We start from the raw sequence: 57,360 nt of genomic DNA, 5'->3' as shown, positions 1-57,360 counted from the left end.
CGGTCTGCTTAACTCACCTGTTTTCTTGTCCTTCAAGACTCCTGATTCGTAAAGAACTTTTACATATACTTGCTTCAGCTTATTGACTGTCTGTTCTGTCCAAGTCGCAACTCCAGTATGTTGCTCCCCTTTAGATGCAATGTATAGGTTAATATCCTTTTTTTCCAGTAAATAGTTGTCAGTCTGGAATTTCTCCCGAATTACTTCATTCATAAATTCGAAAAAGAGCCTATCCGTCTTCATAATGGCATACAAATTAATGATCTTACCTGACTCTAATGATTGCTCCAACACCATCTGACATAGTGTTTCATCGAGTATACTTGCTCTTCGCAATACCGATGGCAGGCTTCTTTTAATGCTTGACTTAGCCTGATATTGAAACAGATTATCCGTAGACACCTTTTCCTTAATTTTCGGTTCTTTTAACCCTTGAACTTTAAGTCCTACAACCTGCTTTAATTCGTAAAAAAGGAACGATGCGCCGGTTATGGTCACACTATAATTTAATTCTGTGGTCATTGTTCAACTCCCTGTTTTCAACCTCATTAGAATGAATATCTTCAACTATTCCATTCATATGTAATATCTTTTCAATCACTTCAAGTCGCCGTTTTCCACATTGTTGTTTGAGAATCTTTGTAAATTCATTCTCTTTCAAAATCTTATTTGGATTGTTTGTGTAAATGCCTGTTACATTGCTCATTAGAACTTCTTCAGTAATCTGGTTTGCCCAGTACCCATCGACAATACCATTCAAAACCGTAGCCAGTTCTCGTTGTGTTTTGTAAAACAACTTAATTTCCAAAATCAACACCTCACTGCAACTCAAGTAATACCTTAATATTATTTCATTCTTACTTTTTCCACAATGGAAGATACTCGTAAAAAAAGAAAAACCGCCATTTCAGCGGTTTTGGTATTATCCCCATTAAGTGAATAATATACTGCAATCCTCATGCCACTCAACTCCAAAGCACTTTTTTGAATGCAGGAACATATTCAAATTAATCTTTAACCCTCATACATCAATGCTTCTCATCCCTATATATTACTACCACGCACTCCACATGCACCGTATGGGGAAACATGTCCACGGGCTGAACCTCCACCGTTCTATACCCGCCATCCTCCAGTATCCTTAAATCCCGTGCCAGCGTACTCGGATTGCAGGATACATAGACCACGCGCTCTGGCTTCATCTCCAGAATTGTTTCGAGCAGGCGAGGATCGCAGCCCTTGCGGGGTGGATCGACGACGATGACGTCGGCTGTGATGCCTTGCTCTTTCCATGCGGGGATGACGTCTTCGGACGCGCCTACCTCAAACTTCACATTGCGCATATTGTTCAACAGCGCATTACTCCGCGCATCCTCAATGGCTTCTTTGACGATCTCCACCCCATACACCTGATCCGCATGCTGAGCGAGGAACAAGGAAATGGTGCCGATGCCGCAGTACGCGTCGATTACCGTTTCTTTGCCCGTGAGTCCGGCATATTCAACGGTTTTGCTATACAGCACTTCGGTTTGAACAGGGTTCACTTGATAAAAGGATCTCGCGGAAATAGCGAATTGGACGTTTCCGATGTAATCATAGATCACGTCACGGCCCCATAGTACACGGGTTTCGTCGCCAAAAATAACATTCGTTCGCTTGGTATTCACGTTCTGGCAAATGCTTGCCACGAGTGGGATATGCTCACGAATACTGCCGATCCAGGCATCTGCGTGTGGGATATCTCGTCCATTCGTAACGAGCACCAGCATCATTTCACCTGTACGAAAAGCAGTCTTAACGACGACGTGACGCAGCAGTCCGCGTCCAGTTTCTTCATTATATGCGCTGATGCCCAGCGTCCGTCCAATCTCTTTGACACGTACAACGACTTCGTCGTTACGCTCGTCCTGAATGAGACAGGTGTCCATATCCACAATACGATGACTGCCACGTGCGTAGAAGCCGCCGACAAGCCCGCCTTCGGTGACGCCGATCGGCACCTGGGCCTTGTTGCGGTACCGCCACGGATCGTTCATGCCCAGCGTAGGAAGTACCTTCACCGTAGCTTGTTCACCTGCGATGGAACCTTCATTTCCCTCCACCTCCAGCTTCCCGATACGCTCCAGCACGTCCACGACATGCTGCCGTTTCCAACCCAGCTGCGCTTCGTAGCTCATATGCTGAATCTGACAGCCGCCGCACTGATCGTAGATGGCGCAGGGAGCTGCAATCCGGTCGGGGCTTGCCTGAACGATATCCAGCAGCTTGGCATAGCCGTACTGCTTTTTCGTTTTCAGCACCTTTATCCGTACCTTTTCACCCGGCAACGCGCCTGGGACGAACAGTGTAAAGCCCTCAACACGCCCCACGCCTTCGCCGTCATGGTTCATGCCGATGATGTCCATCACGGCTTCATCGTTTTTTTGCACTGGCAGATCGGTACGCTGCTCTGCACTAACTCGGTTACGATTGGATGCATCCTGACTTCGTCCACCACGGGAAGCGCGATGCGATCCACGTCCCTTTTCCGATGTCTTCCGTTCCCTTTCCTGCGCACTTCCACTCACACTTCTGTTTCCATTTCCGGTCCCAGCTCGAAGCTGTCCCTGTCCTCTTTCACTGTTCATCGGCATGGTCTTTTTCTGCGGCTTCCCTTGATTGGGAGCTGCTTCATTCCGGCGGCTTTTTCCACGTCCGCTACGGCTACTCGTCATTTTAGATGTCACTTCTTTCTGATAATCTTTTCAAACCTGCTGATGCTCATGATCGGCATACAGCCTCATATATATCACGCGGCCATTACTCCACTCATTAACGCCAGTACCGTGAACTCGAAAATGCCGTTACTCCCCACGGAGAACGGCAAGAACCGATATCGTCACAGCGAAAAATAACTTCCAGCTCTACATTTCATATACTGTACTGCATCGTCTTTCCTTACCGAAAAACATTCAAATGATGCGGTAAATTGCGGAAGGTTGCTGGCAGGGTTCCACCCAGTTCGCCATCCAGATTAAGTTGAACATAGCCGGGCGAGGTGACTTCCATGTAATCCGTTTTAAAATATACGATTTTCTTGTCCTGCAAGTGCTCACCACGCAGCGCGAGTGTCACGAGCCGAATCATTTCCGCCAGATTACATTTGCGCACAGCGATCACGTCGAGCAGCCCATCATCAATGGTCGCACCGGGCGCCAGCTTTTCAAATCCGCCCACCGAATTCGTATTAGCAATCAGGAAAAGCATGAACTCGTCGTGTATCACTTCCTGACCCGATGCCTTGATAATCAGTTCTTGCGGGGCAAGGCTGACCATTTTCTCCACACCCTTAAAATAATAAGCCAACTGTCCAATCATCGTTTTCAGCTTACTGGGAACTTCATACGTAAGCTCGGTTAAAGTCCCTCCACCCGCGATGTTAATAAAATAGCGGTCATTAGCTTTTCCGATATCCAGCGGCTTCGCATTTTGACGAATGACCAGATCGCAATAGTCCTCCCATTGCTTGGGAATGCCCAAGGCTCTGGCAAAATCATTCGTCGTACCTAACGGGAATACGCCCAAGGGCGGACGGTTTTCCCTTTCAGCCATTCCGTTAATCACTTCGTACAATGTACCATCCCCACCTGCGGCAATGATCATATCATACCCGCGCTCAATGGCATCCATCGTCTCACGAGTTGCATCCCCTTCTCCCGTAGTTGCATGGCAAGAGGCTTCAATACCGCCTTCATCCAGACGCTGCAAAATGTCCGCAAGGCGACGCTTCATTTCCTCGCGTCCGGAGGTCGGATTATAGATTAATCTAGCACTTTTCATTCCCGTTACGCCACCCGTATATTTAATGATATTTAGGTTTATATTCTCATTCATCACATTCACTCTATACAAAATATCATCATACTGGAAAAAGACCTCTTTTACAATAAAAGAAGCCTACGCTTACCTAAATACGGAAATTTCAGGCTATGATAAAGCTGTAGCTGAATCAAGCGCCCTGTTGCTCAATCCTGCTGCTGCATTCTTTGCAGCAGTTCATGAATTTGCCCGTTCATCCAGCTTGTAAGCAGGGGATGCGGCAGCAGAGGATCTCCCGAATAACGGTATTCAAGCCCCTGTAATCGTCCAGGAATGATATGACTTGTAAAATATCCCGAGCTTACAAAAAGCGGCGCCACTATAACATCATGACCCCGCTCTCGCTTCCAGTACGCTGCCTTATCATATACACTCTCAGGATTCAGCAAGGCGTAGTCCGTAGCGATACTACTCACCCTTTGCACCCTACGGGCTAACGAAGAAATCCCTCGCTCCCAGCGCTGAAAAAAGCCATCATGCACACTGCCATGTCCCACGAGCAAAATAGTCTCTCTCGCAGGATTGACCGACAATGGGCTAACCTTGTCCCACACCATGTGAGCCACATCTTCTCCGTCATCCACCGGACTGCCAAAATGCACACACGCCTTGATTCGAAAAGGCTTTAAATCCGTTTCTTTGTCTGGCGCAACCTTGACTCCCAGCGCATAACTGATCTCATCTACATGCGTGCTGCCTGACGACATAAATAAGGGCACAACCAGCAAATCTGTCACACCTAGAGCTTCCAAACGATCAATTCCATTCTGGATCAATCTGCCTTTAACCGTTTCCAAAAATGAAACCTCTAACGGCATGTCCTTCGGCAAATGAAGCTTTGCGGCAGCCTGATCCACCTGTTCCACCCAATACGACTCCCTTGAGCCATGGCTAATGACCAGTACCCCAGGGCTTCGCATTAGCGCCCCAGACGCTCAAGTGTCAATTTATACCCGTCATTACCGTAGTTCAAGCAACGCTTAACACGTGAAATCGTAGCTGTGCTGGCACCCGTCTCTGCTTCAATCTGGTTATACGTACTACCTTTACCCAGCATACGGGCAACTTCCAAACGTTGAGAGAGCGACTGAATTTCATTAATCGTGCACAAATCATCGAAGAATACATAGCACTCTTCCAAATTTTTTAGAGTTAGGATGGCTTCGAACAATTGATCAATACTTTTATCATTAAGCTTTTTGAGCTGCATGGATTATCATCTCCCAAGGTTACGATCTATCCCCATTGTACCCGAGGAATAGTTGGTTTTTCAAGCGTTAACGATTTCACGCATCACAGAACAGCATTATTTTTTTAGCAGGATCGTACTGTGCTATAGCCCAAATCCGCTTTTATACCTAATTTCGGGACACGCGCCTAAACCCACTGTGCGTTTGTAACATACATTAGAGTATCAACCAACAAAGGAATGTGATCTCATGCCTGGAAACTACTATCATCGGAGGCCGCCACAGCGTTCCCTTTCCGATCCGTATAATTCCTCTTCATATCCGGGACTCGACACGTACAGCGATGTTCCGCAAGTCGATTCCTCCGGAATCGTGCCTTACGAGGCACCATCAAATATTACAGAATCTGCCGCCGTGGTCACATCTGATCCGGTCCCAGCCAAAGGAGGACTGCTCGGCGGTCTTAGCAGTCTTGGCAGCCTTAGCAATCTCAACGAAATTAAAGGCTTCATTGACCGTATGGGCGGCATTGACGGGATTGTCGCTACTTTCGGCAAGGTACAAAAGGTCATGTCCAGCGTGCAGCAGTTTGCGCCAATGGCGAAGCTGATTATGGGCTCACTCCCAGGATTGGGTAAATCGGCGAGCAAAAATTCTGCAAAGGAACTCACCAAGGAATTGGATGAATACACACCACCTCGCACACGCCGAAAAAAGACACAGCGCAAAAGCACCACGACCCCGCGCAGACGTCCGAGCAAGCGCAAGAGGAAGTAGGCAATTTTATTTAAACCAGCCCCGACGCATAAACCAGATTACCATCGCTGCACTTAATATGAACATAAAGAACAGCACTCCAAAATAACCATATTTCCAGCCCAGCTCGGGCATATACGAAAAATTCATACCATAGATCCCCGCAATCAGCGTCAGGGGCATAAAAACAGTCGTAATGACGGTCAGCGTCTTCATGATTGAATTCATACGGTTGGAATTTAGCGAAATATAACTGTCTCTCAGGTCGGCTGTCATCTCGCGGTCGGCCTCCAGCATGTCGGTCAGCTTCAGCAGATGGTCATAAATATCTGTAAAATAGGCCATATGCTCTCCTTTACCCTGCACATGCTGCGAATTAAGGACCCTGTACATCAAATCCCGCATCGGCACAATTGTACGGCGCAGCTTGAGTAGCCTGCCTCGCAGAGCAAATACCTGCTTCATCAAGTCCTCCACTGATTCACGCCCGCCCAGGCTCTCCAGCTCTGCCAGCTCATCCTCAATCATGAACAAACTCGGGAAATAGTTATCCACCAGCTTGTCCACCACCGTATAAGCCGCAGCCAGCGGCCCACGCGACCAAATTTTGCGTTCATTGGCATGCTGGACAATCCGTTCCCAAGCCTGATCCAGCTCCTCCAGTTCATGATGATGGTACGTCACCAAGTAACGGCTGCTAATGAACATATCCACTTCTTCCGCATCCAATGTATCTACATCCAGCGCATGTACCACCAGAAACTGCACATCCTCATAATAGTCCAGTTTCGGACGTTGCAGAACATGCAAACAATCCTCCACAGCCAACGGATGAAAATGGAAATAACTCGTCAGAAGCTCTGATTCATGATCGGTAGGCTCGCTAAAATCCACCCACATCCATATATAATCCTCCATGACGATCTGCTCCAGTGGCAGCCCCACCGTCACCTGATGATCATGGCCTATAACCAATGTACGTATCACCGTACGTCCCCCTCGCCTAGCACTACTGTCATTAATTCTATATATATTGTATATAAGCTATTCAGCGTTATACAAATCTCAAGCCTCATATTCATGCTTCATACAGCCAAATAAAGAAAAGGATATCTCCGGGCCATCACCATCCCCAAAATATCCTTATGAATATAAATCCAACTCAAACGATATGTTCCATCTCTCTATCTGTTAAGGAGCTAACTTCAGGATTTCACAAAATCCTCAACTTATAATGACAACTATGCTTCAATTAATTTCACAAAGCCTGTGCTTGTCGCTTCATAGCCTAACCGTCGATAAAATTGATGCGCATCCTGTCGCTCACTCCGATTACCGCTGTTCAAAGCAATGGCAACCAAACCATTCTCTTTGGCCCAAGCTTCCGCCTCCTGATTTAGCGCCTTGCCGATGCCTTTATTACGATGTTTCGAATCCATCACAAAAACAACGATACGCGCATAATCTTCATTTCTTTCATAAAAAACATCATAGTGTAGCCCCACCATCCCCACCACTTCCCCTTCCATTTCAGCAACCAGGGTATGATAGTTAGGATTAGAAGCGATACGCTCATATCTCTGTTTCATTTCCTCTATAGATGTAGAATAACCCAATTCCTCCATTAAATATGCCAAAGCCGGAATATCCTCGCGATGAGCAGTCCTTATCTTCAAAGTAAGCCCTCCACTTATGAAAATAAATATCATAAAAGAACAACTACCTAACGTCCACGAAGTGCCACTCCACGGTCGGATGGTGCTTCCCAGCGCAGAGCACAGCGCTGCGCCAGTTCCCTCTCCTGCTCCACCCCAAAAGAGTAGGGCAGGCTATTGCGAAAAAAGGAGTCGATTCAGCGAGTAGTAGCGAAGCGGTACATTTGAATCTGAAGAAGCGTCAGCGATCGAAAGATCAAATGGACCACGGAGCGTCTCACAACAAGCACACTCACACATTCAACGCAAACCCTGCCACACTTACAACACCTTTTCCAAGAAACTAATCGTCCGCTCATTTCGCGGATTACCGAATACCTCTTGTGGCGTTCCTTCCTCGACGATGTAGCCTCCATCCATGAACACGACACGGTCGCTTACTTCGCGTGCAAAACCCATTTCATGCGTCACGATCATCATCGTCATACCTTCACGGGCCAGATCATTCATGACGCCAAGCACTTCTCCGACCATTTCAGGATCAAGCGCCGAGGTCGGCTCGTCGAACAGCATAATATCCGGGTTCATGGCCAGCGCGCGTGCAATCGCCACGCGCTGCTTTTGACCGCCAGACAACTGTCCTGGCAAGGCATCTGCCTTATCAGACAAGCCCACACGCTCCAGCAGCTTCATGGCCGTCTCCCGGGCCTCTGCCTTGGACTGTTTACCCAATTCTGTTGGCGCAAACATAATGTTCTTGAGCACCGTCATATGCGGGAACAGGTTGAAATGCTGAAACACCATGCCTATATTTTCACGGACCTTGTTAATGTCCACACTCTTGTCACTCAAGTTGTAGTCATCCACGATGACCTCGCCTGCGGTAATTTCCTCCAGCATGTTCACACAACGTAAAAACGTGCTTTTCCCCGAACCCGAGGGGCCAATGACGCAGACAACCTCGCCTTCCTGTACTTGCATATCAATGCCTTTCAGTACTTCGTTACTGCCATAGCTTTTTTTCAGGTTCTTGACGATAATTTTACCCACGGCGAACTCTCCCTTCAAGACGGTTGGAAATTTTGGTCAGGACTGTAATGACGATAAGATACATCACCGCAACCACCAGCCAAATATCAAAGGATTGGAACGTCCGCGCAATAATGATCTTACCCGATTGGGTCAATTCGACCAGGCCGATAACGGACAAAATCGAAGTATCCTTCAACGTAATAACCAACTGATTGATAAACGACGGGATCATGATTTTCACAGCCTGCGGCAAAATGATTTTGAGCATAGCCGTCCGGTATGGCAACCCAAGAGAACGAGCAGCTTCCATTTGTCCCGGATCAATGGACTGAATACCGCCACGGATGATCTCCGTCACATAAGCTCCCGCATTCAGAGACAACGTCAGTACAGCCGCGACAAAGAGCGGCATTTTAAAATCCAGTGCCTGCGGAATACCAAAGTAAATAAAGAAAGCAAGTACGATCAGCGGAATACCACGGAATACATCGACAAAAACTGTGGCAATACCACGGAACAGTTTATTGTGACTCACCTTCATAAAGCCAAACACCAGACCCAGCACAAAAGCTACCAGCAGGGATACAAGTGTATACAGCAGCGTATTTCCCATTCCTTTGATCAGCGAAGGCAGGGAAGCGGAAATGAGTTCCCAGCGCCCACGTTCAACAGGTGCCGCACCTTTACCGGATTCGCCCAGATACTTGGACATGATTTTGTCATATTCCCCGCTGTTGCGGAGATTCACAAGCCCTGCATTAAATTTCTCCACCAACTCCTGGTTTTTCCCTTTATTTACAGCGAAACCGTAAGAACCACCTTTTTCCTTATCCGTCACAAGCTTGAGTCCATTATTCTGTGTCACTCCGTATGCCAGCACCGGATAATCATCAAAACATGCAACTGAGTTTCCAGTCTTAACCTCATCGTACATTTGAGAGGAATCATCGAACGGAACCGTCGTAAAGCCATATTTGGCCTTAATGGACTCTGCGAACGTGTAGCCTTCGGTTCCCGTTTTGACAGCAACACGCTGCCCTTTCAGGTCCTCATAGCGCTTAATCGTATCATTATCCTTACGGACCGCCATGACGACACCTGAATCAAAATACGGTTCAGAAAAATCAAATTTTTGCTTACGTTCATCTGTAATACTCATCCCGGCAATAACGCCGTCCACTTGATTCGTTTCAAGGGCCTGCACTGCCGCATTAAAGCCAAGAGGCTTGATGGTATAGTCAAAATTCTGATCCTTGGCAATAGCAGCCAGCAGATCCATGTCGATTCCGACAAATTTACCGCCTACATCTTCAAACTCAAAAGGCGCGAACGTTGTATCCGTGCCGATATCATATTTTGTTATGTTTTCTGCATGTGCCACTACGCCAAAATTACCGGCCAGGGCAACCACAAAAAACAGACAAATCATGAGTGCTATTATTTTTCCGGATTTTTGCATAAGTTCCTCCAGTCAGTTGAACGGTTCAAAGTTTTTTGTTTATTCTACAGGAGTTATCAAAAATTGACTACTTTGATGTCAGATATTTTTTGAAATGTTTCATGAACCTCTCTGGTCGAGTAAGGTTTACTGGGCCTGTGTTTGTTCTTTAATGCCAATAAGCCCCTGCCGCAAAAAGCGGACGGAGGCTTATTGTGTATCCCATAGTGTGTACTTATTCCCTAGAAATAATGATGAACTAAAAAAGAATTTTGAAAATCAGTCCTGACAATAAAGCAGAAATTGGAATGGTAATAACCCAAGTAATGATAATTCTACCAGCCAACGACCAACGCACAGCGGAAAAACGCTTCGCAGAACCAACACCCAAAATAGCCGAAGTTATCGCATGAGTGGTGCTTACTGGTAAATGAAGCAGCGTGGCTGTGAAAATAACCGAAGCTCCGGAAATATCAGCGGCGAAGCCATTGATCGGCTCGATTTTAAAAATCTTGGTGCCCATCGTCTTGATGATCTTCCAGCCCCCAATAGACGTACCAAGCGCCATTGCTGTTGCGGCCGAAATTTTAACCCACATTGGCACTTCCAGATGATCCTGATACCCCGCTGAAACGAGTGCAAATGTAATAATCCCCATTGCCTTCTGAGCGTCATTCGTACCGTGCGTGAACGATTGAAGCGCTGCCGTAATGACCTGCATCGTGCGAAAACCTTTATTCACCGTATGCGGACTGCGACGAGCAAAAACGTATTTTAAAATGATCATCACAATATAACCAATAACAAAAGCAATCAGCGGGGAGAAAATAAGTCCCTCAACAATCCCGATGAAGCCACTCCAGTTCAATTTCTCTGATCCCGCACCTACATACACAGCCCCGGCCAGCGCACCAATCAAGGCGTGGGAAGAGGATGAAGGAATACCGAACCACCATGTGAGCAGATTCCAGATAATCGCTGCGATCAGTGTCGCAATGACGATATCAATCCCGTTCGTAAGCTTGGTAGGGTCAGCCACACTGCCACCAATCGTCTTGGCAACCCCTGTAAACAATATGGCTCCCAGAAAGTTCATAACCGCAGCCATAATAATCGCACGACGCGGCGTCAACGCACGGGTAGATACCGAGGTTGCGATAGCGTTCGCCGTATCATGAAAACCGTTAATAAAATCAAATGCCAGAGCAAGAAAAATAACAATACCCAATACCAGTAAACTTGTATCCATGTAAAAGGACTCCCTTACGAGTTACGCATAATGATGGATTCCAGCATATTTGCAACATCCTCGCATGAATCCGTTGTCGTTTCTAGGCGTTCATACAATTCTTTGCGTTTAATCAGTTCAATGGGATCAGTCACAGTTGCAAACAGGTTTTTGATGCAAATACGCAACAGCTCATCCCCCTGATTTTCCAAATCATTCAGGCGAATGGTGTATTCACGAATGGCCAGCAGCTTCTTCTGTGAAAGCAAATGTACAGCCTTCTGGATTTCATAAGCCGACTGACGCAAAATATCAGCGAACTGCACAATATACTCGTCCGGCTCCGTAATGTTGTACATATAAAAACGAGAGGCCGTCGCTTCCAGACCGTCCAGCACATCATCCATGGTCGTTGTCAGTTCCATGATATCGTCGCGTTCCAGCGGCGTAATGAAGGTCTTGTTCAGCTCAGTAATAATCGTGTGTGTGTAATCATCACACTTATTTTCATACTTCTTCATTTCATTAGTAAACAGAACCACATCTTGAAGATTTGAAGTATGTTGGGCAAAGTAATCGGCTGCTTGCACGATTGTATCTGCCATATTTTCCAACGTCTCGAAGAATATATCCTTTTTCTTCAATCTCATTAACGATTACCCCTTTACGAAAATATCCGCAACCTGTTTCGACTGCATTAGACAACCTTTGCTATCTTATCACACTCATCAATGTTTTTGTAAAGTTTGTAAAGGCAAATTTCATAATATTAAGTATACATTGCCCGACAAGGAAGTTCATTATGCGACAAATTATATCTAGAAAGGTGGATTATGGATTCCTCATTTTACTTCTACACTTACATGCTCGTTCAGCGAAACGTCCGCCGGAACCACATGTATATAGGATGTACCTGGTACCAATGGAATTTCAACTCCATTTTTCATAAAACGAATAGCATCACCGGGCGTATGCTGCCACTCGGCGTGTATCAACTTCCCTTGTTGAAACAACATAGCCTCTCCACCGCCTTTAAGCTCAACGCTCAATCGACCTACATCATCCAGCATTTGGTGCCTGGTGCTCATCACAATGACATTGGCCGCAGAGAGCTGCTTGTTATTGTTTTGATCCACATGTGACTTTTCGTTCACAAAACGCTTATATTGCTGATCTGACGGATCGTAGATGTAAGATACCTTGTAGCTTTTAAGCAAAAAGCGGATTTGCAAAGATACTGCCTCCCCGTCTCCCATGATCGAAGCTTCACCGAATTTAAGGTAGTTATATACCGGAACCACCGTCTGCTTGGCGTAGCCTTTACTTTCGCTTCCTTGGCGAAGTCTGTTCACATCTGTGTACAGATTGTGTGGAGGACGGCGATCCTTGCTTCTCCAGAAGTAAGCTCCCCCATTCGAAATCTCATCCAGATGCTCTTTTCGTTGCTGCTGTAAAATCGCATAGGCATCTGTACTTCCCCCGGCGTGTATCGGCAACGCCCCGTAAGTTTCGCCCAGCTCAATCAGATACGGCCGGATGCTGCGGACCGGACCTATTTTCACATCACCACCATGACTTTGGAAAAAAGCTACCAAACGTGTAATTCCACCTTCTGCGAGAACTTCATATACCATGTCAGCCTCGCTAAGTCCCGCCTGAGGTCGTGCGGCTGGAGCATTATTAATCATAATCGCAAGCGGTCGTTCCAGAACACGCTGCTCCACCGGAAGGCCGGTAAGCGGAGCTGTAAATGCCGGAATATTCGTTTCCTTGGACGGTTCAAGCGCTTCCGGCTGTGTTTGTTGCTTAATGGGTTGGGGCACGGGTTCTGATTCACCCGATTTGGACATAGCAGAACAGGACATCATGGTCATACATAGCAAAACCGAGGTCATCACACGCAACCATTGGCTTCGATTGAAAATGGGCCCGAACAAATTCATCCCTCCAGTTAGACATTTTTCTCATTATAAGCGTTATTTCCTGTTTTTGTCTTGATTGAAGCTCCTCATCACTATAGAATACTTATCTGAAGACATTAAAATTTAAAAAATATTCATACTTTGTGATTTTTATCACAAATAACTGTAACTGAACCTAATACAATAAGGGTGTAGCAGAGATGATCATCCCAAACCAATGAAATACAACCAACATTATAAGAGATAAGAAAGAGGAGTGGTTTGAATGTTTAACAACTGGTTGCGAGAAAATAAAGTAGCGATGTGGCTGCTGACTGTAGTACGGGTTTATCTGGGTTATGAATGGATGACCCATGGACTTGAGAAGCTGACTGGCGGATTCGATGCAGGCGGATTTATCTCGGGGGCCATTGCTAAGACAGGCGGAGAACACCCCGCTGTACAAGGCTGGTGGGGTTCGTTCCTTGAAGCCTTTGCTCTACCCAATGTCGGTCTGTTCAACGTCCTGATCCCACTGGGTGAGTTCCTGGTCGGAGTTGGCCTGCTTCTTGGTACACTGACTACATTAGCTGCCTTGATGGCAATGGTTATGAACTTCTCGTTCCTATTCTCGGGCACAGTAAGCACCAATGCAATCTACCTGCTGTTTGAAATCTTCCTTGTCGTTGCTGGCGCAAACGCTGGACGGATTGGCTTGGATCGTTGGGTATTGCCCTTCCTGCGTGGACTGTTCCGTAAAAATAAAGATACCTTTCCAGCAGATCCTGCTCGAAAAATAGCTTAAGCTACCCAAAAAAACAACCGTTACCCTCCGGGCTAATGGTTGTTTTTTTGTGCAGCTATGCTGCCGTGGTTTATAGATTCGAACGTTCTTTTTTCACATTTACGTATCACGTTCTTGACCGAAAACCCAACAATTGAGACTCAGTGAGCCCAGGACATAGGACTGAAAAAGCTTCTGCGCCGAGCGCTGGTCATCCGCAGCCCCCATCGCGTAAAACAGCGGCGAAAAATGCTCTATCCCATAAGAGGGAACCGCCTGTTTGGCATAAGGAGCCTTTTTATCATATTGGAACAAATGACGTAAATTCCATTCCTGAAGCTGCTGACCGATCCAGTTATCATATTGAACCGCCCAATCTGCTGGCTCATTCGTCTGCTTGAGTGTTCGCAAGTTGTGGACCAATCCGCCGCTTCCGATGATCAATATGCCCTGTTCACGCAACGGTGCCAGCATCCGCCCAATCTCATACTGCTCCTGCGGAGCACGTCTGGAATCAATGGAGAGCGGGACGACCGGGATGTTCACATCAGGATATATATGCCGCAAAACCACCCATGCTCCATGATCCAGTCCCCGGTTCCGTACCGGCTGGTGGAACAGGTTATGCTGACTGAACAGATGCTTTATCTCCTCATACAGCTTCGGATCGCCTGGTGCAGGGTAATCAAGTGTGTACATTTGTTCAGGAAAGCCATAGAAATCGTGCAACGTCGCATGCCGGTCATCCGCCCCGATACATTGATCAGCACTATCCCAATGCGCGGAAAAGATGACTATTCCTTTGGGTCGGGGCAGGCTCGCGCCCAGCTCTGCAAGAAAGCTGGTGTATGCGTTGTTTTCTAAAGCCAGTGTCGGTGAACCGTGCGCAACAAAAATTGAGGGTAATGTCATCGCTGCCAACCTCCACACGCCAGTATAGTGTTACTCTTCCATTTTACTCCGGTGGAGGCGTAATTTCCAATACAATCCGTTGCAGCCTGAAATCAGATCATCCAGTGCTGCCAATCCCGCTGAATATTCTCCTGCTCATCCAGCCATTCCAGCGTCCGGTCGATCAACCGCTGTCGCTCTTTACCGGAGGAGAAGGTGTGGTCTCCCTGAAAAATAATCTCTTTGTCACAGCGTCCCTCTTGACGCATCCAAAATACCTTTTGGAACAGGAATGCATAGTCCACAGGAATGATATCATCCGAGGTTCCGTGAATAACGAGCACATCGCCGTTAAACTTGACGGCCTCCTGAAACGGCTGGAACTGGGCAAGCGACTCAAAATATGAAGGTGTGAACTTATAGCCCAGATAGTCGGCCTGACCGCTTTTCACGGACTCATCGTACACGCTCCGCTCCGTAATTTTAACAATGTCATTGAACGGGTAGCCGACCGCAGACCAAAGCACCAAATTTTGTACTCTCTTGTCCCGTACCGCTGTGAGAAGAGCGACCGCGCCACCCAGACTGTGACCAATCAGCGTCACCTTGGTCGGGTCGATATCTGTACAATTCACCGCATAATCGAGCACGGTACGTGTCTGATTAATCATCGACTCCAACCCCTGCTTACCGTATTCACCCGTGCTTTCCCCGCAACCCGCAAAATCAAAGCGCAGGACAAAATATCCCCCTTCCGCAAGCTCACGAGCAGTCTTCACGAATAACCGATCTACCCCGATCCGATTGCCCACAAATCCGTGACATATCACTACGAGCGGTACCCGTCTCTGACCGTCTCCTTCATTCGGATTGCTTGGATAATGAATCGTTGCGGCCAGCTCCTCATTTTCAAAGCGAATTCCAATTTGCCGTTCCATCATGATTGTCCCCCTGTTTCAAGCTTCACCGTCACCAAGCTGTATGCTGCATGGGCACCCCCACCTTGTGAAGCTTCTTGTAATGATTAATGATTGATAATTAATGATTTAATGCGAATATGTCAAACGTATATTGTAACATGGATGCTCAGCAAAATATCCATTCACTTTAATTCCGATAAGTTTAATAAGTTTTATAGTAAAATCAGTCTATCATTGCCCTGCTTCCTTGTCAACCTGTCAGTTATAACGGAGAAAAAGGGAATAAATGGCGCTCCCCGCAACGAATAACGGAGAGCGCCATATTACATTACTTGGTAGGGAAAGTCACTTTCATCCCGCAGACTATTCGTAGCTGTTCCTGAACATTTCGTGGGTCTCCGTACGCCCCTCCCAGTCCAACCTGCAGGAGACACCGCTATTCTGATCCTCATGCCATAAGCTGCGGTAGCTCTCTTCACCCAGATCACCTGCAAACTCGGTATCCTGAGCCCATTCAGCATCATTCAGAATACGGTACGTCGGGGATGTTCCCTGAACGCTCCGATGACTCACGTTCACAGGCATGGCCTCCACGCTGTTTCTAACTGGAGCGGCTTCCAGCCGTTTATTAACCGTATAATCCGCCTGCTTATCCAGCTTCATGATGCCACATCCTCCCCACATTTACATTCAGGATGCCCCGCGTGCTCACCCTTTATCCAGTTTGTGGAGAATGCTGCGGTAATATACATTGCGCAGATAAAGCCTTTTGCCATCCGCAGCTTACTCACGTATACTGTTTTTGTTACGTATTGGCGGTTCCGCCAGACCGGAATACGCCCGCAAAGCAGGAGGAAGCAATGAATAAATCCAAAAATTATACACTTATTGCATGGATTTCCTTGTCCATGTTTTTCTTGACACAGGCAATCATCGGATGGTTTGTAACGTTTACAGGCGGAGATGTTGCTCCTTTTGAAAAAGTTAACCTGTCCACTCTGATCATCATCGCCGCAGGAGCCATCTTGCTGGTTGAAACGCTGATGAATTTTATGGACCGCCCGGAAGAAGGAGAGGAAGCACAGCAGGACTATACGCCCGTGAAGCCCCGCATAGACCTCAAATCCATCTTGCTGTATGTCGTGTTAGTCGTGGTGATTCTCGTCGCCGGGCTGGCCCTGCGCCGCGTACTGCCCGTGTTCAGCATCTCGCCCTGGGTGAATCTGATCCTTGCCGCCATCGGCTTCATCGGTCTCAAGCCGATTTTTTTACGCAAAAAACATTCATAAGACGCAAGCCTCATCTGTACTTGGAGCTGCCCGATTTTTGTTCGTGCCAAAAAGCCGTATTCCCCGCCTGCAATAAGATGCATCAAGGGATACGGCTTTGCTGTACGCTAAAGCTTATTTGGAAAAGAGCTGCTCTGCATTATCCAGCGCGATTTTGTGTCCCATCGCCGAATAGTCCAGCCAAGGCTGTCCGTCCAGCATGTAAACATGACCCTGCTTCACTGCTTTGAGTCCTTGCCATACCGCGTTTCCTTCCAGCTGCTTGTACACCTTTTGGGCATCCGCACCTTTACTGATAATGACAAAGATCGCATCGGCATCATAATCCGGCAAAACCTCCTGGGATACGACCTGATATGCCTTGTTGATCTTTTCCACACCCTTGGCTGGCTTCAGGCCCAAATCCTGATACAACAGCGGGCCTACCGGGCGCTTCATGCCCATTACGCGGACTTCCTTCGCCGTCACACGTACAGCCATCACGGTTCCGTCGCCGATTTTTTGATGAATCAGCTTTTTAACTCGTTCCTGCTGAGCGTCGTAATCTTTCAGGAAAGCGTCCGCCTGCGCTTCATGCTTGACCATAACAGCTATTTTTTTCAGTTGGTCCTTCCATGTGCCCTCATCCAGATCAAAGACCTCGGTTGGCGCGATTTTTTCATACTTGGCTACATCGGTTCCCGAATATTTTTTGTCGAGAAAAATATGATCAGGTTGCAGCTCCAGCACAGCTTCCATATCCGGGTCTGTGACAACGCCCAGCTTGCGGGTATTTTGGAGACGATCTTTTACATGCGGCAAAAAGTCCTTCACATCTCCGCCAATGACCGAACCAGCCGGAGTAATGCCCAGCGCCAGCAAATTGTTCGTTAAATGAATGGACATCGAGGCAATACGCGAATCCGCGCTGACCGTTTTCTCACCGTTGTCCGCCGCTTTCGTATCGGCAGCTTGGTTGTCTGCTGCTGGTCCACAAGCGGATAGCATCACCATACATAAAATAAGAACCATGCCCACCCATGAACGCTTGAATCCTGAATAATAGGAACCATTATTTGTCATTACTATTCCTCCTATGTCATAAAATCTCCATATAAAATGATCTATATAGAAAGCTTCAGCTTGTTGGTTTATGTACCTATTCCATCCGTCATTTCGTACGGGACAGCAAAAATAAAAAATACGGAGCCCCTACCACAGCAACCACCACACCCGCCGGAATCGCATTCGGCTGAAACACAGAGCGTCCAATCGTATCCGCAGTGACCAAAATGACGATTCCGACAAAGCAGGCCACCGGCAGCAAATGCTGATACATTGGCCCAACCAGACGGCGAGCCAGATGAGGCGCAATAAGCCCAATGAAGCCAATACCTCCAGCCATAGACACACTGGCGCTGGATAGGGCCACGGCTGCACCCAACAGCAACAGCCGCTGACGCTTCACACTCGTACCAATTCCAGCCGCCGTCTCGTCGCCCAGCGACAGATTGTTCAGGCTGCGCGTCTGTGACAAAACGTAGGGCAACACAATAACTATCCACGGCAGCAAAGCCGCCGCATGTATCCAGTCCCGGCCCCATACGCTGCCAGCCAACCAGCGTGCGGTGAACGCGTAAGTATCCTCATCGAGCCGCAAGGACCAATACAGCGTTATAGAGCTGAGGCCCGAGGCTACTCCGATGCCGGATAGAATCAGACGCACAGGCACGATTCCTCTGTTCCGGTTATAGGACAACAGCACGATCAGCACCGCCGCCACGACACCTCCTGCAAAAGTAAACAGGGGGATCAGCACGGCTGCCGATCCTTCAAGATCGCGAAAGAAACTGACGAACATCACCAGTCCCAACGCAGCGCCCGCGTGAAGCCCCAGCACCCCCGGGTCAGCGAGTGCGTTCCGCGACAAGCCCTGCATCACAGCTCCGGCTGCTCCTAATCCGGCCCCAGCCAGTACCGTTACAACGATACGCGGCAGACGGTATTCGAACAGAACAGTATGATCACGTCCGCTTCCCCCGCCAAATAGCGTATCCAGCACGCGTAGCGGTGGAATGCGAATCGTTCCGGTATTCAGACCCAGAACAATGACAACAAAGCTGAGCCCCGCCAACACCAAACAAACGAGCCAAGCCTTTCTCCTTCTTGCATCCCTGGTCCCTAAAGAGCGACTCACTACAAATCCCTCCTTTCCTTACGAGCGAGAAAGAGGAAAAAGGGCACCCCGATAAAAGACACCATAATGCCAATAGCCAGCTCCTCCGGCGGATTCGCCATTCTCGCTCCCAAATCAGCCAACACCAGCAGCACAGCTCCCAATAACGCAGACAGCGGTACGATCTGGCGATAATCCACACCGATCAGCTTGCGGGCAATATGCGGAATGACCAGCCCTACAAAGCCGATGGCCCCGGCTGCGGACACGGACAATCCGGCCAGTACCACCACGGTCAGCAGACCCAGCAGCCGGATACGCTTGAGATTTAATCCAAGATTCAGCGCCACCTCATCGCCCATCGAAATCAGGGATATAGAGCGTGCCAGCCCCATAGACCAAGCGATCACAATCAGCAAAATTGGCGCAAGAATCTCAAGCTGCGACCATTTGATTCCGGCGACACCGCCCGCATACCAAAAGGCCAAATCCTGACTCAGATCAAAATATATCGCAATCCCCGAAGTCATAGAGCCTAACAGAGCAGCCGTCACTGCTCCAGATACGGTCAATCTCATCGGCGTCAATCCCCCGGGCGCGGAAGCTCCCAGACCAAATACCAGCAAGGTGCTCATCAGTGCCCCGAGGAATGACAGTACGATTAACGTTCCATAAGGAAGATTAGGGAAAAAGGCAAAACTCACAGCGACCACGAACATCGCTCCTGCGTTAATGCCTAACACACCTGTATCTCCCAGCGGGTTGCGCGTAATCCCCTGAATTAGAGAGCCTGCCACCGCCAGCGCAGCTCCGATGACAGCCGCCCCCAGCACGCGCGGTAATCTTAGCTCATGAATGATCTGATGTGTCATCAATGAACGATCATAGTGGAATACTGCCGCCCATACCGTGCCTAAGGTCAAGTCCTTGGCTCCAAGAGAAATCGCGGCAAACATGGCCAAGGCCAGCAACACAGCAGCACCTATGAATAGCAGCGCCTGCCGAATCCGGCCCGCCCGGAGTAAAGGACGGGCTACAAAGGCTACTTCGGGAGCTGTGCCTTCTATCCGAGCCGCAGGTTTATCTGCTCTGCCTTTAAACTGCATTCGAGGCACTCCCTCCATACCTGAAACCACCATAACGCTCATGACGATGGCGATAATGATAATTATTATCAACTCGATTCATAATAGCATGTTTCTATGACATTGCAAGCCAAAAACTGCTCCCCCTTTGGAGGAACAGTTTTTGGCTATACCTAGGTGAGATCGCTATATGGATGACTCCATCTAGCCCACATTTTTTAGTACGTAGGCCAACCTGCGGAGTCCCATTTCAGATCACTAATCAGCAGCTTTGGATTTCCGTTATCAGTCGCATCATAGGCATGACGCGCAATCACTCCATTGTTATAAATAGACTGACCGCCCGGTCCCTTCCAACGGTCATTCCCCGCATCCAATACGGTTCCGCCGCCATCCATCAGTTTTTTACCACTCTTGTCCACATACGGTCCAGTAATACTGGTGGAGCGACCGTAAATAATTTTGTAATTACTGTTTACACCTTGGCAGCAGTTATCAATGGAAGCAAACAGATAATAATAACCGTCTCGGTATGTAACATGTGGAGCTTCCAGACCGCCAGCGGTACGCTTCGCAATGGAATAAATCTGCCCTGTAGGCTTCATCGTATTTTTGTCCAGACGGGTGACTTTCAAGCCCGTGTTCCATGAGCCGAAGGAAAGCCAAGGGTTACCGGAAGCGTCAATGACCATATTCGGGTCAATGGCATTGTAATCATCAGATTGCGTTGTACGCAGCACCAGTCCGTCATCTCTCCAGCTTCCGGCTCCTATGCTCGTTGCAGAAGTCAATCCGATGGCCGAAGTGCGGGAACCGAAAGTAGATATAGAGTAGTAAACCCATACTCGTCCATTGTACTTTTGAGCATCCGGTGCCCAGACATCGTTCGGGGTTTGATTAGGTACATACGATTTCCACCATAATGGCGGCGACAGAAATATTTGTGGTAATCTGTAAAAATTACGTCCATCATCCGACCTTTGAACCTGTATCCCCTGCCCTGTGGAGAAAATATACCATGCATTGCCTTCCTTCGTGATGGACGGATCATGTACCGCGACATCACCAGTTAACGCCCAATGCTCTGCCGATACCGACGGCACCACGGATAGCAATAATGCAGCCGAGGTTACGGCGGCAAACGCCGTTCGAGCCAATTTACCCTGTACTGATTTTTTCCAGGATTTCATCATTCTTACGCACCTCCAAATTCATTATTATGATGAAAATCAGGTAATACACAGATTACATTAGTGTTTATACTTATGAAGTTACATATATATTAACCTATTAACTCCAGTTTTGTAAACGCTTTATTTCAAATAAAATGAAATTTATAAACTACGCATAATGTTATGTACCCTGGAGCGACTGGAATCGAATTTTGCAAATTTCTGTTACAAAAAAAGGAGCCCGCAGGCTCCATCCTTGTTAAATCAGCATGTTAAACAGATTTTCGTTTTTGTTCAGTTCCGTATATTCGAGCCCCTTGCGGTTCATTCGTTCAATCAAGGGAAGGTAGTCTTCCTTGTGAAACAGCTCAATGCCGACCAGCGCCGGGCCGTTCTCCTTGTCATTCTTTTTCGTATACTCAAACCTTGTGATGTCATCGTCCGGTCCAAGCACATCCTGAAGAAACTCACGCAGCGCTCCTGCTCTTTGCGGGAACTTTACCATAAAATAATGCTTCAGTCCTTCGTAAATCAGGGACCGTTCCTTAATCTCCTGCATACGGTCAATATCGTTGTTGCCACCACTGACGATGCAAACAACCGTTTTGCCCTGAATCTGTTCACGATACATATCCAATGCTGCTACAGGCAACGAGCCCGCAGGCTCCACTACAATCGCATTTTCATTATACAATTCCAAAATCGCAGTACACGCCTTACCTTCCGGCACCTTCACAATATCGTCCAGGGTACGTGTACAAATGTCATATGTTAACTGACCGACACGCTTAACAGCGGCTCCGTCAACGAACTTGTCTATTTGCTCCAGCGTAACCACCTTGTTCAAACGCATGGCTTCCGTCATCGACGCCGCGCCAAGCGGTTCTACACCAATGACCTTGGTGGATGGACTGACCGTTTTGAAATACGTGCCTATGCCTGCCGCCAAACCGCCACCGCCAATGGTCACGAACACATAATCTGCTGGCGTATCCAAACTTTCCATCACTTCCATCGCAATCGTACCGTTACCTGCAATAATTTTCGGTTGATCAAACGGATGGATAAAGGTCATCTTCTGCTCGCTGCACACCTTTATGGCCTCATCGTATGCATCGTCGAACGTATCCCCGGTCAAGATGACCTCCACACTGTTGCCGCCAAAGCGACGAACCTGCTTCACCTTCTGATTGGGTGTTGTGCTCGGCATGAATATTTTCCCGTGAATGCCCAGCGCATTACATGAAAAAGCCACACCCTGCGCATGATTCCCCGCACTCGCACACACGATGCCCTTTTCCATCTGCTCGGGAGTCAGGCTGCGAATCATGTTGTAGGCTCCACGGATTTTAAAGGACCGCACGACCTGGAGATCCTCTCTTTTCAGATACACGTTACAGTTATATTTGGCCGACAGGACGGCATCCCGCTGCAAAGGTGTACGTACAATGACATCACGCAGCATATGATGCGCCCGTACAATATCCTCCATGCTGACGGTTGACGTCATCGGGGCCGGATCGGTTTTCTGGGTTTCTGTTGGTTCCATAGGTTCTCCACGCTCCGCCTGAATATGTCTGTATTTGAAATCTTTCAAATATCATACCACGTTTACCTATAGCTTGTGCAGGTCATAGAGCATGAAAATGAGAATGAAAATCAATTACGGCAACGATTATCCTTTTACCCCGCCTGCGGTCATTCCCTCAATAAAGTAACGCTGGAAGAACAGGAACACGACGAGAATTGGCAAAATAGCCAGCACCGACCCGGCGATCAGCACATCATAGTTGTTGCCATACGGCGTCAACAGACTGGACAGACCAATCGGCAGCGTCAGCATGTCATTGGTACGCAGTACGATCATCGGCCACAGGAAGTTATTCCAGCTATTCATAGCCTGCAAAATAGCCATCGCTGCGAACGCGGGCGCCATCAGAGGCATCATAATCCGCACGAAAATGCCATACTCCGAACAGCCGTCAACCCGTGCAGCATCCATAAAATCCTTCGGGACCCCGCTCAAATATTGACGGAAGAAAAAGATCGGAATCGGCGCGACAACAAATGGCAGAATGACGCCCCATACCGTGTTGATCAGCTTCATGCCGATCATCAGCTTATAGAGTGGAAGCATAATAATTTCTACTGGTATCATCATCACGACCAGGACGAGCGTAAAAATCACATTTTTCAGCTTGAACCGATACATCTCTAGTCCATAGCCCACCATGGCGGACAATATCAAACATAGCACCGTGAACACAACGGTTATCACAATACTGTTCCAGTACCATTGAAAATAATCCGTCGTCCCCTGAAAGATGAATGCATAATTTTTCAAGGACATGATGCTCCACTCCAGCTTGAGATTCAAGCCGTACCGCAGCAGCTCCGTCGATGGCTTGAACGAGGCCAGCGTCACGGCAAATAGCGGAAACAGGGCAAACCCGGCAAACAGGATGAACAGAACAACGAGCAGTGCGGATAACGCGCCTTTTTGCTTCTGAACCATCGCTTAGTCCTCCTTCCGAAACAAGCCGAAAAATTTGAGCTGGACCAGGTTCAGCAGCAGCGTAAATACGAGCAATACAATGCCTACTGCGGCTCCGAAGCCCATACTGTTTTGCTCCAGACCTTGACGGTACAGATAACCGACAATCGTTAGGCCGATATCATTCGGAGAGTTGTTCCCGTTCCACAGCATGTAGCTCTCCGTAAACATGGACAACCCCGCATAGATACTAATCGTAAATACGTAGATCGTCACTGGTTTTAGCATCGGAATCGTAATCCGCCAAAAGGAATCAAAGCGACTGGCTCCGTCAATCTGTGCGGCTTCATACAGCTCGGGGGGGATGTTTTGCAGTCCCGACATGTAATACAACATGTTCACGCCCAGCCATCTCCACAGGGCCAATACGATCAACGCTAAAAATCCGGTGTTGGCGTTCATCAGCCATTTGTACGGCTCCAGACCGAACACACCCAGCAAGGAATTCATCAGCGAACCGTCCAATTCCCCGAACATGAGCCGGAAAATCGTTCCCGCGACCACCACTGAGGTCAGTGCAGGTATAAACATTACCGAGCGAAACAGACCTCTGCCCGGCATTTTGGGAGAATTTAGCAATACCGCCAGCACCAGTGGCAGCGGAATCAACACCACCAGCGTAAGCAGGGTATACAGGACGCTGTTCAGAATCGCTTTTCCAAACGTGGGATTGATCAAATCCTTATAATTTTCCAGTCCGACATAAGTCGTTATGCCAGGCAGCACTTCCTGAAAGCTCATAATGACTGTCGAGATGACCGGGTACGCAAAAAACAGTGCAAATGACAGTAGAAACGGAAGGACAAACACATATGGCGCCGTGCGGCTGGAATGAATAAAGCGGCTCCATCGGCTTCTCGTCGGACGCTGAGGCTTCGGCGGCTGACCTGTCGGTACATTTGCGTTCGTATGAACGGGCGTTGCCATAGATCTCACTCCCTTTCCTGTTGGGGGACTATCTCAATTCATCGGCCAGCTCATGCAGCACCGTGGCCGGATCCTCACCATTCAGCAATGTCCGATAAAGTATTTTATTGCGTACTGCACTGGCAATATCAGGCGTTTTCGGTCCGATATGCACCGCATTAATTTCCTCTTTTACCTCAATGAGCGTATCGAAAATATTCGTTCCGAAATAATCCGTAAACTTATTCTTCGCTTTGACTTCCGGCATCGTCCATACTTCACTGCGGATCGGATCAAAGCCGAGCTGCTTCCAAATTTCTACATTCCCTTGCTTGGAAAGCTTGGCAAAAGCCAGAAAACGCATCGCCAAATCCTGATGCTTCGATTGGTTCGTGACCACCGTGCCCGTTCCGCCCATCCCCGCTGACCGAGAGCCGCCTTTTTCCCACGCTGGCAACGGTCGGATGATGATTTTCCCTTTCAGGTCAGGCATGTAATCCGTAAATCGTCCCATATACCACATCGGCATCCACACCGAAGCGGCCCCTCCTTTGTTCATAAACCCGTAGTATTCCTCCATATGGTGTCCGCCGCCCGGCGCGGGAATGGCGATTTTGTCCTTCACCATTTGCTGGAGAAATTCAAGTGTTTTAATATTCGTTTCGTTATCCAGCGTCAGTTCACCCTTATCATCCAGGAAATCCGATTTTTGCTGGGAGATCATCGGCCAGTAATTCCACAGGTCATTCGTTTCCACGGTCGCCATCGGCTTGCCCGTCTTTGCCAGTACTTGCTTGCCCGCCGCAGCATAATCTGCCCACGTTACGATAGAATCCGGGTTTACCCCCGCCTGATCCAAAATTTCTTTATTGTAATACATCACTTCGGCTCCAACATGAAAATCAATACCGTAATACTTACCGTCTTTGCCGTAAATCTGTACTCTGGAGGGCACAATATTTTTCAGCTCCGGGTCAATCACCGGATTGAGCGGAACCAGCTGTGGTATCCCTTTGAGGAAATTACCGATCTTGTTCACCTCGATATCTGCGATATCCGGCGCCCCCACCCCTGATTGCAACGCAATCGACAGCTTGCTGTGGTGGTTATCATATGGAAATGTATTCGCTTTCAAAATAATCGGTTCATCAGGGTGCAGTTGGTTCCATTGGTCGGCCATTTGCAGAAAAAACTTCTCATGCAGTTCATTAAACGTCCACAATACCAATTCTGTTCCCGGCCCATCCTTTTCGTCGGCCTTGCCAGAACAGCCTTGCAGTAGTCCAGCCAGCAAAACCACCGCCATGAGCATCAACGCCATGCTTTTTCTTCGCAGCAGCATATCCTTCCCCCTTCGCATGATGAAAAGATAATTCCTTAAAATGATTGCGCTTTCTTTTCTATTTAACATCAAGCCAAATTAGTTTACAAGAACATTATTTATAAGAAATTCATTTTTAGCGCAGAACTAGCGCCTACGTTGCATTATAGGGGGAAAATGAATTGAATGGGATTATGAAAGCTACGCAAAAAAGAGCCTCGAATGGAGGCTCTTGTATGTTATATAAAATGATCTTTCTTTATACCTTCTCTCCACTCGGGCCAAAATGCTCCCCAAACCACTTTCCTGCGGCTTCGCCCTCGGTACGGGTCAATTGGTGACCGTTGCGTTCCCAGTGTGCATCTACCTGCGCACCTGCGCCTTCCAGCAAGGTTAGCAGCTCACGGGATTCCGCAACCGGAACAATCGGGTCGTTTTCACCGGAAGATAGAAATACGGGAACACCATTCAAGTCTGGCAGATTCAGTCCACGCAGCGGCACCATCGCATGGTGCAGAATAGCTCCGCGCAGCGCCTTGGCATCGTGAAAGAGCATGCTGGCCGCTATATTCGCCCCGTTGGAATAGCCAAGAGCCACAACGTTGTTGCGGTCAAAATCGTATTGCTCCGCAGCTGTATCCACAAATTCACTCAGTTCCTTGGTACGGAATACGAGATCCTCGATGTCGAACACCCCCTCTGCCAAACGGCGAAAGAAACGCGGCATCCCATTTTCCAACACATTTCCCCTTACGCCTAACACAGACGCTCCCGGTGCTACCAAACCAGCCAAAGGGATCAGATCCTGTTCGTTCCCACCTGTCCCGTGCAACAGCAAAATAACCGGTGCTTGCGGATTACTTCCTTTACGGAATATGTGTTTCATTTATATCCTCCTCTAATTTTGTTTTAAATTAAGAATCTTATTTTACATATAAATGAATTATAGCGAACTTCCCGACCTTTTACAAACAAAATCAGCAAACCTACTCTAAAACTTTTTCTAGAATGATGTATTTATCCTTTGACATGTATCCTAGTTCTATTTTACTATTGCATTATATATTTAGAATATTATCTAAATATCTAAAGGAGGAAGTGAATTTTGAATGATGCCTTCAAAGCTTTAGCTGATCCGACTCGGCGTAAAATATTACAGCTCTTGAAAAAGAAAAGCATGAGCGCAGGCGAAGTGGCTGAGCATTTTCAAATCAGCAAGCCCAGCATATCCCACCATCTGAATATCTTGAAGCAAGCTAGGCTAGTGCTGGATGAGCGACAGAGGCAAAACATTATTTACACCCTGCATACGACGGTTGTCGCGGATGTCATCGGTTGGATGTTCAGCATTGCCCACTCCGATGCCCCTGCGAAACAAAATGCGAATGACATCAAGGATACGGAGGAATCTGAATGAAATCTCGAATGAAATGGAGCTTTACGGATGTTTTGACGACTTTGATTTCCCTATCACCCGCTATAGGGGCTTTGCTCCTGTATGACCGCCTGCCTGCCATGATGGCTTCCCATTTTAGCTTTGACAATACGGCTGACAGATATATGGGTAAAACGGGCGCTATCGTCATGCTGGTGCTGATGGGCCTGATACCGCTATTGTTCCGGTTAGCCCGCTACATGGACCCGAATCGAGCGAATTACGAAAAATTTTCTAAAGCCTACGAAGTAACACGTGCAGGTCTTGCCGTTGTACTCGCTGTAGCCGGTTGGGGCATGCTTCTGTATAGCCTGAACATACTGCTGCAAATGAATACTATAATTTGCGGGTTGGTAGGCCTGATGCTGCTGATGCTCGGTAATTATTTGACTCAGGTACAGCCAAACTATACCTTCGGTATCCGCACACCGTGGACTTTGTCCAACCCAGAGGTATGGCGTAAAACGCACCGTTTCGGCGGCCCTATGATGATGCTCGGGGGTGCTTCGGGCTTGGTGGCGGCATGGGTCGATGGAATGGCGGGAACGATCATTTTTCTCACTGGACTGGCTATATCCGTCGTCGCCCCCATACTCTATTCCTTCCTCCTTTATCGCAAATTAAATCAAAAGTAGGCATGCAGGACGTAGTAACTCTGTCCAGACGGACAAAAGCGTATGAGACGATCCGAATGCATAAATAAACAAAGAACCTCCAAAACCACGATGCACGTGGAATTGAAGGTTCTTTTTTATTCTATAACTAGAACAACAGCTTATCGGGATGAGTGCCCACACGCTCATCAAGATGAAGTGCGTTGATTCTGTTAATATCCTCTGCCGTCAGTTCAAAATCGAACAAATTGGCATTTTCGCGGATACGATGTGCGGTTACAGATTTGGGAATCGTCACGATACCCCGATCCAGATGCCAGCGCAAAATAACCTGCGACGAGGTTTTGCCGTATTTTGCAGCAATCTCAACGATATCCGCTTGCTCGGTCAATTTACCCTTCATCAGTGGACTCCAGGATTCAAGCTGAATCTGGTGCTCCCGGCAGTATTGATGCAGCTCTTGCTGTGTCAGACGCGGGTGAAGCTCCACTTGGTTGATGGCAGGTATGATGTTACTGTCTTTCAGGAGATTTTCAAGATGGTGAACTTGGAAGTTGCTGACTCCAATGGCGCGTACGCTTCCTTCTTCATACAGGCGTTCAAATGCCTTCCAGGTTTCCTTGTACTTGTCCTTGCCAGGCCAATGAATGAGATACAGATCAATGATGTCCAGACCCAGTCGCTTGCGGCTTTCCTCGAAGGCAAGCAGTGTTGAGTCAAAGCCCTGATCTTCATTCCACAGCTTGGTAGTAATGAACAATTTTTCTCTGTCTGCCCCGCTGTCACGAATAGCTTGTCCAACCAGTTCCTCATTGCCGTAGATCGCCGCCGTATCAATGTGACGATAGCCCACCTCGATGGCCGTTTTAACTGCTTCGTAGACCTCATTGCCTTCGGCCTTGTACGTACCAAAACCCAGCCAGGGCATCTGAACTCCATTATTCAGTACAGTTGTATCCGCAATATTCCCCATGTCTATCTCCTCCTGTTCCTGATTATGATTTAGAAAACGGGCTAGTTACAGCTTGGTTGCATCCTGAAAAGTATTGACTTGAAGCGGAGCGGCCAGCAAATCTTTAGCTGCGGCAACAAATGCCTGGAAATGGGCAGACTTGTTATGGAAATCTACAGCAGCAGCATCCTTCCACTCTTCAACCATGGTAAAAGCGTTGGGATCATTCAGATCCTGCATCAGCGTGTAGCGTACATTACCTTCTTCGGCTTGTGAGGCGCTGAGCAAACCTTGGGTTTGTTGCAGAAAAGCCTCTCTTTTTTCTGGTAAAACTTTCATATCAGCATGAATAATAATCATGATATTTTCCTCCTCACATTATGTAACTATTTCTATTATAGACCATTCATTCGATAGATTAAAAGTGCGGGCGTTCCTGTTCTCCCTCGCCGATGCGCTGGGACGGGGCTGAAGCCTCCGCTCGAAATTCCCGCAAGCATCGTGACAGCCATCATCGGCGCACCGTATTTTCTGTATTTGTTGCCACGGGAACGCAAGCAAAAAGGCAACGGGTAGGGGTTATATTTCCACCTGTACACCAATGCGCTGATTGATTTCCTTCCTGAACGATTCATCACGCAGTAGCCGTTCTTTAAATTCATTCATCATATTTTGCAAGGAGGCATTTGTGAACGGGTCCAGATCCTTAAAGAAGACCGCCATTTCCGTCGAATGTCCTTCCTTGTCCGTCGCATACATGGCCAGGGTGAAGACATATTCGGTAGATCCGCCCTTTTGTCCAGAATGCTGTAGCCATTCCTGATTTTCCGGATGATCTATCAGCTGTTCCATGACCTCAGACCATAATTTTTGCTCGGCTTTCGAAAAGCCTTGACGGCTATTCAGCTTACTCATCAAGGACGCATAATCCGCCGTCGTCGAAGCTATAAAACGTTCCGTGCTCATTCGATCATTTTCCCGATCATACCATGTCGAAATTGCAGCACTTTTTTTGTAAGAACCACTAACATCACGGCGCAGCTTGTTATGGATCATCTGGGCATGTTGGCGGAACTCTGCGTCAGACATCGCTTGAATGGCTGCTTTGGCGGAATTGCTATTTTCTGCACCGCCCCATGCCCGTTCCTGAGTCTCCCTCATCCATTCGTAAGGAATCAGAATGGAAGATACAAATGGATAAATCGGATCATGATCCTGGAGTCCCAGATCAGTTTTCGTTTGGTTAATCTGTTCCAAGCCCAATCTGTCCATTAAATACTCTGTGTTGGCATTGGAGTTGTATCGAATCATACCTTTGGCAACCTCGCGTAGAGACACCATTCCGTTCTTCACCTGTCCTTTGGCCTTCATATCCTTCAGCCATGCCGGATGTGCTCCACCATCCAGACGCGGCAGATAGAATCGCTCCAGCGCAGTCAGCTTGATCCGTTCATACGGGTTGATTGTGCCTGCTGCCGCCTGCTTGGCATATTCCACCGCAATCACCGTCTTGACTGTACTCGCCAAGGGCATCATCCGGTGTTCCTCACGACCTGCTAGCTTCTTACCATCCCGCAGAATCGTAATGGATGCTTTCTCTGGATGTTCCTCTAAAAAGCGCAGCACGCGATGGGCGCTATCCTGCTCAATCGTTTCCTCCTTAGCGTCAGCTGCAATGGCAGTTGCGGGCCGAACAGTATCCAGGGTATTAGCCATGCTGTCCTGCTTCGATGATGGCAATCCCACAGCCACACCAATCACGATAATTACCGCAGCCAAGGCCACCGCTATGATCACAAGCTGCTTTCGTTTCACTATATACCTCCCCCCGTATGCACTCAGCACACAGGTTTATTTTTCCATTTTTAACCTCCAGTTTCTATTGTAAACGAAAACAAAGCACAAAAAGTTTCATTACATGTAATATTTGAAAATAAATTCAAAAAGGAGAGCCTCCCTGCATATAACACAGGTTGACTCTCCTTCACTAACCTTCCACCCTTACGCTGGATGTGGTACTTCTGTTCCGTTTAGGATCAGGTGCATGCGAATCTCCGCTTTTAAGGAATCGGATACGGCACAATATTTTTCCTTACCCATCTGAATCGCTTTCCACACGCGAGAATCCGGAACATCGCCATCTACATGGAACGTCAGATCAATCGCTGTAAAACCCTTCGGCATTTCTTCCTTACGCGTACCTTCTGCATCAATATCAATACGGGTAATGTCCGACAGGAAGCGATCCAGAATCATCGTAATATCAATGCCAATACATCCCGCCAGACCCGCCAGCAGCAGTTCCATCGGTGTCATGCCTTTGCCGTCGCCCCCATAAGCTGCCGTAGCATCCATCCCAACAGAATAACCGGATGGTCCCTCCGAAGTAAACGCGCGTTTGCCATGCCAGGTTGTAGATACTTTCATGTTCAAAGGCCTTCTTTCCATCTTCATAATGTATGATCTATTCTTATTCTCGCTTCAAAACTCACTGATTTGACGTAAAAATTTCTGTGTTCTCTCATGCTGGGGAGCCTCGAAAAATGCCTGTGGCGCTGCCTCCTCCAAAATCACACCGTCCGCCATAAATACAACCTTGTCCGCCACCTCGCGGGCAAATTTCATCTCATGGGTGACGACGACCATCGTCATCCCGTCCTGGGCCAGCTCCCGCATAACGCCCAGCACCTCCCCGACCAGCTCGGGATCGAGCGCTGATGTCGGCTCGTCGAACAGCATAATCGCCGGGTCCATCGCGAGCGCACGCGCAATGGCTACCCGCTGCTGCTGTCCACCGGACAAACGCGCAGGATGAGCATCCTGCTTGTCCGACAAACCCACACGCTCCAGCAGCCGCTGTCCGATGGACATAGCCTTGTCACGCGGCATTTTTTTCACTGTCAGCAGCCCTTCAATGACATTGCCGATTGCTGTTTTGTGCGGATACAGATTGAATTGCTGAAATACCATCCCCGTCTGCCTGCGAATATTACGAATGGCAGCTTGCCGGGTACGGAGAGGAGCCGTAGCATTTACCTCGATCCCGTTCACCTCAAACTTGCCGGAAGACAATTCCTCCAGACCGTTCAAGCAGCGCAGCAAGGTGCTTTTACCCGAACCACTCGGGCCGAGCAACACGACGATTTCACGCGCGGCCACCTGAAAATCAATGCTTTTTAACACTTCCACCTGACCGAAGCGTTTACCCAAACCGCTTGTTGTTATCATCCTCTATCATCTCCAACTTAATAAGCTCGGGCCAGACGCTTTTCCACCCGCTCCAGTATAGCGGAGAACCCAATGCTCATGATCCAGTACATGATGCCAATTTCGAGCAAAAACGGCATATAGCGCAGATACTGTGCCTGTAAAAGCTGTGCCTGACGCATCAGCTCACTTACCCCAATCACCGAAACGAGCGACGTTTCCTTAAGCATACCGACAAATGTATTGCCCATCGGCGGAATCGCAATTCGCACGGCCTGCGGAAGAATGATGCGCCACATCGTTTGACCCGGTGACATTCCGGTTGCATAGGCCGCCTCGGTTTGACCCTTTGGCACCGCTAAAATAGCCCCACGAAACGTCTCCGATAAATACGCCCCTGTATTGATACTTAGTGCAAGACAAGCAGCAGTCAGCGAGCCGAACGATATTTCGTAATCATCCAGTCCATAGTAAATGACCGCAATCTGCACCAAAACTGGCGTTCCCCGAATGATAGATACATAACTGCGCGCCAGCCAACGAACCGGACGATTTCCCTTTAACCGGGCGACTGCCACCACCAAGCCGATCATAAGGCCAAATAGCATGGAAACAATCGTGATATACAGCGTATAATAAGCGCCCTTCAATAAAAAAGGGACGTTCTCCCACATTAATTCAAGCATCGGTTATATTCCCTTCTTTCAGACGAGTGGCCCCATGTCAGCATGAAAGCCAAGACCGGAGCCAGACGCCTGTAACAGGCTTACGTTATTCTTTCGGCTCCTCGCCGAACCATTTTTTGAAAATCGTTTTATAGGTGCCGTCTTCCTTCATTTCTTTCAGAGCCTTGTTCAAGGCTGCTTTAAGCTCAGGAGTATCCTTGTTAATAGCCACACCCGCTTGGTCGGATTTAATTGGCTCGCCTACCGCCTTAATCTGGAAGCCATTTTTATCAACAATGGGCTTGAGCGCATACAGATTGTTGATTGTTGCGTCAATGCGACCAGAGTTCAAATCCTTCAAGGAAGTAATGACATCATCATACGTTTTAATCTCAAAATCGCCGACCTTCGGCAGCACTTCGTTACGCAGATAGGACTCATCATTCGTTCCCAAGCCGACACCAATCGTTTTGCCTTTAAAATCCTCCAGCTTGGTAATATCGTTTGTTTTGTTGTTTACGATAATATTTACATTGTTTGTGATATACGGCTCTGTGAAATCAATGACCTTTTCACGATCTGGCGTAATCGTCACTTGGCTAATTACCGCATCGAATTTCTTCTTTTGCAGACTTGGAATAAGTCCCGAAAATTCTTGTGCCGTGAACTCCGCTTTGACCCCGATACGCTTCGCTAATTCATTCGCGATATCCACATCAAACCCGTCCAATTCCTTTTTATCGTTCAAAAAATTGTAAGGCTGGTACGTCCCCATCATTCCAACCTTAATCACTCCCGCCTTCTTGATCGCTTCGAGCTTATTACCCGCTGCCACCTCATTGCTGCTGCCCGCTCCGTTGCTGCTGTTGGCAGCTTCCGGCTTCGTTCCGCAAGCGCTCAGCACCAGACTGAACATGGCCAAAGCCATCAGTGTAGTTACCAGGAACCCTCTTTTACGTGTTTTCATGAATCGTTCTCTCCTGTCTGGATGTAAATGATTGAGTACATATGTGTATTTTGGCTCTATTATTCGCCTCTTACTGCCAATTCATGCGATGTGGACTCCCACCCCCGCCTAGTTTTGGCCCAACAGTCCGTAAAATTCAAAATTAGCCGCTTCTGCCGCTAATCGTTTAGCCGTTACCTGCGTAATGCTGTCATGTGTTCCCTCGGAACCGAATAGCCAGCGTGTAATAACGCCTTCGATCATGCTTATGAGCAGCGCTGCCCGTAATTCGACATCCAATCCGGCGGGTAGCATGTTCAGCTCTATCGCTCGCTCCATATTGCGCCGAAAGGCCAGTTCCATCGCGATTTTCGTCTCCCGAATGCTCTGTCGTACTGGTTCATCCACACCGCTGCCGATCAGGAGTAATCCCATCAAATAGCGGTTCTCCAATGCAAAATCAAACAGGCGGATAAACAGCGCCTCGGATGCTTTAACCATATCAGTCAGCGTGCCTGCATCACGGCGGTATCCTCGCCCTATCGCTGCCAGCAGTTGTTCACGGCCTGTAGCGATAATCTCCAGTGCCAGTGCCTCTTTGCTTTTAAAATGCCAATAAAACGTGCCTTGGGCCACTCCGGCCTCCACCACGATATCTGAAATCTTTGTTTGATGGTACCCTTGCTCGGCGAATCGCTTCAACGCAATGTGAAGAAGCTGCGTTCTGCGATTGGTTTCTGCTGTTTCTTCTCCCGCGTGATCAACCAATGGTCCATTCGCGGTAGTCTTGGACTGCTTCGCCTTCCGTGGCTGCATGGATTTCCTCCTCCCGATTGATCAGTCAGTCAGTTTTATTTTTTTAATCCTATAGGATAAGTGTACTTTTGTCAAACGAAAAAAGAGAACCTCCGTTGAGGTTCTCTCTATCTTGTACAAACGCTTCTATAGCAGTGCTTTTGCTGCAATATCCGTACGGTTTTGCTTGCCTTCAAAGGTAATATGTGCCGCCTGTTCATACGCCTTGCCCCGCGCTTCGGCAATATCACGTCCCAAGCCGACCACGCCTAACACACGTCCACCGTTTGTGACCCACTCACCCTGTTCGTTGATGCCTGTACCGGCATGAAACACGATAGCTTCATTCGCCTGATCCAGTCCGTGGATCGGCACCCCTTTGGCATACGTTCCGGGATAGCCCCCGGAAGCCAACACCACACATACCGCCGCTTCATCCCTCCACTCAATCTCCACCTGATCGAGCGTACCGTTCACCGCAGCGAGGAAAATATCGAGCAGATCCGATTTTAGCCGTGGCAGCACAACCTGCGTTTCCGGATCACCGAAGCGTGCGTTAAACTCAATCGTCTTCGGCTTGCCGTCCGGAGAAATCATCAATCCGGCGAATAAAACACCCCGGAACGGACGTCCCTCAGCCACCATCGCTTTTGCCGTCGGCTTAATGATGGTCTCCATGGCTTCCTCGATAATCGAATCCGCTATGTGCGGTAACGGGGAATACGTGCCCATCCCCCCGGTATTCGGCCCTTTGTCACCATCAAAAACAGGCTTATGATCTTGCGCCGCTGCCATCGGACGAACCGTTTCGCCATCCACAAAGGAAAGAATCGACATTTCCTGTCCGTCCAGAAACTCCTCGATTACAACCTGCGCCCCAGCTTCGCCGAACACCTTCGCTACCATAATGTCGGATAAAGCCCTTTCCGCTTCCTCCATAGAGTAAGCGACCGTTACCCCTTTACCCGCTGCCAGTCCGTCCGCCTTAATGACCACAGGAATGGGCTGCTCCTTCAAATAGGCATGTGCTTCCTCATAGGTATAAAACTTGCGATAGGTTGCTGTCGGGATATGGTATTTGTGCAGCAGATCCTTCATGAAGATTTTACTGCCTTCAATTTCCGCTGCATTTTTACGCGGTCCGAATACCGGAATGCCCTTCGCCTCAAACGCATCCACAATACCTTCTGCCAGCGGATCATCGGGGCCAACCACGACAAGTCCAACCTTTTTGGATTCCGCCAGCTCTGTCAAGGCATAAAAATCACTCACCGGAATCGGTACGCATTCCGCCAACTGCCCGATGCCGGCATTGCCCGGCGCGCAGTAGATTTGTCCGGCCTTAGGGCTTTTTTTCAGTGCCCACACAATCGCATGCTCACGGCCGCCCCCACCGATAACCAAAATATCCATTCAGGTGATTCCTCCCGCTCCCGTTATGGTGTCAAGATTTTGCTAAACCCTCGTGTGAGAGAATGCTGCTGCATCCTCTGCTAATACAAGCTAGTGCTTGAAATGACGCACGCCTGTGAAGACCATCGCAATGCCGTGTTCGTTAGCAACCTTGATGGATTCTTCGTCCTTGATAGAGCCGCCTGGCTGAATAATTGCCGTAATGCCTGCTTGGGCTGCCAGCTCCAGCGTATCGCCCATCGGGAAAAATGCGTCAGATGCCAGCACAGCACCCTTTGCCTTGTCTCCAGCCTGCTCAATAGCGATTTTAGCCGCTCCGACACGGTTCATTTGTCCCGCACCCACGCCAATGGTCATGTTGTCTGCTGCCAGTACGATCGCATTGGACTTCACATGCTTAACCACTTTCCAGCTAAACAAAAGCTGTTTCAGTTCTTCCTCGGATGGCGCACGCTCTGTCACTACGGTAAGCGCGTCCGGGTCTACAGCGTGAATATCGTTCTGCTGAACAACCATGCCGCCTTCAATGGAAGTAACGACGAAACGGCTCTCAGCCTGTTCAGAGGTGGGCAACTCGCCCAGATCAAGCAAACGGATGTTTTTCTTTTTCGTCAAAATCTCCAGTGCTTCTTCCGTAAAGCCCGGTGCCTGTACAATTTCCAAAAAGATTTCGCTCAGCTTCTTCGCTGTATCGCCGTCAATAATCCGGTTAGCCGCTACGATGCCGCCAAAAATGGAAGTTGGATCAGCCGCATACGCCTTGCTGTACGCTTCATAAATGCTGCCGCCGATTCCCACGCCGCAAGGATTCATATGCTTAACGGCTACCACTGCTGGCTCGCTGAATTCTTTAACAATTTGCAGGGCCGCGTTAGCATCGTTGATATTATTGTAGGACAGTTCCTTGCCGTGAAGCTGCTTCGCTGTCGTCAGTGTACCCTTCGCTGCCAACGGCTGACGGTAAAATGCCGCCTGCTGATGCGGATTCTCTCCATAGCGCAAATCCTGAATTTTTTCATAGGTTACCGTGTAACGCTCAGGCAAAGGCTCGCCTGTCACATTCGACAAATAATCGGAGATGAGCGCGTCGTATGAGGCTGTATGCCGGAAAACCTTTGCTGCCAAACGCTTACGAGTATTCAGCTCCGTATCGCCATCCTTGCGGATTTCGTCCAGCACCGTGCTATAATCGTCCGCATCTACTACCACACTTACGAATGCATGGTTTTTCGCCGCAGAGCGCAGCATGGTTGGACCGCCGATATCAATATTTTCAATCGCGTCCTCATAGGTTACACCGGGTTTGGCGATCGTTTCCGCAAAAGGATACAGATTCACAACGACCAGATCAATATAATCCAGTCCAAGCTCCTTCATCTGACGCTGATGCTCCTCATTATCCCGAACAGCCAGCAGGCCGCTGTGTACCGCAGGATGGAGTGTTTTAACACGTCCGTCCATAATTTCAGGAAATCCTGTTACCTCTGAAATGCCGATGACAGGAATGCCCTCCTTCGCCAACAAGCTGCTCGTTCCCCCTGTCGAAACGATCTCCACACCCAATTTGGACAGCTCGCGGCAAAATTCCACGATCCCCCGTTTATCTGATACGCTGACGAGCGCTCTTTTAATACTCACCATTTCTCCTCCTTTAGCTCTTCAGGATTTTGCAAAATTCGGTTTTATCAATTTATTTCCCGAGAAATATCGGAAAATGCCTATACGGCATCCTTGATATGACAATGATATGACAAATTACAATCATCTTTAGAGAAGTGAAATTACCTTGCGCCCATCCCATTGGATTTTACCTTGAGCCAGTCTGCCAACCACCTCAGGATATAGCTGACGTTCCACGGATTGAATGGCTGCGGATAAGGATTCCACTGTATCATGGTCGTGTATTTCTACGACACGCTGGGCAATAATGGCTCCCGTATCCATCCCCCCGTCCACAAAATGAACGGTAACCCCACTGACCTTGACCCCATAGGCCAATGCCTGTCCAACAGCATCTTTCCCTGGAAATGCAGGAAGTAGTGACGGATGAATATTGATAATTTTTCCGGCATAAGCATCTACCATAACACTGGATAGCAAACGCATGTAGCCTGCTAACACGATGAGATCAATGGATTTCTGCTCCAGCAGAGCAACCAGTTCACGCTCATAATCTTCGCGGGAAGCATATTCCTTGGGTCGAAACGTGTGACACGCAATGTCGGCTTTTTGAGCTCTGGCTACGGCAGGAGCCGCAGGCTTGTCACAGATCAGCAGTTCTACCGTTGCTCCGCCCAGCTCTCCTCGTGCAGTCGCATCCACCAATGACTGAAAATTCGTTCCTTCACCTGATGCAAAAACAGCAATCCGGTACTCGTTCATTACACTTCGGCTCCCGTAAAGGTCACGATAGAACTGCCTTCCGTTACTTTTCCGATCACATAAGCGGCTTCGCCCTTTTCTTTCAGAACTTCCAGTGCAGTCTGTGCATGCTCAGCGTCTACAACGATAACCATTCCAATCCCCATATTAAAGGTTGTGAACATGTCTTTGTTGGAGATTGCGCCTTTTTCCTGCATGAGCTGGAAGATTGGCAGAATCGGCCAAGCGCCGTATTCTATATCCACATTAACGTGATCCGGCAGCACTCTTGGAATATTTTCAATAAAACCGCCGCCTGTGATATGAGCCATGCCTTTTACTTTTACCTTGTCCAGCAAGGCCAAAACGGATTTTACATAGATTTTCGTAGGCTCCAGCAGTACATCGCCCAGCTTGCCGTTCAAGCCTTCAAGTTCATCATGCAGACTATACCCTTGCTGTTCCAATAACAGCTTGCGAACGAGTGAGAAGCCATTGCTGTGTACTCCGCTGGAGGCCAGTCCGATAACCGTATCTCCGGGGGCAATGGAGCTGCCGTTAATGATCTTGCTTTTATCTACAATCCCTACCGTGAACCCGGCAATATCATATTCACCATCGCTGTACATTCCCGGCATTTCTGCGGTTTCACCGCCGACCAGCGCACACCCCGACTGATGGCAGCCCTCAGCGATCCCGGCAACAATAGCTTCGATTTTCTCGGGTACCACCTTGTCACAAGCGAGGTAGTCGAGAAAAAAGAGCGGCTCCGCGCCCCCGACGACAATATCGTTCACACACATCGCAACCGCATCAATACCAATGGTGTCATGACGATCCATTGCGAAAGCAAGCTTTAGCTTCGTGCCGACTCCATCCGTACCGGAAACGAGTACAGGCTCCTCGTACTTATCCTTATTCAGGCCGAACAGCGCACCGAATCCGCCTAAATCCGTCAGCACTTCGGGACGGAAGGTACGTTTGACGTGCTTTTTCATCCGTTCTACTGCTTCATTACCGGCAGCGATATCTACCCCTGCGTTTTTGTATGCTTCGGACATTCATGAACACTCCTTCAAATGATTGACCCTCCTAAGTCCTCCCTAGTAGGGAGGATTCCATGGGGCTGCTCCCCCTGGACCCCTCAAGAGTCGGTCAGATGTGTAAAGTTGGGTGCTGCTTGTTGATTGGTTCGTGCTGGGAGTCGCGTGTTTTCCTTGTGGTTTGCGGGATTTTCCCGTCAACCACAAGGACACGCTTTAGTGCGTGGCCGCCTTTCGCAGCGGCGGGGCACATCCCGGGCTGTTTGCTTCGCAAAGGCGGGGACGTGCCGGGCAAAGCAGTGAGCGGCGCCAACAAGCGGCTTACTGCTTTGCCCTTTGGGCAGGCTGCTTCCGCCCAGCCTCCTGTACGGGTTAGTTGCTTAGCGCGCATTGGACTGCTAAATGCTAAGTGAACAGGTGGCCTTCTTGAGCCACCTGCCCCTTTAAAAACTCATGGCATGAAATAGTTATGCCATGAATTTTTAACTGTCTTACCTATCCTCTTCCCCGTGGGGAACAGAAGAGGTACAGGCCCTGCTGTAAAGTGAAGCACACCTGAGAAACGCAGCGGATGGAAGGATTCTGGAGAAGCGAAAGCGTTCGCCTTTGCCGCTGGATTCCAACCCTGTAAGGGGTTGTTCCAATCCAGGAATCCAGCGGCAACAGCGATCGTAAGAACCTTCCACTCGCGGAGTGGCCCTCTCAGAACCGCCATCCCCATACTCACCATGCACTGCTGTACCTCTTTTGTTCCTTCTACTAACAACTACATCCGAGCTTTTCTTCGCCTTTGAAATCCACTTGAGTGGGATAATCATTATCGAAGCAGGCCAGACACAAGCCGCCTTTGTAATCCTCTTCGTTATATCCGCCTACTGCGGCGATCAAGCCCTCAGCGCTCATAAAATAGAGTGAATCGGCGTTAATCTCCTGACGTATTTCCTCAACTGTTTTGGACGATGCAATCAGTTCCCGGCGATCCGGCGTGTCGATGCCGTAGAAGCACGGGTTTTTGAAGGGCGGCGAGGTGATACGTACATGAACCTCTAGCGCCCCCGCATCACGTAGCATATTCACAATTCGACGGGATGTGGTGCCCCGCACAATGGAATCGTCGATCATGATCACCCGTTTACCTTCGACAACACGGCGTACGGCGCTCAGCTTCATTTTCACACCTTGCTCGCGTAGCTCCTGACTCGGTTGGATGAAGGTACGTCCGGTGTATTTATTTTTAATCATGCCCAGCTCATAAGGAATACCTGTCTGCTCTGCATATCCAATCGCCGCAGAAATACTGGAATCCGGTACCCCGGTAACCAAGTCGGCATCGACAAAAGCTTCCAGCGCCATTTGGCTACCCATCCGTTTGCGTGCGGCATGAAGATTGGTTCCGTTCAAGTCACTGTCCGGACGGGCAAAATAAATATATTCCATCGCGCACAGTGCTTTACGGTGCTTGCCTTCACTGTAACGGTCTTCGTGCAGTCCGTTTTTATCCAGCACCAGCAGTTCACCCGGCTCGATATCGCGCAACAGCTCTGCTCCAATCGTTTCCAAAGCACAGGATTCGGAAGCAAACAAATATGCATCTCCCAGTCTGCCCATCGTCAACGGGCGCAAGCCGTTAGGATCGGAAGCGACAAGCAGCTTGTCGTTGGTCATAATGAGAAAAGCAAACCCACCGACAATACGCTTCAATGCATCCTTCGCCGCTTCCACCAAATCCTTGGACGAACGGGCGATCAAATGCGCAACGACCTCCGTATCGCTTGTCGTTTGAAAAATAGATCCTCCCTGCTCCAGCTCATGCCGGATTTGCAAGGCATTCACGATATTGCCGTTCGTTGCAACTGCCAAATCGCCATCACGATATTTGAAAACCAAGGGCTGCGCATTCGTCAGCTTACTGTCTCCACTTGTTGAGTAGCGCACATGCCCTATGGCCATGTCACCTGTCAGCGTAGCCATCAAATCTTTATTGAATACTTCTTTTACAAGACCCATTCCACGATGATAATGGAACTCGTCGCCACTGCTCACACAGATGCCCGCGCTTTCTTCTCCGCGATGCTGGAGTGCGTGCAATCCGTAATATGCAAGGGAAGCAGCATCGGAGTGTCTATACACTCCGAACACGCCGCATTCCTCTTTTAATTTATCAAACAGCCCCTCTTTACCAGAGCCTTCATTATAATAATCTCCAGTCCACAACGTCCGTGCTGTTATTTCATCAGACATGGAATGACATCCTCCCAGATTTGCTTCAAACTGGCGACTGCCTCGTTCAAAGCGGGTTGTCCGTTCACCTCAACTGTCAATTGTGATCCTTCAACTTTTCCTAATACGGTAACTGGCACTTCTAAACCACGCAGATGTGCTTCCAGCATAGACGCTTGATCCGGCGATGCAGATAACAAAATGCGGGACTGACTTTCGCTAAACAAAGCATGGTCAGGACGCAAGGTTGTTTCTACGTTGACCTGTGCTCCCAATCCGCCACTAATCCCGGATTCCGCAAGCGCTACAGCCAATCCGCCCTCTGCCAAATCATGCGCAGATTGTACCAAGCCTGTTTGGATGGCGCTAAGCACCGCATGCAGCAGCTTTTTCTCTACGTTCAAATCCAGCTCAGGTGGACGACCCTCAGATACACCGTGTACGACAGCCTGGAACTCACTGCCTCCAAGCTCAGCCTTCGTTTCTCCCACCAGGAAAATCACGTCGCCTTCGGCCTTAAAGCCTTGTGTCGTAATATGATCTGTATCATGCACCAGACCTACCATGCCCACAACAGGCGTCGGATAGATGGAGCCTTTGGCATTTTCGTTGTACAAGCTGACGTTGCCTCCGATGACAGGTGTATCCAGCACGCGGCAAGCTTCTGCCATCCCATCCACGGCTTTTTCCATTTGCCAGAAAATATCCGGTTTCTCAGGGTTACCGAAGTTCAGGTTGTCCGTAATCGCCAGCGGTTCGCCGCCGGAGCATACAATATTACGTGCTGCTTCGCTGACCGCAATCCGTCCGCCTACCTCTGGATCAAGGTATACATATCGTCCGTTACAATCTGTCGTCATGGCAAGTCCCTTGCGGGTTCCACGCACCGTCACTACTGCTGCATCCGAGCCCGGACGCACGGCCGTACTGGTGCGAACCATGTAATCATACTGCTCATATACCCATTTCTTGCTGGCTACACTTGGCGAAGACAGTACCTTTTTCAGCGCACCGTTCAAATCCGTCACTTCGGCATAACGCAGTGTGTCAATGGTAGCATTTTGCTCATAATAAGCAGGAACTTCAGAAGGCTTGTCGTAAATCGGACACTCGTCCACCAGCGCCGTCACTGGCATGTCACCCACCACTTCACTGTGATGGAACAAACGCAAACGTCCGTCATCCGTCACCTTACCAACCTTGGCACAAATCACACCCCAACGCTCGAAAATTTCAAGCGCCTGTGCTTCATCCTTAGGCTCAACAACGAACAGCATGCGTTCCTGAGATTCAGACAGCATCATTTCATAAGGCGACATGCCCTCTTCGCGCTGCGGTACCTGATCCAGATACAGCTCGAGGCCGTTGCCAGCCTTACTCGCCATTTCCGCACTGGAGCAAGTAAGTCCTGCCGCGCCCATATCCTGAATACCCAGCACAATACCGCTGTCGATCAGCTCCAGACATGATTCCATAACCAGCTTCTCCATAAATGGATCGCCTACCTGAACCGCCGTCCGATTCGCTTCGGATTCCTCAGTCAGCTCAACCGATGCGAAGGTTGCTCCGTGAATCCCGTCACGGCCTGTCGGCGGTCCCACATAAAACACCGGGTTACCGACCCCTTTAGCAACACCACGCTGGATTTTATCATGATCAATCAGTCCGACACACATCGCATTGACGAGTGGATTGCCTTCGTAGCTTTCATCGAATACAACCTCGCCGCCTACCGTCGGAATACCGATACAGTTCCCGTACCCCGCAATACCGGATACCACATGCTCGAACAAATATTTCACACGGTCGCTCTCCAGCTTGCCAAAACGCAGAGAATTCAGCACCGCCACAGGTCTTGCACCCATGGAGAAAATATCACGGATGATGCCGCCTACCCCTGTCGCTGCCCCCTGAAAAGGTTCTACAGCCGACGGATGGTTATGACTTTCGATTTTAAATACAACGGCCTGATTATCACCGATATCTACAATCCCTGCGCCCTCACCCGGTCCCATCAGAACTCGTGGGCCACTCGTTGGAAAACGACGCAGCAACGGCTTGGAGTTTTTGTAAGCACAATGCTCTGACCACATGACACTGAATACGCCTATCTCCGTATAGTTCGGCTGACGCCCCATGAATTCACAGATCAACGCATATTCGCTGTCCGACACACCCATCTGCTGATACAGTTTATGTTCGGCAACCCGCTCTGCCGTTGGTTCCTTAGCGGACACTTGCTGCGCCATGACGATCCCTCCAAGCGTTCAAAATAGATGTAAACATACGTTTGCCGTCATCTGTTCCAAGCAATGCGTCCACCGCGCGTTCCGGGTGAGGCATCATGCCTAGCACGTTACCTTGCTCATTACAAATCCCTGCGATATCCGTTACGGAACCGTTTGGATTATCTTTATACGTAAATACGATCTGGTTATTCGCCTGCAAGCGAGCCAGCGTCTCATCATCACAGTAATAGTTGCCTTCGCCGTGGGCAATCGGAATGACGATCTCCTCACCGGCAGCATAATCCTTTGTAAAAGGCGTTTGATTATTCGCAACCTTCAACACCGTATCGTGGCAACGGAACTTCATCGACAGATTACGGCGTAAAGCACCCGGCAACAGCCCGGCCTCGGTCAAAATTTGAAAACCGTTGCAAATACCCAAAATGTATTTGCCCTCGGCAGCCGCTTTGGCTACTTCCTTCATCACCGGAGCAAATCGGGAAATCGCGCCGCAACGCAGGTAATCCCCGTAGGAGAAGCCTCCTGGAACAAGAATACAATCATAAGGCGACAGATCCGTCGCAGTATGCCAAACATAATCGACAGGTTCACCGACCGTGTCCTCTACCGCCTTATAGCAGTCAATATCACAGTTGGAACCCGGAAAAACCAGAACTGCAAATTTCATGGAATCAGCCCTCCAGTTCGTAGCGGTAGTCTTCAATGACCGTGTTGGCCAACAGCTTTTCGCACATCTCGATGACGCGCTTTTCTGCACTCTCGCGGTCTGTTGTATCCAGATTCAATTCCATATACTTACCAATTCTGACGCCGTCCACTTCTCCGAAGCCCATAGAATGCAGTGCGCCTTGCACCGCAACCCCCTGCGGGTCCAAAACGCTTTGCTTAATTGTGACATAGACCGTTGCTTTAATCATGTTCCTTCAGTTCCCCCTCCGAATGGATAAATCCTATTGGTTGAATGATGATTACTATTTACTGTGCCGTCAGACGCCGCCAAATATCCGTATATCTTGCAGTCGTTTCCTCTACGACCTCAGCAGGCAATGGAGCGGGCTTGCTGTTCTTGTCCCAACCGGATGCTGCCAAATAGCTACGTACCGGCTCCTTGTCCATACTGTCAATCTCGACACCCAGCTCATACTTTTCCTGTGCCCAGAAACGGGATGCATCCGGGGTGAAAATTTCGTCAATCAAAATAACCTTTCCATCAACAAGACCAAACTCAAACTTGCAATCAGCTAAAATAATTCCACGCTTCTCGCAGAAAGCACGCGCAAATTCGTACAATGCCAAGCTTTTTCCCTCAAGCTCGCCTGTCAGTTCAGCCCCGACCAGCTCTTTCATCTGATGAAGGGAAATGTCCTCGTCGTGTCCGACATCATTTTTCGCAGCCGGTGTAAATAAAGGCTTGGGAAAACGCTCATTTTTACGCAGCCCCTTCGGCAATGGAATGCCGTTCACCTCACCGTTCTGCTCATACTGACGCCAGCCGCCTCCAGTAATATATCCGCGCACCACACACTCAATGTCGATACGTTCAGCCTTCAGCGTGACCATGATCCGGTCCTTCAGCAATTCTTTATTCTGTTTGTCGATCACATGCCCGAGCTTGTTCACATCGGTATGCACGACATGGTTTTTCAACAAGTCCTTCGTCTGTTCAAACCAGAAAGCACTGAGCTTATTCAACACATTCCCTTTTTCCGGCACGGGTGGCTCCAGCACATAATCAAAGGCCGAAATCCGATCCGTCACGACAATCAGAAAATGCTCTCCGAGATCATACAGCTCACGCACCTTGCCTTTGTACAGCAACGGCGCATGGATCAGACCCTCGGCAGTAGACAATGACATTTCTAACTTCCTCCTCTAAAAGAGTTTGCCACTCAAACCTTGGCCTCTCCTAAATCGAACCTTGCCCCTCCTAAATCCTCCCCTCGGGGAGGACCCCCAGGGCTGCTGCCCTCGGGACTCCCGCAAGGGTTTGGCGCAGTGAGTGGGCGGGGCTGTTTATTGTAGCTGGGGTGGTATGAGCGCGTTCCGCTGGATTAAGGCTTGTTGGCACAAGCTTTAATCCAGCAACGCTTTTACGTTGGCGCATATCGACGTTTTTACGAGCGTTCGCTTCGTATCAACTTTGAAAGCTCTAAGCTGCAACTTTATATGCAGCTTACGGTTGTACCATGGCTCGGCGTATGACATACCGCCAAACCCTTCGGCCCGTGGCCGTAGCTCGGCACGTCATGCCGCCGAGCCTTCAGGCTTCGCCTGTTGTGCACATGTGCTACGCTGCGCACGGATACGGTGGCTCAAGGCTTCGCTCCTTGAGCCTTGAGCGTTCTTGGGAGGGCTGCAGGCAGTTTGCTACGCAAATTCGGCAGCTCTCCCAAGAACGTTGCTTCGCGACAGAAAAGCAGTGGAACACGGCTTTTCTATCGCAGGAGGTGCAGCATCTTATGTGCCGCACCTTTCCCTAGTTCTGCTCCCACATAAGGGTTGGTGCTGGATTGCAGCGGAGCGGACGGAATCGTTCTGGAGAAGCGTTAGCGCTTGCCTTTGCCCCTGGATTCCAACCATTACCTGTCTTATACAATCACAGGAATCCAGGGGCAACAGCAATCGGAAGAATGATCCGTTCGCGCAGCGGCCTCTCTACGCTCTCCACGCACCAACACTCCCACTTACTCCCCTAATCCCAGCTTTTTAAAGATCGTATCTACGTTTTTCAGATGCCATGCCGGATTGAACGCATCCTCGATTTCATCCGGGCTGAGTACAGCAGTAATTTCCGGAGTCGCCTCGACGATTTCGCGAAATTGACGTTGCTCTTCCCACGCCTGCATAGCACGCGGCTGCACGGTATCGTAGGCTTTTTCGCGACTAAAGCCCTTGTCGATCAGCTTCGTCATAATACGACCGGAGAACGGTACACCATACGTACGCGCCATATTGCGCTTCATATTTTCAGGGAATACCGTCAGGTTCTTCACGATATTACCAAAACGGGTCAGCATATAGTTCAACAGCATCGTTGCATCCGGCAAAATGATACGTTCCACGGAAGAATGCGAAATGTCGCGCTCATGCCACAGCGTTACGTTCTCATACGCGGATACCATATGCCCCCGAATCACACGCGCCAGACCAGAGATGTTTTCACTGCCGATTGGATTGCGTTTATGCGGCATCGCAGAGGAACCTTTTTGACCCTTCGCAAAGGCTTCTTCCACCTCACGGAATTCACTCTTTTGCAGCGCGCGGACTTCTGTTGCAAATTTGTCCAGCGATGTGGCTACCAGTGCCAATGTCGCCATGTATTCGGCATGACGATCACGTTGGAGCGTTTGTGTGGAGATTGGCGCAGGCTTGGTGCCCAGCTTGCGGCATACAAACTCTTCTACCGCTGGATCAATGTTAGCGTACGTACCGACTGCACCAGACATTTTACCGTATTCAACCTGGTCAGCCGCAAAACGGAAACGTTCCAAATTGCGCTTCATTTCCTCGTACCACAAAGCCATTTTCAGGCCAAACGTCGTCGGTTCAGCGTGTACCCCGTGTGTACGACCCATCATCGGCGTATGCTTGTAAGTCAGTGCTTTTTCCTTCAAAATTTCAATAAAATTCAAGATATCGCGCTCCAGAATTTCATTCGCCTGCTTCAACAGGTAGCCCAGTGCGGTATCTACCACATCCGTGGAGGTCAGGCCGTAATGCACCCATTTGCGCTCATCGCCAAGGCTTTCCGACACCGTGCGGGTAAAAGCAATCACATCATGTCTTGTTTCCTGTTCAATTTCATAGATCCGGTCAATATCAAAGCTTGCGTTCTTTCGCAGCGCCACAGTGTCCTCTTTCGGAATGACGCCCAATTCTGCCCAAGCTTCACAGGCACACAATTCTACTTCCAGCCATGCTTTAAATTTATTTTCTTCCGTCCAAATTGCTCTCATTTCCGGTCTGCTATAACGTTCGATCATAACTATATATTCCCCCAAATATTGGTTTGTTCAATCCATTCCAGCGCTTGTTCCGCATCCTGGCACAGTAGATTCATATGTCCCATCTTTCGGCCTGGTTTGGCTTCGCTTTTTCCATACAAATGCAGCTTGGGCACAACATCCAATCTTTCAGCTTCGGCATCCGGCTGCACGCACCGTTGAACCACGTCCTCCAAATGCTCACCTAGCACATTGACCATAACGACCGGAGTCAGCAGCTTCGTGCTTCCCAGCGGCAAGCCGCAAATGGCACGTATATGCTGCTCAAATTGCGACGTTGCGCATCCCTCCATCGTGTAATGACCGGAGTTATGCGGTCGTGGTGCCAACTCATTAACGTACAATTGTCCATCTTCGGTGACAAACATCTCCACAGCGAGCAGTCCCACCGCACCCATCGACTCTGCCACAGCCAGCGCCAACTTGCGTGCTTCCTTCTGGACAGGTTCTGGCACACGCGCAGGTACAATCGACGTGTGCAAAATATTGTTCACATGAATGTTTTCCGCAGGTGGGAAGGCTTTGGCTTCCCCGTTCGTGCTGCGTGCTACGATTACCGAGATTTCGCAGCGAAAACGTATGAACTGTTCTAGCACCAGTTCCGCACCGCTACCAACCAGCCCTTCGTAGGCAGCTACGGCTTCCTCAGGTTGGCGAATGACCACCTGTCCCTTACCATCATAACCGCCGACGGCTGTCTTGAGCACACATGGCACGCCCAGCTCAGCTACCGCTTGAACCATATCGGCAGCGCTGCCGATTTCACGATACGGAGCAACCGGAACGCCAGCGGCTTCAATGGAGCGTTTTTCCCGTAGCCGATGCTGTGTTGTGTACAATAAACGGCTACCCTGCGGCACACTTGATTCCTGTTCCAAAAGCGCGGCTACACCCGCATCCACATTTTCAAACTCATACGTAATCACGTCGCATCGCCCGGCCAACTCTCTGGCTGCATGCTCATCATCATAGGCAGCGAAAATCTGCTCCGACACCTGGCCGCATGGACTATCTGGTGTCGGGTCCAGCGTCACAAAACGGTATCCCATCTTTGCTCCAGCCAGTACCAGCATTCTTCCCAGCTGTCCGCCCCCCAAAAGTCCAATCGTTGTACCGGGAGGTCGGACACAGCCTGCGGGTTCACATGCCTCATTCATAGCGAGTCACTGCCTTCCAGCACCTCGTCACGGATACGGTCGCGTCTTGCCTCGACCCGCTGGCGCACTTTTTCATCAAAAGCACCCAATATTTGTGCTGCCAGCAGCCCTGCATTCGTAGCGCCCGCTTTACCAATTGCTACAGTAGCGACCGGAATGCCTCCCGGCATCTGCACAATGGAGAGCAGGGAGTCCAGACCGTTCAGCGCCTTCGACTGAACAGGCACACCGATGACTGGCAAAGCCGTCTTGGCGGCTACCATACCCGGCAAATGCGCCGCGCCACCCGCTCCGGCAATAATGACCTTCAACCCGCGCCCGGCGGCTTCCTCAGCAAAATGGAACATCAAATCCGGTGTACGATGGGCTGAGACTACCTTTTTCTCATATCCGATTTCAAGCTCGTCCAGCACAGCACATGCATGCTGCATGGTGTCCCAGTCCGATGTGCTGCCCATAATGACAGCGACCTGCACTGACATGTCCTTCACTCCCTATTTATCAATAAGCGCCAAAAATCCGGCACTCGAAAATAACGTTATTTTCAAGACACCGGACTACGAAAAACAAACGACAAAGCCTCTCAAGGACATGCCAAAAGCAAGCCTGTTTCACCGCAACAAATGCGGCTTCAGCCGTATGTCTCCCGTAGTCCGGAAATTTAAGGTTTCCAGGTAGAAACTTCCGGGCCATATCCCCGGCATTATACGAGTCATCATTTTGCCTACTCGACCTTTAAAGATATTCTTTACAACTATGAATCGTGGTCTGTTTCAGCTCAAACATGTGTACCTTATTAAATTTAACCTAAAGTTCTTTTTTTATCGACAATACACTTCATAGTTTAACAATTCCCTACACCCTATGTCAACTTGAAAACGAACATTATCAAAATCAACCAATTGAATGTTCGTGTTTGACAAAACACAAACCCTTTTCTACCCGCAAGACGGGACGATCACTATACATTTAGCTGGCTCTTTGCCTCAGACTGCCATCATAGACCGGCTCTATGCTCCACAAAAAAATAAAAGCCAGTACTCCCTGTAGAGGCAGTAATCCGGCTTTTATTTCTTCTATTCTGTTACTTCACAACCAGCACAGGGATGCGTGCATGCTGCACCACATTATGACTGACGCTGCCTAATACAAATTCTCGAATACCGCCCAAACCACGGCTGCCGATCACAATCACATCAAAGCCATTTTCATTCGCATAATCCAAAATAACTTCAGCCGGCGAGCCCTGAATCAGCTCCACCCTGGCGTCAATGCCTTGGTCGGCAAGCCGTTTTTTGACCTCATCCGTGGTTTGCTCCGCCAAATCGTAATATTCTTTATTCACCGAAGCTGGAATCGGAGCCAAACCTTCCCCCATGAAAATACGCGGAAAATCAAATGCTGTTACAACCTCAAGCTGCGAGGACGGTGAAGCCTTGGCTAATTCAGCCGCCTTCAGCAAGGCCTTATTGGATGCCTCGGAACCGTCATAAGCAAGCAATATTTTCGAAAATAACATACATATGCACCTCTTCCTATTCAGTTTGTTAAAACAAAGCCTGAAATATGTATTCCCTTGGGCGTTCATACATTCACATTGCCGGACGCTAGCATAGCCGCCTTACTCATCATTAAACATCCCCACGAGAGCCTAAACCACAGCTTTACCGTAAAAAATACCCGTACAGCAATGCATTAACGAACAACAACGCAGGAATACCCAGTCTGAAGCTCATATGCCGCGTTTTGTGGCGTTTGCGGTACATTGCAATCAGCACACCCAACGCTCCCCCGATCAGGGCCAGCAAAAACAACGTCCGTTCGGGTACACGATCACGGTGCTTACGCGCCCTCTTTTTGTCTTCCGACATTACTAGATAGCCTACTGCATTTATAAACAGCAGCCACACCAACAAGCCTGTCTGCAATGTCTCCCCTCCTTTTGCACACCATACCGGTTCAGCCATTAGTCCTTTATAGCCCTCTCCCCTTTCATTATAACTCTCCCCCTTTTGCAGAAACAACGCTTTCTCCTGACTGGAATTCCACTTTTGCGGATATAGTAACGTTTGACTGCATCTATTTTGTTCTCAAAGGAGGGACTACGATGGAAAGCACCCATGAATACGTCGAAAAGCTGCGGGAAAATGCTAAAAAGGCAGAACGCAACCGTAAAAGAGGAAAAGGAACTCCCAGCGCCAGCTTGCCAACCAAACAGCATACCAACAATCCTTAATCAGTGGGTACCCGGCATAAACTGTAGAACTGTGCTATTCACGTATAGTATCCGCTTGAATTGCAGTATTTTTCTTTAGATGTTGCGACATCAGATACAGCGCCTTCTATAGCTTATGCAAAACAATAAGCAGGCTCCCTTTGAGGTGTCTGCTTATTGTAATTTCGATGTTCACTTCCATCCTGTCGCAGTAATCTCTTCTCCCAGTCTACCCAGACAACCACTCATCATCCAGTACAAACAGTTTAACCCCAAGCCCCTGACCAGCCCTCCTCTTGACAGTCTTGTTCAATATAAGCGATGATAGGTGCGCGACATATCACACAATTCTTCCCAGGAACGAACCAGTACAGCTTTCGGCGTCTGGAATGACTCTCCCTACCTCATGAACCAGACAATTACACATTTCATAATCACCGTCACGAAATCCACATTACAGCTCAAAGCTCGTCGAAGCGTTACATTTGAACTGCCTATATTTTCAAAACGTACAGAACGAGTGATAGCATCTAATTCATTGAATACTGTATATTGTAGAACGGCCGGAAGACCGGTCAATCTCGATTTACCCTGTGTAATCGTATGACTTACATAAAGTTAACTCCCTATCAACTTTCTACACACCCTATACAAACAATAAAACGATTACATTCATAAAAAATAAGTTAATACGTCATATTATATGACATATATATTGACTAAAAACAATTTCAACCTCTATAATTCGTGATATTAACGTAATTCGACAAAGCACTTTGTCAGTTAATCTATCATTCGTATCTATGGTTTTCACATTGGAGAGGAGTTTTATATGACTAACATGAAAAAAATGACAATGATTCCCCTGCTGGCCAGCTTTATTCTCGGAAGTACCTTATGGAGTGGTGGTTTTACCTCTAACGCTGCGGCAGCAGCTACCACCAGCACGACTGTACCTCCATCTGCCACTACCATCACCGATAAATTTGAGAAACCACAAACAAATAGTCTACCCAACATTAAAATACTTGCTACTGGGGGAACCATCGCAGGGTCATCTACCGTCAACACCGATACAACCGACTATAAAGCAGGCGCGTTGGGTATCGAGACTCTGATTAAAGCCGTTCCTGAAATGAAAAGCATTGCAAACGTCAGCGGTGAACAGATTGTCAACGTGGGCAGTCCTGACATTAATAATGAAATCCTTTTAAAACTCGCCAAACGTACGAATGAACTGCTCGCCAGAGATGATGTAGACGGAATCGTTATTACTCATGGTACAGATACGCTGGAAGAAACCGCTTATTTCCTCAATCTGGTCGTCAATAGCGATAAGCCTGTGGTTGTCGTTGGCTCCATGCGTCCAGCTACAGCAATCAGCGCCGATGGGCCTTTTAACCTTTATAATGCTGTCAAAGTCGCTGGGGCTTCTGCCTCCAGAGGTCAAGGCGTACTGGTACTGCTAAATGACCGTATCGGTGCAGCGAGATACATTACCAAAACGAACACGACAGCAGTCGATACGTTCAAGTCTGTGGAGCAGGGATACCTGGGAGCTGTTCTGGGAGATCAAGTGTACTACTACAACAAATCTACACACAAGCATACAACTGCTTCTATGTTCGATATTTCCATTCTGACCCAACTGCCTCAGGTAGATATTTTATACGAATATCAAAATAACGGGCGCTATCTGTATGATGCAGCCGTAGCGGCAGGTGCCAAAGGGATCGTCGTGGCAGGCTCCGGCAATGGTTCCTTGTCCAAGACCTCTACAGAAGGTGCTGAGGCAGCAGGTAAAAAAGGAGTCATCATCGCACGTTCCAGCCGTGTAGGGAGCGGGATCGTCTCTCCGTCTACGAAAGACGCAGCGTCCAACTTTGTTTCCACTGACTCGCTCAATCCGCAAAAAGCACGGATTTTGCTCATGCTTGCTTTGACTCAAACACATGATGTTAAAGAAATTCAGTCCTTCTTTAATGAATACTAATAAGAGCCAGCTCACAAAAAAAGGAGCAGCAGTAACGGTGATATGCCGTAACTGCTGCTCCTTTTTCGCAAGACAATGACAACCTACAACTCCATACGGAGGCCCATTGTCTCAGCCTTAATATAGCTTCAAGTTTAAGTTTACCTGTCGGATGCTTAAATCCATACCAGTCAATGGATGACTGATTCCATTTTGCTGCTGCTTGCTTCTTGTCATTCTGCTGCCATAGTAATGGTCTACTGTTAGCTTTCAGTTATTTCCCCTGCTTTTGTTCCAAGGCTGCTTTTAGTAGATCACCCAGGCTGGAGCCAAGAGGCTCCTGCTTTTCATATTGTCTTACCAGCTTCTGCTGTTCACGTTTGTTTACCCGTTGCTTGTCCTTATCCAGCGTCTCGGTAATGCCACAAGGCAGACATCTTACATACAACCCCGCCTTGCCCTCTTTCATTTCCATTTTTTTATGGCACTGCGGACAACGACGATTCGACAAACGTTTTTCTCCCGAACGGCGATAACTGCAATCCGCACTTGGACATACGAGGAACTTGCCCTGTTTGCCCTTCTTCTCCAGAAGCTTTGTACCACAATCCGGGCAATGACTATTCGTCACGTTATGGGGCTTGTATTCGGCACTGCTATTTTTCACAGTGGAAACCAGCTCTTTCGCCATCGCACGAATGGAGTCCAGGAACGGTCCAGGTTGCCCTTGACCACGCGCGATTCGTTCCAGCTCCGCTTCCCAACGTGCCGTCAGCTCTGGTGTTCTTAGCTGTGGAGCTGCCAGCTCAATCAATTGTTTGCCTTTCCCCGTTGGATGCATTACATTTCCCTGACGTTCAATCGTATCCGAGCTAACCAGCTTCTCAATCAGATCCGCGCGAGTAGCAGGAGTACCCAGACCATGCTTCTCCATCTGAGCGAGTAGTGCCGCTTCCGTATACCTCTTCGGCGGCATCGTTCGTCCAGCACGCACAAGGCAACGCCCAACCCGGACAGCATCCCCTTTTTTCAGTTCAGGTAAAATAATGCCACTTCCATTGTCCTCACGTTCCTCTGCTTCGTCGTCCGTATCATAGAGACTTCCGTCATATACAGCACGCCAGCCACTATCTTTTATCGTCGTGCCTTTGACTTGAAACGTTTCCTGCTCTACCGTTACTGCAACCGCTACAGCATCATAGCGAGCAGGTGGATAGAAAAGACTGATAAATCGCCGTGCAATCAGATCATACAGCTTACGTTCCTCCGGGCTTAGCTGATTAAGCAATAATGTCTGCTCTGTAGGGATGATCGCATGGTGATCCGTTACTTTACTGTCATCCACAATTCGCTTTGAGATCGTCAAGCTCTTGCGCAGTAACGGGCGTGCCAAGGAAGCATATGGTCCTACAGCCACACTATTGAGCCGTTCCTTAAGGGTATCCACCATATCGGATGTCAGATAACGGCTGTCTGTACGTGGATACGTGACCAGCTTATGCTGCTCATACAGACGTTGAAGCACATTAGACGTCTGCTTGGCCGAAAAGCCGTAGCTCTGGTTGGCATCCCTTTGTAGCTCGGTTAAATCATAAGCCAACGGGTGTAGCTCATTCTTTTCACTTTTTTTGACACTGGCAACCGTGCCCTTAAAGCCTTCCAATTTGCGGCGCAAAGCCTCGGCTTGAGTACGGTCAAACATGCGTGAATCGCCATTTTCCGCACGCCAAGTTGCCTGAAAATCACCAAAGTCTGCCGTCAATGTATCATATTCCTGAGAACGAAACTGAGTAATCTCCTTCTCACGTTCCATAATCATTCCCAGCGTCGGTGTCTGTACTCTTCCCGCCGAAAGCTGAGCGTTATAGCGACAGGTCAATGCGCGGGTCACATTCAGTCCAATCATCCAATCTGCTTCAGCCCGACAACGAGCCGATTCATACAAACGATCAAACTGCTGTCCAGGCAACAGCTTCGCGAAGCCTTCCTTAATCGCTTTGTCCGTCTGCGATGAAATCCACAAGCGGCGGAAAGGCTTTTTCCAGTTGGCCATTTGTATAATCCAACGTGCCAACAGCTCCCCTTCACGAGCAGCATCCGTTGCCACAATAAGCTCACCAATATCCTGCCGCTTCAGGAGCTGCTGCACAGCCTTGAACTGATGATTGCTTTCCCGCAGCACCTTCAGCTTGGTGCTCTTGGGAAGGATCGGCAGGTCCTCCAAATTCCAGGTTGCATACTTGGAATCATAATCCTCCGGCTCTGCCAGTCCAACCAAATGACCTAACGCCCACGTCACAACATACTTGGGCCCCTCGATATAGCTTTTATGCTTCTCACGACTTCCCATCACACGTGCAATCTCTCTGGCTACGGATGGTTTTTCTGCTAATACTAATACCTTCATGTTACGCCCCTTTCTCTTATATTGTTAATTATACCATCCTCCCATCTTACGATAAATCAAATGCCAACGGCTCCAAAGCCATGATTATATATAGTATTACTATTTTATTACTATTACTTCTACATTTTATAGGAAAGCTTACAAATCAGGCACGCTCCATTTTAACAGCAGACCTGCATAAGTCAGGCCCCCTCCGAACCCATATAACAATACCCGTTGCCCATACCGTAAACGCCCATCATCCAGACCACACTGTAAAGCCAAAGGAATAGACGCCGCCGATGTATTACCATAAAATTCTACACTTGTCAGCGTCTTTTCCAAAGGTATTGCCCCTCGTTCACATATGGATTCGATCATTCTCAGATTCGCGCTATGCGGTACAAACCAGTCAAGGTCCTCATTCTTCATTCCAGCCTGCTCCAATAACCGTTCTACGCCCGCTGGGACAGAGCGAACAGCCCATTTATAAACCTCACGTCCATTTTGAACAAGAAATCCATTAGTTTGCAGCTTTTCCCCATCTAAATAATCAGATAAGCCTGCCCGATAGAGATGAGCTCCCCCTTGCCCATAGGTTCCGATATCTGCGGTCAAAAATGATCCTTTATCCTCGTCATATTCAACAAGAGCAGCCCCTGCGCCGTCTCCAAAAAGGATACAAGTCGTCCGGTCCGTATAATCTGTAATTTTAGACAACGTTTCCGCTCCCACCACTAACACCTTACGGTGTAGCCCCCCTGTAATAAGGCCATTTGCCAGGTGAAGTCCATAGGTGAACCCTGCACATGCTGCACTTACATCCATGGATCCCGTATCTGGAATATTAAAATGTGCCTGAATCCGTGAAGCTGTACTTGGAAAGTAGTAATCAGGTGTACTTGTTGCTACAATGATCATATCAACTTCGTTTATATTTACGTTATAGAGGTTAATCATACGTGTAACGGCCTGAATACATAAATCAGATACATATTGATCATCAGCCGCAATCCGCCGTTCACGCATACCCGTTCGTTGCACAATCCACTCGTCACTAGTATCCACGAGCTTCTCCAAGTCAGCATTCGTCAAAATCCGATCAGGTACATAAGTACCCAGAGCTGTAAGCTTTGCTTTAGAATTCAACAATCTGATCACTCTCCTTTATAATCCTTATTCCTATTATAACACCTGATACTAACACCTGGTACTAATTTATTTCAAAATTGCTTCAATTGATATGAGTTAGTCTCAATTTGTACCTTTCCATTAAGTTAAGTATATAGGTCTTGCCTTTTCAATACAAAAAAAAGAACCACAATCTCAAGGGATTATGGTTCTTCTTCCTATTGCTTGGCGACGTCCTACTCTCCCAGGACCCTGCGGTCCAAGTACCATTGGCGCTGGAGGGCTTAACGGTCGTGTTCGGGATGGGTACGTGTGGAACCCCTCCGCTATCGCCACCAAACATGAATTTACATCGTAAATTCGCCTATGTGTATGTATCTTCTACATACCTTCAAGGTTACACCCTGAAAACTGGATCCGAAACTCCATTGCGTTCTATCTTTAGGATAAGCCCTCGACC

The 57,360-nt window shown here is 48.6% G+C and carries 60 protein-coding genes, 1 rRNA gene, 1 pseudogene and 1 riboswitch (1 of these 63 only partly in view); of the genes and pseudogenes, 10 read left to right on the top strand and 52 right to left on the bottom strand.

The features are described from left to right. The 6 genes from ACIFQM_RS03790 to ACIFQM_RS03765 form a co-directional block, all read right to left on the bottom strand. Positions 1-522, bottom strand: the 5' portion of a protein-coding gene (locus tag ACIFQM_RS03790) for a DUF1819 family protein (RefSeq protein WP_430048790.1). 78 nt of this gene lie to the left of the window's left edge; the window shows 522 of its 600 coding nt (coding positions 1-522); the start codon lies at positions 520-522; the stop codon falls past the left edge of the window. Further along, a complete protein-coding gene (locus tag ACIFQM_RS03785) occupies positions 500-808 on the bottom strand; it encodes a TIGR04540 family protein (RefSeq protein WP_430048788.1) in 309 nt (102 codons plus the stop codon). The genes ACIFQM_RS03790 and ACIFQM_RS03785 overlap by 23 nt, the downstream gene beginning before the upstream one ends. A gap of 220 nt (positions 809-1,028) precedes the next feature. Beyond that, positions 1,029-2,714, bottom strand: a complete 1,686-nt coding sequence (gene rlmD / locus ACIFQM_RS03780) for a 23S rRNA (uracil(1939)-C(5))-methyltransferase RlmD (RefSeq protein WP_430045753.1) — start codon at positions 2,712-2,714, stop codon at positions 1,029-1,031. A 223-nt stretch (positions 2,715-2,937) separates the two neighbouring features. Then, positions 2,938-3,819, bottom strand: a complete 882-nt coding sequence (locus tag ACIFQM_RS03775; protein WP_430037864.1) for a diacylglycerol kinase — start codon at positions 3,817-3,819, stop codon at positions 2,938-2,940. A 185-nt stretch (positions 3,820-4,004) separates the two neighbouring features. Then, the gene (locus tag ACIFQM_RS03770; RefSeq protein WP_430065034.1) at positions 4,005-4,778 is read right to left on the bottom strand and encodes a sirohydrochlorin chelatase; all 774 of its coding nucleotides are present in this window, start codon (positions 4,776-4,778) and stop codon (positions 4,005-4,007) included. Then, positions 4,778-5,068: a YerC/YecD family TrpR-related protein gene (locus ACIFQM_RS03765; protein ID WP_014279885.1), complete on the bottom strand. Its 291-nt coding sequence runs from the start codon at positions 5,066-5,068 to the stop codon at positions 4,778-4,780. Before ACIFQM_RS03765 ends, ACIFQM_RS03770 begins: the two co-directional genes overlap by 1 nt. A 229-nt stretch (positions 5,069-5,297) precedes the next feature. On the opposite strand from ACIFQM_RS03765, the gene ACIFQM_RS03760 reads away from it, so the two are divergent. Further along, complete coding sequence (locus ACIFQM_RS03760) at positions 5,298-5,825, top strand: tyrosine protein kinase (RefSeq protein WP_430037870.1); 528 nt, start codon at positions 5,298-5,300, stop codon at positions 5,823-5,825. Positions 5,826-5,831: 6 nt separating this feature from the next. Here ACIFQM_RS03760 and corA read toward each other — a convergent pair whose 3' ends face one another. The 7 genes from corA to ACIFQM_RS03725 form a co-directional block, all read right to left on the bottom strand. Continuing rightward, on the bottom strand, positions 5,832-6,791 hold the full coding sequence (corA, locus tag ACIFQM_RS03755; protein ID WP_430037873.1) for a magnesium/cobalt transporter CorA: 960 nt from the start codon (positions 6,789-6,791) through the stop codon (positions 5,832-5,834). Between the two features lie 254 nt (positions 6,792-7,045). Beyond that, positions 7,046-7,480: a GNAT family N-acetyltransferase gene (locus ACIFQM_RS03750; RefSeq protein WP_430037876.1), complete on the bottom strand. Its 435-nt coding sequence runs from the start codon at positions 7,478-7,480 to the stop codon at positions 7,046-7,048. A 300-nt stretch (positions 7,481-7,780) separates the two neighbouring features. Beyond that, on the bottom strand, positions 7,781-8,509 hold the full coding sequence (locus ACIFQM_RS03745; protein ID WP_430037879.1) for an amino acid ABC transporter ATP-binding protein: 729 nt from the start codon (positions 8,507-8,509) through the stop codon (positions 7,781-7,783). Further along, entirely contained in the window at positions 8,502-9,950 is a 1,449-nt protein-coding gene (locus ACIFQM_RS03740; protein ID WP_430037882.1) for an amino acid ABC transporter substrate-binding protein/permease, read from the bottom strand. Before ACIFQM_RS03740 ends, ACIFQM_RS03745 begins: the two co-directional genes overlap by 8 nt. Positions 9,951-10,188: 238 nt before the next feature. After that, positions 10,189-11,178 carry an inorganic phosphate transporter gene (locus ACIFQM_RS03735; protein ID WP_430037885.1) on the bottom strand — a complete coding sequence of 330 codons (990 nt, stop codon included), beginning with the start codon at positions 11,176-11,178 and terminating at the stop codon, positions 10,189-10,191. Positions 11,179-11,192: 14 nt separating this feature from the next. After that, positions 11,193-11,807, bottom strand: a complete 615-nt coding sequence (locus ACIFQM_RS03730; protein ID WP_014279877.1) for a DUF47 domain-containing protein — start codon at positions 11,805-11,807, stop codon at positions 11,193-11,195. A gap of 192 nt (positions 11,808-11,999) precedes the next feature. Beyond that, a complete protein-coding gene (locus ACIFQM_RS03725; protein ID WP_430037889.1) occupies positions 12,000-13,100 on the bottom strand; it encodes a DUF3048 domain-containing protein in 1,101 nt (366 codons plus the stop codon). A 244-nt stretch (positions 13,101-13,344) separates the two neighbouring features. Between ACIFQM_RS03725 and ACIFQM_RS03720 the strand changes: the two genes are divergently transcribed. After that, complete coding sequence (locus ACIFQM_RS03720; protein WP_044647040.1) at positions 13,345-13,863, top strand: DoxX family membrane protein; 519 nt, start codon at positions 13,345-13,347, stop codon at positions 13,861-13,863. A 99-nt stretch (positions 13,864-13,962) separates the two neighbouring features. Here the strand turns inward: ACIFQM_RS03720 and ACIFQM_RS03715 are convergent, their stop codons facing one another. The 3 genes from ACIFQM_RS03715 to ACIFQM_RS03705 all read right to left on the bottom strand — a co-directional run bounded on the left by ACIFQM_RS03715 (position 13,963) and on the right by ACIFQM_RS03705 (position 16,316). Further along, a complete protein-coding gene (locus ACIFQM_RS03715; protein ID WP_430037892.1) occupies positions 13,963-14,754 on the bottom strand; it encodes a dioxygenase family protein in 792 nt (263 codons plus the stop codon). A gap of 92 nt (positions 14,755-14,846) precedes the next feature. Further along, entirely contained in the window at positions 14,847-15,671 is an 825-nt protein-coding gene (locus ACIFQM_RS03710; protein WP_430038006.1) for an alpha/beta hydrolase family protein, read from the bottom strand. Between the two features lie 345 nt (positions 15,672-16,016). Then, a complete protein-coding gene (locus ACIFQM_RS03705) occupies positions 16,017-16,316 on the bottom strand; it encodes a hypothetical protein (RefSeq protein ID WP_430037895.1) in 300 nt (99 codons plus the stop codon). Between the two features lie 197 nt (positions 16,317-16,513). Here ACIFQM_RS03705 and ACIFQM_RS03700 point away from each other — a divergent pair, with 197 nt between their 5' ends. After that, positions 16,514-16,942, top strand: coding sequence for a hypothetical protein (locus ACIFQM_RS03700; RefSeq protein WP_430037898.1), 429 nt, complete (start codon positions 16,514-16,516; stop codon positions 16,940-16,942). A gap of 114 nt (positions 16,943-17,056) precedes the next feature. On the opposite strand, the gene ACIFQM_RS03695 is transcribed toward ACIFQM_RS03700, so the two are convergent. From ACIFQM_RS03695 to ACIFQM_RS03655, 9 genes are all read right to left on the bottom strand, one after another. Next, positions 17,057-18,004, bottom strand: coding sequence for an ABC transporter substrate-binding protein (locus ACIFQM_RS03695; RefSeq protein WP_430037901.1), 948 nt, complete (start codon positions 18,002-18,004; stop codon positions 17,057-17,059). An 88-nt stretch (positions 18,005-18,092) separates the two neighbouring features. Further along, a complete protein-coding gene (locus ACIFQM_RS03690; RefSeq protein ID WP_430037904.1) occupies positions 18,093-19,118 on the bottom strand; it encodes a FecCD family ABC transporter permease in 1,026 nt (341 codons plus the stop codon). Continuing rightward, positions 19,118-20,203 (bottom strand): FecCD family ABC transporter permease, encoded by a 1,086-nt coding sequence (locus ACIFQM_RS03685; protein ID WP_430038009.1) that lies wholly within the window; start codon positions 20,201-20,203, stop codon positions 19,118-19,120. Before ACIFQM_RS03685 ends, ACIFQM_RS03690 begins: the two co-directional genes overlap by 1 nt. A 197-nt stretch (positions 20,204-20,400) precedes the next feature. Next, positions 20,401-21,375, bottom strand: coding sequence for a glycoside hydrolase family 43 protein (locus ACIFQM_RS03680; protein ID WP_430037907.1), 975 nt, complete (start codon positions 21,373-21,375; stop codon positions 20,401-20,403). Between the two features lie 238 nt (positions 21,376-21,613). After that, positions 21,614-22,903: a threonine ammonia-lyase IlvA gene (gene ilvA / locus ACIFQM_RS03675; protein ID WP_430037910.1), complete on the bottom strand. Its 1,290-nt coding sequence runs from the start codon at positions 22,901-22,903 to the stop codon at positions 21,614-21,616. A gap of 126 nt (positions 22,904-23,029) precedes the next feature. Further along, positions 23,030-23,869 (bottom strand): carbohydrate ABC transporter permease, encoded by an 840-nt coding sequence (locus ACIFQM_RS03670; RefSeq protein WP_430037913.1) that lies wholly within the window; start codon positions 23,867-23,869, stop codon positions 23,030-23,032. A 3-nt stretch (positions 23,870-23,872) separates the two neighbouring features. Further along, positions 23,873-24,835 carry a carbohydrate ABC transporter permease gene (locus ACIFQM_RS03665; RefSeq protein ID WP_082067198.1) on the bottom strand — a complete coding sequence of 321 codons (963 nt, stop codon included), beginning with the start codon at positions 24,833-24,835 and terminating at the stop codon, positions 23,873-23,875. Between the two features lie 28 nt (positions 24,836-24,863). Continuing rightward, positions 24,864-26,156 carry an ABC transporter substrate-binding protein gene (locus ACIFQM_RS03660; RefSeq protein ID WP_430037916.1) on the bottom strand — a complete coding sequence of 431 codons (1,293 nt, stop codon included), beginning with the start codon at positions 26,154-26,156 and terminating at the stop codon, positions 24,864-24,866. A gap of 238 nt (positions 26,157-26,394) precedes the next feature. Further along, positions 26,395-27,021, bottom strand: a complete 627-nt coding sequence (locus tag ACIFQM_RS03655) for an alpha/beta hydrolase (protein WP_430037919.1) — start codon at positions 27,019-27,021, stop codon at positions 26,395-26,397. 219 nt (positions 27,022-27,240) lie between these two features. Here ACIFQM_RS03655 and ACIFQM_RS03650 point away from each other — a divergent pair, with 219 nt between their 5' ends. Together ACIFQM_RS03650 and ACIFQM_RS03645 are read left to right on the top strand one after the other, a co-directional pair. Continuing rightward, positions 27,241-27,552 carry an autorepressor SdpR family transcription factor gene (locus ACIFQM_RS03650; RefSeq protein WP_430037922.1) on the top strand — a complete coding sequence of 104 codons (312 nt, stop codon included), beginning with the start codon at positions 27,241-27,243 and terminating at the stop codon, positions 27,550-27,552. Continuing rightward, positions 27,549-28,205: an SdpI family protein gene (locus ACIFQM_RS03645; protein ID WP_430037925.1), complete on the top strand. Its 657-nt coding sequence runs from the start codon at positions 27,549-27,551 to the stop codon at positions 28,203-28,205. The genes ACIFQM_RS03650 and ACIFQM_RS03645 overlap by 4 nt, the downstream gene beginning before the upstream one ends. A gap of 127 nt (positions 28,206-28,332) precedes the next feature. Here ACIFQM_RS03645 and ACIFQM_RS03640 read toward each other — a convergent pair whose 3' ends face one another. Both ACIFQM_RS03640 and ACIFQM_RS03635 read right to left on the bottom strand, forming a co-directional pair. Then, the gene (locus tag ACIFQM_RS03640; protein WP_430037928.1) at positions 28,333-29,157 is read right to left on the bottom strand and encodes an aldo/keto reductase; all 825 of its coding nucleotides are present in this window, start codon (positions 29,155-29,157) and stop codon (positions 28,333-28,335) included. 45 nt (positions 29,158-29,202) lie between these two features. Beyond that, positions 29,203-29,496, bottom strand: a complete 294-nt coding sequence (locus ACIFQM_RS03635) for a putative quinol monooxygenase (RefSeq protein WP_430045749.1) — start codon at positions 29,494-29,496, stop codon at positions 29,203-29,205. 79 nt (positions 29,497-29,575) lie between these two features. Here ACIFQM_RS03635 and ACIFQM_RS03630 point away from each other — a divergent pair. Further along, a pseudogene (locus ACIFQM_RS03630) lies at positions 29,576-29,712 on the top strand (iron chelate uptake ABC transporter family permease subunit); the annotation flags it as partial. A 3-nt stretch (positions 29,713-29,715) separates the two neighbouring features. Here the strand turns inward: ACIFQM_RS03630 and ACIFQM_RS03625 are convergent. The 10 genes from ACIFQM_RS03625 to purM form a co-directional block, all read right to left on the bottom strand. Continuing rightward, entirely contained in the window at positions 29,716-30,951 is a 1,236-nt protein-coding gene (locus tag ACIFQM_RS03625) for a serine hydrolase (RefSeq protein ID WP_430037934.1), read from the bottom strand. A 186-nt stretch (positions 30,952-31,137) separates the two neighbouring features. Beyond that, the gene (locus tag ACIFQM_RS03620) at positions 31,138-31,563 is read right to left on the bottom strand and encodes an OsmC family protein (RefSeq protein ID WP_430037936.1); all 426 of its coding nucleotides are present in this window, start codon (positions 31,561-31,563) and stop codon (positions 31,138-31,140) included. A 54-nt stretch (positions 31,564-31,617) separates the two neighbouring features. Then, positions 31,618-32,364, bottom strand: a complete 747-nt coding sequence (locus tag ACIFQM_RS03615; protein ID WP_430037939.1) for an amino acid ABC transporter ATP-binding protein — start codon at positions 32,362-32,364, stop codon at positions 31,618-31,620. 17 nt (positions 32,365-32,381) lie between these two features. After that, complete coding sequence (locus ACIFQM_RS03610) at positions 32,382-33,029, bottom strand: amino acid ABC transporter permease (RefSeq protein ID WP_430065032.1); 648 nt, start codon at positions 33,027-33,029, stop codon at positions 32,382-32,384. 85 nt (positions 33,030-33,114) lie between these two features. Further along, a complete protein-coding gene (locus tag ACIFQM_RS03605; RefSeq protein WP_430065030.1) occupies positions 33,115-33,975 on the bottom strand; it encodes a substrate-binding periplasmic protein in 861 nt (286 codons plus the stop codon). Positions 33,976-34,083: 108 nt separating this feature from the next. Next, positions 34,084-34,770, bottom strand: a complete 687-nt coding sequence (locus ACIFQM_RS03600) for a TetR/AcrR family transcriptional regulator (RefSeq protein WP_430065028.1) — start codon at positions 34,768-34,770, stop codon at positions 34,084-34,086. Positions 34,771-34,896: 126 nt separating this feature from the next. Next, complete coding sequence (gene purD / locus ACIFQM_RS03595; RefSeq protein ID WP_430037948.1) at positions 34,897-36,162, bottom strand: phosphoribosylamine--glycine ligase; 1,266 nt, start codon at positions 36,160-36,162, stop codon at positions 34,897-34,899. 90 nt (positions 36,163-36,252) lie between these two features. Further along, the gene (gene purH / locus ACIFQM_RS03590; RefSeq protein WP_430065026.1) at positions 36,253-37,800 is read right to left on the bottom strand and encodes a bifunctional phosphoribosylaminoimidazolecarboxamide formyltransferase/IMP cyclohydrolase; all 1,548 of its coding nucleotides are present in this window, start codon (positions 37,798-37,800) and stop codon (positions 36,253-36,255) included. Positions 37,801-37,929: 129 nt separating this feature from the next. After that, positions 37,930-38,544, bottom strand: coding sequence for a phosphoribosylglycinamide formyltransferase (purN, locus tag ACIFQM_RS03585; protein ID WP_430045745.1), 615 nt, complete (start codon positions 38,542-38,544; stop codon positions 37,930-37,932). Further along, the gene (gene purM, locus ACIFQM_RS03580; RefSeq protein WP_430045743.1) at positions 38,544-39,584 is read right to left on the bottom strand and encodes a phosphoribosylformylglycinamidine cyclo-ligase; all 1,041 of its coding nucleotides are present in this window, start codon (positions 39,582-39,584) and stop codon (positions 38,544-38,546) included. The genes purN and purM overlap by 1 nt, the downstream gene beginning before the upstream one ends. A 59-nt stretch (positions 39,585-39,643) precedes the next feature. Here purM and ACIFQM_RS03575 point away from each other — a divergent pair, with 59 nt between their 5' ends. Next, a complete protein-coding gene (locus tag ACIFQM_RS03575) occupies positions 39,644-39,979 on the top strand; it encodes a hypothetical protein (RefSeq protein ID WP_430037959.1) in 336 nt (111 codons plus the stop codon). Between the two features lie 38 nt (positions 39,980-40,017). On the opposite strand, the gene ACIFQM_RS03570 is transcribed toward ACIFQM_RS03575, so the two are convergent. Genes ACIFQM_RS03570 through ACIFQM_RS03545 form a run of 6 tightly spaced genes read right to left on the bottom strand, consistent with a single transcriptional unit; the run spans position 40,018 to position 45,892 of the window. After that, on the bottom strand, positions 40,018-40,296 hold the full coding sequence (locus ACIFQM_RS03570) for a hypothetical protein (protein WP_430065024.1): 279 nt from the start codon (positions 40,294-40,296) through the stop codon (positions 40,018-40,020). A gap of 29 nt (positions 40,297-40,325) precedes the next feature. Beyond that, positions 40,326-41,807, bottom strand: coding sequence for an amidophosphoribosyltransferase (purF, locus tag ACIFQM_RS03565; protein WP_430037965.1), 1,482 nt, complete (start codon positions 41,805-41,807; stop codon positions 40,326-40,328). Then, complete coding sequence (gene purL, locus ACIFQM_RS03560; protein WP_430065022.1) at positions 41,792-44,035, bottom strand: phosphoribosylformylglycinamidine synthase subunit PurL; 2,244 nt, start codon at positions 44,033-44,035, stop codon at positions 41,792-41,794. Before purL ends, purF begins: the two co-directional genes overlap by 16 nt. Next, positions 44,013-44,702, bottom strand: a complete 690-nt coding sequence (purQ, locus tag ACIFQM_RS03555; protein WP_341057950.1) for a phosphoribosylformylglycinamidine synthase subunit PurQ — start codon at positions 44,700-44,702, stop codon at positions 44,013-44,015. The genes purL and purQ overlap by 23 nt, the downstream gene beginning before the upstream one ends. Before the next feature lie 4 nt (positions 44,703-44,706). Further along, positions 44,707-44,952, bottom strand: coding sequence for a phosphoribosylformylglycinamidine synthase subunit PurS (gene purS / locus ACIFQM_RS03550; protein ID WP_430037971.1), 246 nt, complete (start codon positions 44,950-44,952; stop codon positions 44,707-44,709). A gap of 58 nt (positions 44,953-45,010) precedes the next feature. After that, positions 45,011-45,892 (bottom strand): phosphoribosylaminoimidazolesuccinocarboxamide synthase, encoded by an 882-nt coding sequence (locus ACIFQM_RS03545; RefSeq protein WP_430037974.1) that lies wholly within the window; start codon positions 45,890-45,892, stop codon positions 45,011-45,013. Between the two features lie 204 nt (positions 45,893-46,096). Here ACIFQM_RS03545 and ACIFQM_RS03540 point away from each other — a divergent pair, with 204 nt between their 5' ends. Further along, positions 46,097-46,237 carry a hypothetical protein gene (locus tag ACIFQM_RS03540; protein WP_430037977.1) on the top strand — a complete coding sequence of 47 codons (141 nt, stop codon included), beginning with the start codon at positions 46,097-46,099 and terminating at the stop codon, positions 46,235-46,237. Positions 46,238-46,719: 482 nt separating this feature from the next. On the opposite strand, the gene purB is transcribed toward ACIFQM_RS03540, so the two are convergent. The 5 genes from purB to ACIFQM_RS03515 all read right to left on the bottom strand — a co-directional run bounded on the left by purB (position 46,720) and on the right by ACIFQM_RS03515 (position 51,124). Further along, positions 46,720-48,018, bottom strand: coding sequence for an adenylosuccinate lyase (gene purB, locus ACIFQM_RS03535; protein WP_430065020.1), 1,299 nt, complete (start codon positions 48,016-48,018; stop codon positions 46,720-46,722). Positions 48,019-48,020: 2 nt separating this feature from the next. Further along, positions 48,021-49,196 carry a 5-(carboxyamino)imidazole ribonucleotide synthase gene (purK, locus tag ACIFQM_RS03530; protein WP_430065018.1) on the bottom strand — a complete coding sequence of 392 codons (1,176 nt, stop codon included), beginning with the start codon at positions 49,194-49,196 and terminating at the stop codon, positions 48,021-48,023. Next, a complete protein-coding gene (gene purE / locus ACIFQM_RS03525; protein WP_430037983.1) occupies positions 49,193-49,678 on the bottom strand; it encodes a 5-(carboxyamino)imidazole ribonucleotide mutase in 486 nt (161 codons plus the stop codon). The genes purK and purE overlap by 4 nt, the downstream gene beginning before the upstream one ends. A gap of 147 nt (positions 49,679-49,825) precedes the next feature. Then, positions 49,826-49,927: riboswitch (purine riboswitch) on the bottom strand. Between the two features lie 353 nt (positions 49,928-50,280). Next, on the bottom strand, positions 50,281-50,715 hold the full coding sequence (locus tag ACIFQM_RS03520) for a universal stress protein (protein ID WP_430037986.1): 435 nt from the start codon (positions 50,713-50,715) through the stop codon (positions 50,281-50,283). A 145-nt stretch (positions 50,716-50,860) separates the two neighbouring features. Further along, a complete protein-coding gene (locus ACIFQM_RS03515) occupies positions 50,861-51,124 on the bottom strand; it encodes a DUF1294 domain-containing protein (protein WP_044647005.1) in 264 nt (87 codons plus the stop codon). Positions 51,125-51,303: 179 nt separating this feature from the next. On the opposite strand from ACIFQM_RS03515, the gene ACIFQM_RS03510 reads away from it, so the two are divergent. Then, positions 51,304-51,432 (top strand): DUF4023 family protein, encoded by a 129-nt coding sequence (locus ACIFQM_RS03510; protein WP_023987044.1) that lies wholly within the window; start codon positions 51,304-51,306, stop codon positions 51,430-51,432. 378 nt (positions 51,433-51,810) lie between these two features. Here ACIFQM_RS03510 and ACIFQM_RS03505 read toward each other — a convergent pair whose 3' ends face one another. Continuing rightward, the gene (locus ACIFQM_RS03505) at positions 51,811-52,011 is read right to left on the bottom strand and encodes a glycoside hydrolase family 36 N-terminal domain-containing protein (RefSeq protein WP_430038014.1); all 201 of its coding nucleotides are present in this window, start codon (positions 52,009-52,011) and stop codon (positions 51,811-51,813) included. A 232-nt stretch (positions 52,012-52,243) separates the two neighbouring features. Here ACIFQM_RS03505 and ACIFQM_RS03500 point away from each other — a divergent pair, with 232 nt between their 5' ends. Then, entirely contained in the window at positions 52,244-53,404 is a 1,161-nt protein-coding gene (locus ACIFQM_RS03500; RefSeq protein ID WP_430037990.1) for a type II asparaginase, read from the top strand. Between the two features lie 253 nt (positions 53,405-53,657). Here the strand turns inward: ACIFQM_RS03500 and ACIFQM_RS03495 are convergent, their stop codons facing one another. The 3 genes from ACIFQM_RS03495 to rrf all read right to left on the bottom strand — a co-directional run bounded on the left by ACIFQM_RS03495 (position 53,658) and on the right by rrf (position 57,240). Next, positions 53,658-55,790: a DNA topoisomerase III gene (locus tag ACIFQM_RS03495; protein ID WP_430037993.1), complete on the bottom strand. Its 2,133-nt coding sequence runs from the start codon at positions 55,788-55,790 to the stop codon at positions 53,658-53,660. A gap of 138 nt (positions 55,791-55,928) precedes the next feature. After that, complete coding sequence (locus ACIFQM_RS03490) at positions 55,929-56,921, bottom strand: ketoacyl-ACP synthase III (protein WP_430065016.1); 993 nt, start codon at positions 56,919-56,921, stop codon at positions 55,929-55,931. Positions 56,922-57,123: 202 nt separating this feature from the next. Next, positions 57,124-57,240, bottom strand: a 5S ribosomal RNA gene (gene rrf / locus ACIFQM_RS03485). Positions 57,241-57,360 lie beyond the last annotated feature (120 nt).

The organism is Paenibacillus sp. NRS-1782 (assembly GCF_050467685.1).
Taxonomy (GTDB): Bacteria; Bacillota; Bacilli; order Paenibacillales; family Paenibacillaceae; genus Paenibacillus; species Paenibacillus terrae_A.
Note: the sequence above shows the minus strand (reverse complement) of the source record. Positions and strands in the feature narration are given on the sequence as shown.

Coding starts and splice junctions, on each gene's coding strand:
- rlmD (WP_430045753.1), bottom strand. CDS start 2,714: ATGACGAGTAGCCGTAGCGGACGTGGAAAAAGCCGCCGGAATGAAGCA.
- ACIFQM_RS03775 (WP_430037864.1), bottom strand. CDS start 3,819: ATGAAAAGTGCTAGATTAATCTATAATCCGACCTCCGGACGCGAGGAA.
- ACIFQM_RS03770 (WP_430065034.1), bottom strand. CDS start 4,778: ATGCGAAGCCCTGGGGTACTGGTCATTAGCCATGGCTCAAGGGAGTCG.
- ACIFQM_RS03765 (WP_014279885.1), bottom strand. CDS start 5,068: ATGCAGCTCAAAAAGCTTAATGATAAAAGTATTGATCAATTGTTCGAA.
- ACIFQM_RS03760 (WP_430037870.1), top strand. CDS start 5,298: ATGCCTGGAAACTACTATCATCGGAGGCCGCCACAGCGTTCCCTTTCC.
- ACIFQM_RS03740 (WP_430037882.1), bottom strand. CDS start 9,950: ATGCAAAAATCCGGAAAAATAATAGCACTCATGATTTGTCTGTTTTTT.
- ACIFQM_RS03735 (WP_430037885.1), bottom strand. CDS start 11,178: ATGGATACAAGTTTACTGGTATTGGGTATTGTTATTTTTCTTGCTCTG.
- ACIFQM_RS03730 (WP_014279877.1), bottom strand. CDS start 11,807: ATGAGATTGAAGAAAAAGGATATATTCTTCGAGACGTTGGAAAATATG.
- ACIFQM_RS03725 (WP_430037889.1), bottom strand. CDS start 13,100: ATGAATTTGTTCGGGCCCATTTTCAATCGAAGCCAATGGTTGCGTGTG.
- ACIFQM_RS03720 (WP_044647040.1), top strand. CDS start 13,345: ATGTTTAACAACTGGTTGCGAGAAAATAAAGTAGCGATGTGGCTGCTG.
- ACIFQM_RS03715 (WP_430037892.1), bottom strand. CDS start 14,754: ATGACATTACCCTCAATTTTTGTTGCGCACGGTTCACCGACACTGGCT.
- ACIFQM_RS03710 (WP_430038006.1), bottom strand. CDS start 15,671: ATGGAACGGCAAATTGGAATTCGCTTTGAAAATGAGGAGCTGGCCGCA.
- ACIFQM_RS03705 (WP_430037895.1), bottom strand. CDS start 16,316: ATGAAGCTGGATAAGCAGGCGGATTATACGGTTAATAAACGGCTGGAA.
- ACIFQM_RS03700 (WP_430037898.1), top strand. CDS start 16,514: ATGAATAAATCCAAAAATTATACACTTATTGCATGGATTTCCTTGTCC.
- ACIFQM_RS03695 (WP_430037901.1), bottom strand. CDS start 18,004: ATGACAAATAATGGTTCCTATTATTCAGGATTCAAGCGTTCATGGGTG.
- ACIFQM_RS03685 (WP_430038009.1), bottom strand. CDS start 20,203: ATGCAGTTTAAAGGCAGAGCAGATAAACCTGCGGCTCGGATAGAAGGC.
- ACIFQM_RS03680 (WP_430037907.1), bottom strand. CDS start 21,375: ATGATGAAATCCTGGAAAAAATCAGTACAGGGTAAATTGGCTCGAACG.
- ilvA (WP_430037910.1), bottom strand. CDS start 22,903: ATGGAACCAACAGAAACCCAGAAAACCGATCCGGCCCCGATGACGTCA.
- ACIFQM_RS03670 (WP_430037913.1), bottom strand. CDS start 23,869: ATGGTTCAGAAGCAAAAAGGCGCGTTATCCGCACTGCTCGTTGTTCTG.
- ACIFQM_RS03665 (WP_082067198.1), bottom strand. CDS start 24,835: ATGGCAACGCCCGTTCATACGAACGCAAATGTACCGACAGGTCAGCCG.
- ACIFQM_RS03660 (WP_430037916.1), bottom strand. CDS start 26,156: ATGCTGCTGCGAAGAAAAAGCATGGCGTTGATGCTCATGGCGGTGGTT.
- ACIFQM_RS03655 (WP_430037919.1), bottom strand. CDS start 27,021: ATGAAACACATATTCCGTAAAGGAAGTAATCCGCAAGCACCGGTTATT.
- ACIFQM_RS03645 (WP_430037925.1), top strand. CDS start 27,549: ATGAAATCTCGAATGAAATGGAGCTTTACGGATGTTTTGACGACTTTG.
- ACIFQM_RS03640 (WP_430037928.1), bottom strand. CDS start 29,157: ATGGGGAATATTGCGGATACAACTGTACTGAATAATGGAGTTCAGATG.
- ACIFQM_RS03635 (WP_430045749.1), bottom strand. CDS start 29,496: ATGATTATTATTCATGCTGATATGAAAGTTTTACCAGAAAAAAGAGAG.
- ACIFQM_RS03620 (WP_430037936.1), bottom strand. CDS start 31,563: ATGAAAGTATCTACAACCTGGCATGGCAAACGCGCGTTTACTTCGGAG.
- ACIFQM_RS03615 (WP_430037939.1), bottom strand. CDS start 32,364: ATGATAACAACAAGCGGTTTGGGTAAACGCTTCGGTCAGGTGGAAGTG.
- ACIFQM_RS03610 (WP_430065032.1), bottom strand. CDS start 33,029: ATGCTTGAATTAATGTGGGAGAACGTCCCTTTTTTATTGAAGGGCGCT.
- ACIFQM_RS03605 (WP_430065030.1), bottom strand. CDS start 33,975: ATGAAAACACGTAAAAGAGGGTTCCTGGTAACTACACTGATGGCTTTG.
- ACIFQM_RS03600 (WP_430065028.1), bottom strand. CDS start 34,770: ATGCAGCCACGGAAGGCGAAGCAGTCCAAGACTACCGCGAATGGACCA.
- purD (WP_430037948.1), bottom strand. CDS start 36,162: ATGGATATTTTGGTTATCGGTGGGGGCGGCCGTGAGCATGCGATTGTG.
- purN (WP_430045745.1), bottom strand. CDS start 38,544: ATGAACGAGTACCGGATTGCTGTTTTTGCATCAGGTGAAGGAACGAAT.
- purM (WP_430045743.1), bottom strand. CDS start 39,584: ATGTCCGAAGCATACAAAAACGCAGGGGTAGATATCGCTGCCGGTAAT.
- ACIFQM_RS03575 (WP_430037959.1), top strand. CDS start 39,644: ATGGGGCTGCTCCCCCTGGACCCCTCAAGAGTCGGTCAGATGTGTAAA.
- ACIFQM_RS03570 (WP_430065024.1), bottom strand. CDS start 40,296: ATGGTGAGTATGGGGATGGCGGTTCTGAGAGGGCCACTCCGCGAGTGG.
- purF (WP_430037965.1), bottom strand. CDS start 41,807: ATGTCTGATGAAATAACAGCACGGACGTTGTGGACTGGAGATTATTAT.
- purL (WP_430065022.1), bottom strand. CDS start 44,035: ATGGCGCAGCAAGTGTCCGCTAAGGAACCAACGGCAGAGCGGGTTGCC.
- purQ (WP_341057950.1), bottom strand. CDS start 44,702: ATGAAATTTGCAGTTCTGGTTTTTCCGGGTTCCAACTGTGATATTGAC.
- purS (WP_430037971.1), bottom strand. CDS start 44,952: ATGATTAAAGCAACGGTCTATGTCACAATTAAGCAAAGCGTTTTGGAC.
- ACIFQM_RS03545 (WP_430037974.1), bottom strand. CDS start 45,892: ATGTCATTGTCTACTGCCGAGGGTCTGATCCATGCGCCGTTGCTGTAC.
- purB (WP_430065020.1), bottom strand. CDS start 48,018: ATGATCGAACGTTATAGCAGACCGGAAATGAGAGCAATTTGGACGGAA.
- purK (WP_430065018.1), bottom strand. CDS start 49,196: ATGAATGAGGCATGTGAACCCGCAGGCTGTGTCCGACCTCCCGGTACA.
- purE (WP_430037983.1), bottom strand. CDS start 49,678: ATGTCAGTGCAGGTCGCTGTCATTATGGGCAGCACATCGGACTGGGAC.
- ACIFQM_RS03520 (WP_430037986.1), bottom strand. CDS start 50,715: ATGTTATTTTCGAAAATATTGCTTGCTTATGACGGTTCCGAGGCATCC.
- ACIFQM_RS03510 (WP_023987044.1), top strand. CDS start 51,304: ATGGAAAGCACCCATGAATACGTCGAAAAGCTGCGGGAAAATGCTAAA.
- ACIFQM_RS03500 (WP_430037990.1), top strand. CDS start 52,244: ATGACTAACATGAAAAAAATGACAATGATTCCCCTGCTGGCCAGCTTT.
- ACIFQM_RS03495 (WP_430037993.1), bottom strand. CDS start 55,790: ATGAAGGTATTAGTATTAGCAGAAAAACCATCCGTAGCCAGAGAGATT.